Origin of the sequence: Alkalibacterium putridalgicola (genome assembly GCF_040959045.1) — a bacterium.
Taxonomy (GTDB): Bacteria; Bacillota; Bacilli; order Lactobacillales; family Carnobacteriaceae_A; genus Alkalibacterium; species Alkalibacterium putridalgicola.
The window spans coordinates 2421791-2479461 of sequence record NZ_CP162615.1 but is presented as its reverse complement, the minus strand read 5'-3'; the positions used below and the strand labels follow the sequence as shown (position 1 = coordinate 2479461).

45 protein-coding genes, 1 tRNA gene and 1 pseudogene (1 of these 47 cut by a window edge) are annotated in these 57671 nt (G+C 42.4%); 30 read left to right on the top strand and 17 right to left on the bottom strand.

Going from position 1 to position 57671, the window contains the following annotated elements; all coding sequences use genetic code 11:
* From AB4027_RS11715 to AB4027_RS11705, 3 genes are all read left to right on the top strand, one after another.
* Positions 1-72: the 3' portion of a response regulator transcription factor gene (locus AB4027_RS11715; RefSeq protein ID WP_368645480.1), read on the top strand. It extends 636 nt beyond the left edge of the window; only the last 72 of its 708 coding nucleotides appear in the window; its start codon lies beyond the left edge, outside the window; the stop codon is at positions 70-72.
* The gene (gene pnpS / locus AB4027_RS11710; RefSeq protein ID WP_368645479.1) at positions 69-1871 is read left to right on the top strand and encodes a two-component system histidine kinase PnpS; all 1803 of its coding nucleotides are present in this window, start codon (positions 69-71) and stop codon (positions 1869-1871) included. Before AB4027_RS11715 ends, pnpS begins: the two co-directional genes overlap by 4 nt.
* A 203-nt stretch (positions 1872-2074) precedes the next feature.
* On the top strand, positions 2075-2950 hold the full coding sequence (locus AB4027_RS11705) for a helix-turn-helix domain-containing protein (RefSeq protein WP_368645478.1): 876 nt from the start codon (positions 2075-2077) through the stop codon (positions 2948-2950).
* Between the two features lie 495 nt (positions 2951-3445).
* Here AB4027_RS11705 and wrbA read toward each other — a convergent pair whose 3' ends face one another.
* Entirely contained in the window at positions 3446-4057 is a 612-nt protein-coding gene (wrbA, locus tag AB4027_RS11700) for an NAD(P)H:quinone oxidoreductase (protein WP_368645477.1), read from the bottom strand.
* Between the two features lie 240 nt (positions 4058-4297).
* Here wrbA and AB4027_RS11695 point away from each other — a divergent pair, with 240 nt between their 5' ends.
* The gene (locus AB4027_RS11695) at positions 4298-4741 is read left to right on the top strand and encodes an HTH domain-containing protein (RefSeq protein ID WP_368644674.1); all 444 of its coding nucleotides are present in this window, start codon (positions 4298-4300) and stop codon (positions 4739-4741) included.
* A gap of 17 nt (positions 4742-4758) precedes the next feature.
* Positions 4759-5679: an IS3 family transposase gene (locus tag AB4027_RS11690; RefSeq protein WP_091482215.1), complete on the top strand. Its 921-nt coding sequence runs from the start codon at positions 4759-4761 to the stop codon at positions 5677-5679.
* Here AB4027_RS11690 and AB4027_RS11685 read toward each other — a convergent pair.
* Both AB4027_RS11685 and AB4027_RS11680 read right to left on the bottom strand, forming a co-directional pair.
* Positions 5594-6016: a hypothetical protein gene (locus AB4027_RS11685; protein WP_143059437.1), complete on the bottom strand. Its 423-nt coding sequence runs from the start codon at positions 6014-6016 to the stop codon at positions 5594-5596. The genes AB4027_RS11690 and AB4027_RS11685 overlap by 86 nt on opposite strands.
* A gap of 187 nt (positions 6017-6203) precedes the next feature.
* A complete protein-coding gene (locus AB4027_RS11680; RefSeq protein WP_091490312.1) occupies positions 6204-6635 on the bottom strand; it encodes a YtxH domain-containing protein in 432 nt (143 codons plus the stop codon).
* Positions 6636-6929: 294 nt separating this feature from the next.
* On the opposite strand from AB4027_RS11680, the gene AB4027_RS11675 reads away from it, so the two are divergent.
* The 3 genes from AB4027_RS11675 (at position 6930) to AB4027_RS11665 (ending at position 9878) form a co-directional block, all read left to right on the top strand.
* A complete protein-coding gene (locus tag AB4027_RS11675; RefSeq protein WP_368645476.1) occupies positions 6930-7559 on the top strand; it encodes a phosphoribosyltransferase in 630 nt (209 codons plus the stop codon).
* 152 nt (positions 7560-7711) lie between these two features.
* Positions 7712-8623: an NADP-dependent oxidoreductase gene (locus AB4027_RS11670; RefSeq protein WP_091490309.1), complete on the top strand. Its 912-nt coding sequence runs from the start codon at positions 7712-7714 to the stop codon at positions 8621-8623.
* Between the two features lie 85 nt (positions 8624-8708).
* Positions 8709-9878, top strand: coding sequence for a hydroxymethylglutaryl-CoA synthase (locus AB4027_RS11665; RefSeq protein WP_368645475.1), 1170 nt, complete (start codon positions 8709-8711; stop codon positions 9876-9878).
* Positions 9879-10397: 519 nt separating this feature from the next.
* On the opposite strand, the gene AB4027_RS11660 is transcribed toward AB4027_RS11665, so the two are convergent.
* Positions 10398-11081 carry a DUF554 domain-containing protein gene (locus AB4027_RS11660; RefSeq protein ID WP_091490304.1) on the bottom strand — a complete coding sequence of 228 codons (684 nt, stop codon included), beginning with the start codon at positions 11079-11081 and terminating at the stop codon, positions 10398-10400.
* 419 nt (positions 11082-11500) lie between these two features.
* The gene (gene mscL, locus AB4027_RS11655; protein WP_177165539.1) at positions 11501-11914 is read right to left on the bottom strand and encodes a large-conductance mechanosensitive channel protein MscL; all 414 of its coding nucleotides are present in this window, start codon (positions 11912-11914) and stop codon (positions 11501-11503) included.
* Between the two features lie 187 nt (positions 11915-12101).
* On the opposite strand from mscL, the gene AB4027_RS11650 reads away from it, so the two are divergent.
* The 3 genes from AB4027_RS11650 (at position 12102) to AB4027_RS11640 (ending at position 18198) form a co-directional block, all read left to right on the top strand.
* Positions 12102-13424: an MATE family efflux transporter gene (locus tag AB4027_RS11650; RefSeq protein WP_368645474.1), complete on the top strand. Its 1323-nt coding sequence runs from the start codon at positions 12102-12104 to the stop codon at positions 13422-13424.
* A gap of 149 nt (positions 13425-13573) precedes the next feature.
* Positions 13574-15817, top strand: coding sequence for an alpha-galactosidase (locus tag AB4027_RS11645; protein ID WP_368645473.1), 2244 nt, complete (start codon positions 13574-13576; stop codon positions 15815-15817).
* 221 nt (positions 15818-16038) lie between these two features.
* Positions 16039-18198, top strand: a complete 2160-nt coding sequence (locus AB4027_RS11640; RefSeq protein ID WP_368645472.1) for a copper-translocating P-type ATPase — start codon at positions 16039-16041, stop codon at positions 18196-18198.
* A 281-nt stretch (positions 18199-18479) separates the two neighbouring features.
* Here the strand turns inward: AB4027_RS11640 and AB4027_RS11635 are convergent, their stop codons facing one another.
* Positions 18480-19784 carry a hydroxymethylglutaryl-CoA reductase, degradative gene (locus AB4027_RS11635; protein WP_368645471.1) on the bottom strand — a complete coding sequence of 435 codons (1305 nt, stop codon included), beginning with the start codon at positions 19782-19784 and terminating at the stop codon, positions 18480-18482.
* 138 nt (positions 19785-19922) lie between these two features.
* Between AB4027_RS11635 and AB4027_RS11630 the strand changes: the two genes are divergently transcribed.
* Positions 19923-19995, top strand: a tRNA-Val gene (locus AB4027_RS11630).
* A gap of 312 nt (positions 19996-20307) precedes the next feature.
* Positions 20308-21144 (top strand): hypothetical protein, encoded by an 837-nt coding sequence (locus tag AB4027_RS11625; protein WP_368645470.1) that lies wholly within the window; start codon positions 20308-20310, stop codon positions 21142-21144.
* Positions 21145-21451: 307 nt separating this feature from the next.
* Here the strand turns inward: AB4027_RS11625 and AB4027_RS11620 are convergent.
* Positions 21452-21848: pseudogene (locus AB4027_RS11620) on the bottom strand (tyrosine-type recombinase/integrase); the annotation flags it as partial.
* A gap of 1691 nt (positions 21849-23539) precedes the next feature.
* On the opposite strand from AB4027_RS11620, the gene AB4027_RS11615 reads away from it, so the two are divergent.
* The 12 genes from AB4027_RS11615 (at position 23540) to AB4027_RS11560 (ending at position 39127) form a co-directional block, all read left to right on the top strand.
* A complete protein-coding gene (locus tag AB4027_RS11615; protein ID WP_368645469.1) occupies positions 23540-24874 on the top strand; it encodes an FAD-dependent oxidoreductase in 1335 nt (444 codons plus the stop codon).
* The gene (locus AB4027_RS11610; protein ID WP_368645468.1) at positions 24864-26333 is read left to right on the top strand and encodes a helix-turn-helix domain-containing protein; all 1470 of its coding nucleotides are present in this window, start codon (positions 24864-24866) and stop codon (positions 26331-26333) included. Before AB4027_RS11615 ends, AB4027_RS11610 begins: the two co-directional genes overlap by 11 nt.
* A gap of 213 nt (positions 26334-26546) precedes the next feature.
* A complete protein-coding gene (gene glpK, locus AB4027_RS11605; protein WP_368645467.1) occupies positions 26547-28052 on the top strand; it encodes a glycerol kinase GlpK in 1506 nt (501 codons plus the stop codon).
* Between the two features lie 23 nt (positions 28053-28075).
* On the top strand, positions 28076-29911 hold the full coding sequence (glpO, locus tag AB4027_RS11600; protein ID WP_368645466.1) for a type 1 glycerol-3-phosphate oxidase: 1836 nt from the start codon (positions 28076-28078) through the stop codon (positions 29909-29911).
* Complete coding sequence (locus AB4027_RS11595) at positions 29912-30628, top strand: MIP/aquaporin family protein (RefSeq protein WP_091489380.1); 717 nt, start codon at positions 29912-29914, stop codon at positions 30626-30628.
* Between the two features lie 883 nt (positions 30629-31511).
* On the top strand, positions 31512-33176 hold the full coding sequence (locus tag AB4027_RS11590; RefSeq protein WP_368645465.1) for a peptide ABC transporter substrate-binding protein: 1665 nt from the start codon (positions 31512-31514) through the stop codon (positions 33174-33176).
* Between the two features lie 111 nt (positions 33177-33287).
* A complete protein-coding gene (locus AB4027_RS11585; protein WP_368645464.1) occupies positions 33288-34229 on the top strand; it encodes an ABC transporter permease in 942 nt (313 codons plus the stop codon).
* Positions 34222-35271 carry an ABC transporter permease gene (locus AB4027_RS11580; RefSeq protein ID WP_368645463.1) on the top strand — a complete coding sequence of 350 codons (1050 nt, stop codon included), beginning with the start codon at positions 34222-34224 and terminating at the stop codon, positions 35269-35271. Before AB4027_RS11585 ends, AB4027_RS11580 begins: the two co-directional genes overlap by 8 nt.
* 6 nt (positions 35272-35277) lie before the next feature.
* Positions 35278-36357, top strand: a complete 1080-nt coding sequence (locus AB4027_RS11575; protein ID WP_091489387.1) for an ABC transporter ATP-binding protein — start codon at positions 35278-35280, stop codon at positions 36355-36357.
* Positions 36344-37306, top strand: coding sequence for an ABC transporter ATP-binding protein (locus AB4027_RS11570; RefSeq protein ID WP_368645462.1), 963 nt, complete (start codon positions 36344-36346; stop codon positions 37304-37306). The genes AB4027_RS11575 and AB4027_RS11570 overlap by 14 nt, the downstream gene beginning before the upstream one ends.
* Before the next feature lie 703 nt (positions 37307-38009).
* On the top strand, positions 38010-38993 hold the full coding sequence (locus AB4027_RS11565; RefSeq protein WP_368645461.1) for an aldo/keto reductase: 984 nt from the start codon (positions 38010-38012) through the stop codon (positions 38991-38993).
* Positions 38987-39127, top strand: coding sequence for a hypothetical protein (locus AB4027_RS11560; protein WP_177165569.1), 141 nt, complete (start codon positions 38987-38989; stop codon positions 39125-39127). The genes AB4027_RS11565 and AB4027_RS11560 overlap by 7 nt, the downstream gene beginning before the upstream one ends.
* A gap of 127 nt (positions 39128-39254) precedes the next feature.
* Here AB4027_RS11560 and AB4027_RS11555 read toward each other — a convergent pair whose 3' ends face one another.
* The 4 genes from AB4027_RS11555 to AB4027_RS11540 form a co-directional block, all read right to left on the bottom strand.
* Positions 39255-39953, bottom strand: a complete 699-nt coding sequence (locus tag AB4027_RS11555) for a helix-turn-helix transcriptional regulator (protein ID WP_368645460.1) — start codon at positions 39951-39953, stop codon at positions 39255-39257.
* A gap of 818 nt (positions 39954-40771) precedes the next feature.
* A complete protein-coding gene (locus tag AB4027_RS11550) occupies positions 40772-41575 on the bottom strand; it encodes an ABC transporter ATP-binding protein (RefSeq protein ID WP_368645459.1) in 804 nt (267 codons plus the stop codon).
* Positions 41560-42489, bottom strand: coding sequence for an ABC transporter permease (locus AB4027_RS11545; protein ID WP_368645458.1), 930 nt, complete (start codon positions 42487-42489; stop codon positions 41560-41562). Before AB4027_RS11545 ends, AB4027_RS11550 begins: the two co-directional genes overlap by 16 nt.
* Positions 42490-42502: 13 nt before the next feature.
* The gene (locus AB4027_RS11540; protein WP_368645457.1) at positions 42503-43495 is read right to left on the bottom strand and encodes an ABC transporter substrate-binding protein; all 993 of its coding nucleotides are present in this window, start codon (positions 43493-43495) and stop codon (positions 42503-42505) included.
* A 586-nt stretch (positions 43496-44081) separates the two neighbouring features.
* Between AB4027_RS11540 and AB4027_RS11535 the strand changes: the two genes are divergently transcribed.
* Positions 44082-44234 carry a hypothetical protein gene (locus AB4027_RS11535; RefSeq protein ID WP_368645456.1) on the top strand — a complete coding sequence of 51 codons (153 nt, stop codon included), beginning with the start codon at positions 44082-44084 and terminating at the stop codon, positions 44232-44234.
* A gap of 305 nt (positions 44235-44539) precedes the next feature.
* Here AB4027_RS11535 and AB4027_RS11530 read toward each other — a convergent pair whose 3' ends face one another.
* Complete coding sequence (locus AB4027_RS11530) at positions 44540-44998, bottom strand: hypothetical protein (RefSeq protein WP_368645455.1); 459 nt, start codon at positions 44996-44998, stop codon at positions 44540-44542.
* Between the two features lie 99 nt (positions 44999-45097).
* Here AB4027_RS11530 and AB4027_RS11525 point away from each other — a divergent pair, with 99 nt between their 5' ends.
* Complete coding sequence (locus AB4027_RS11525) at positions 45098-46204, top strand: IS4 family transposase (RefSeq protein WP_368645454.1); 1107 nt, start codon at positions 45098-45100, stop codon at positions 46202-46204.
* Positions 46205-46466: 262 nt separating this feature from the next.
* Here AB4027_RS11525 and AB4027_RS11520 read toward each other — a convergent pair whose 3' ends face one another.
* The 3 genes from AB4027_RS11520 to AB4027_RS11510 form a co-directional block, all read right to left on the bottom strand.
* Entirely contained in the window at positions 46467-46787 is a 321-nt protein-coding gene (locus AB4027_RS11520; protein WP_368646432.1) for a hypothetical protein, read from the bottom strand.
* 273 nt (positions 46788-47060) lie between these two features.
* A complete protein-coding gene (locus AB4027_RS11515; RefSeq protein WP_087059323.1) occupies positions 47061-48362 on the bottom strand; it encodes an IS1380 family transposase in 1302 nt (433 codons plus the stop codon).
* A 244-nt stretch (positions 48363-48606) separates the two neighbouring features.
* Positions 48607-49401: a helix-turn-helix domain-containing protein gene (locus AB4027_RS11510; protein WP_368645453.1), complete on the bottom strand. Its 795-nt coding sequence runs from the start codon at positions 49399-49401 to the stop codon at positions 48607-48609.
* 217 nt (positions 49402-49618) lie between these two features.
* Here AB4027_RS11510 and AB4027_RS11505 point away from each other — a divergent pair, with 217 nt between their 5' ends.
* Both AB4027_RS11505 and AB4027_RS11500 read left to right on the top strand, forming a co-directional pair.
* Complete coding sequence (locus AB4027_RS11505; RefSeq protein WP_368645452.1) at positions 49619-51001, top strand: aldehyde dehydrogenase family protein; 1383 nt, start codon at positions 49619-49621, stop codon at positions 50999-51001.
* 1665 nt (positions 51002-52666) lie between these two features.
* A complete protein-coding gene (locus tag AB4027_RS11500) occupies positions 52667-53146 on the top strand; it encodes a DUF5626 family protein (protein WP_230524721.1) in 480 nt (159 codons plus the stop codon).
* A 479-nt stretch (positions 53147-53625) separates the two neighbouring features.
* Here the strand turns inward: AB4027_RS11500 and AB4027_RS11495 are convergent, their stop codons facing one another.
* Both AB4027_RS11495 and AB4027_RS11490 read right to left on the bottom strand, forming a co-directional pair.
* Positions 53626-54927, bottom strand: a complete 1302-nt coding sequence (locus AB4027_RS11495; protein WP_368645451.1) for an IS1380 family transposase — start codon at positions 54925-54927, stop codon at positions 53626-53628.
* A 347-nt stretch (positions 54928-55274) separates the two neighbouring features.
* Positions 55275-56834 carry an FAD-dependent oxidoreductase gene (locus AB4027_RS11490; protein WP_368645450.1) on the bottom strand — a complete coding sequence of 520 codons (1560 nt, stop codon included), beginning with the start codon at positions 56832-56834 and terminating at the stop codon, positions 55275-55277.
* Between the two features lie 161 nt (positions 56835-56995).
* Between AB4027_RS11490 and AB4027_RS11485 the strand changes: the two genes are divergently transcribed.
* The gene (locus AB4027_RS11485) at positions 56996-57577 is read left to right on the top strand and encodes an SOS response-associated peptidase (RefSeq protein ID WP_368645449.1); all 582 of its coding nucleotides are present in this window, start codon (positions 56996-56998) and stop codon (positions 57575-57577) included.
* Positions 57578-57671: the final 94 nt, after the last annotated feature.

The following is a 57671-nucleotide window of genomic DNA, read 5'->3' as shown; positions in this document are numbered from 1 at the left end:
AAAGACCCGAAAAAACCACAGTTTATAAAAACGGCTAGAGGGTTCGGCTACAAACTAGAGGTTCCAAAATGAAAAAAATACAAACGCGTATGATCCTGTTTTTTACACTTATTTTGCTGACGTTTTCTATTATTTTTATTTATATGATCTCTTCCGTCATTGAAGAGCAGTCGATCGAACAGCAGGAAGAGGCTTTGATCACGCAGCTGTTGACACTCGAAAGTCAGCTGGATAATCTGGATCCCTCTATTGAAGAGAGCGATACACTGATCAGTCAGCTGGCGTCGGCGGCTCAAGTCATCGATGAACGGATCACGCTGATCGACTTAACGGGTGAGGTTCTTTATGACTCGCATGCACAGACAGAAAATCTTGAAAACCATCTGGAAAGACCAGAGATCGAACAAATCGTTGGAGGAGCGGAGGTAGGGACCTATCACCGAAGAAGTGTAAGCACCGATGAGACCCTCTACTACAGTGCAGCACCGATAGAAACAGCTGATGAGACTGTGATAGGCTATATCCGCCTCTCCCGGAATGCTGAAGAAATGGTTGGAGTGACAGATGATCTCATGACAGCCTTGATTTTTTTCCTGACATTGTCCATACTTATAGCGGTTTTATTCATCCGGTACTGGGCAAGAAAAATCACTCAACCGATCGAGAACATTAAAAATATAGCTAATATCCTTTCTTTTCAGGATTATTCTGTGAGGTACCATCCGGGTTCTTATAAGGAAATAGATGAGCTGGGGAGTTCCATAAATGATCTGGCGGTGAATCTGAATGGTCAGATGAGCGAAATCCAGGAAAAAGAACATAAACTGATAGAACTGGTCAATCATCTCGTCATCGGCGTGATGCTCGTAGAGAAGGATAAAAGCATCAATATGGTGAACCCTGTCATGAACGAGCTGCTGGGGGAAGATTTGAACAGCAAACGGGGCAAGTCTTTTTATGAGAGTCTGCACAGCTCCGAACTGATCGCTATCATTGAAAAAGCGTATAGCACCCAACGTGTACAGAACAAAGAGATTCAGATCTATTATCCGGAAGAGAAAATCATGGACGTGCATGTGGTCCCGATTTTAAATACATCTTTAGAGACACTGAACTTCATCGTTCTGCTTTATGATATCACTGAGATCAGACGTCTGGAAAAAGTACGCACAGATTTTGTGGCCAATGTCTCGCATGAACTGCGCACGCCTATCACGGCACTCAAAGGGTTCAGTGAAACACTTCTTGACGGGGCCATGCATGATGAAGAGGTTCTTGTTGAGTTCTTGGAAATCATAAATAATGAAGCCGGTCGACTGGATGCAATGGTCAATGACATTCTGCAGCTGTCCAAACTCGAACAGAGACAGGTCAGCGGTGTGAAGGATAAAATCATTGTGAATGATACTGTCCATGATGTACTCCGGATACTCAGTCAGAAAATCAGCTTGAAAGATATTCATGTCACTATCAAGAGTAAAAAAGATGTAGAGATCGAAATTAATCCTGATCATCTGAAGCAGATCATTATCAATCTGGTCAGTAATGCGGTGGCTTATACACCTGAAAAAGGAAAAGTGACCATTGAGGTCGGCACATCGGGAAATGAGCTGAAACTGACCATCAGTGATACAGGGATCGGGATACCTGACGATCAGCTGAACAGAATATTTGAACGCTTCTATAGAGTAGATAAAGGACGGAGCAGGAACGTCGGAGGAACTGGACTGGGTCTGTCCATCGTTAAATGGCTGGTTGAAAATAATGAAGGACGTATCGAAGTGGAGAGTGAAATCGATCAGGGCACGAGTTTCACCGTCTGGCTGCCCCTGTCTGCTCCTGATAAGATCGTAAACGAGAACAACACTTAAACGCTCCAGCATGACCCTATCAGATAGCTTAACGATCAAGGATTCAATAGTGTTAGAAAGCTATGAGAACTTTAATCAAAGACTAAAGATTGATTTCTTTAGTCTTTTTTTGTACGAAAAGTGTAGAAAACAGTTCAGGACTTATGTATAATGATGTAATATAACTAATATTATAATTGTAATATAATGAGAGGGATAAGCGAATGAAAATAGGGGAGAAGATAAAGAAAAGGAGAAAAGAAATAAAGATGACGCAGGCTGACCTTTCCGACGGGATTTGCACACAAGCGATGATCAGTCGAATCGAAAAGAAGAAAGTGAGACCTAGTCGGGAACTGATGGAGAAGCTGGCTGAACGACTGAATGTTTCACTGCATTACTTTTACGGGGAAGATTCGGTGGAAAGCCGCTACAGTAAAACAGCCCAACTTTGTAAACTGATCCGGCAGCATCTGGAACGACGAGAATATGATTCGGTCTCTTATCTGATCAGTACGAATGAAGAGCTGATCGATCAGACGATCGGAGAGGATAAGCTGTTTTTCGAATGGGTCACAGCCTTGCTGTACGATTATCGTGACGGGGATCATGATAAAGCGCTTGATCATCTGATAGCATTGGAAAAAACCACGAAAAATGGTGAGCTTAGAATCGAAATCATTGACAGTATCGGGAATCAGTACTTGAGAAAAGAAGATTATGATACCGCTGAAAAGTATTACCATAGAGGGTTCGACATGTTTTCAGAGTGGATGAGTCATGAAAAGAAAGCGAAACTGCTGCTGAATTATTCTGTTTGCCTTGCGCTGAAGAAAAAATACAGTGACTGCCTGAGTAAAGTTTTCCAGGGACTGGATCTAGTGGTGTCGGAAAACACATTATTTCTATTAGGGGACTTTTTATATTATAAAGGCTACTGTCTGGAAAATCTGGATCAGAAAGAGGATGCGCTTGAAGCGTACAAAAAAGCCTGGATGATATTTGATATCCAGCAGAATGAGAAGTTCTCTGTCTCGATGCAGCTGACGATCGATCGTCTGGAAAAAGAACTTGGAAATGTGACGCAATTAGAGAAATAAGGATAAAAAAATACATTCGCCATCACCGATTCCTTTCGAACCGGATGAGGGGAATGTATTTTTTTTATAGGTGGATCGGAAATGTCGCAGTCAACCAGACTAATTCACTTGAGTGGACATTTTTGTGATCAAAATGTCGCAGTCGCGAGAAAAAATCAGATGAGTGAACACTTTCGCCGGCAGCATGTCGCAGTCAACCAGACTAATTCACTTGAGTGGACATTTTTGTGATCAAAATGTCGCAGTCGCGAGAAAAAATCAGATGAGTGAACACTTTCGCCGGCAGCATGTCCCAGTCAACGAGACTAATTCACTTGAGTGGACATTTTTGTGATCAAAATGTCGCAGTCGCGAGAAAAAATCAGGTGAGTGAACACTTTCGATGGCAAAATGTCGCAGTCAACGAGACTAACTCACTTGAGCGGACATTTTCCCTAAAAAGTAGTCATTCACTTTTATTTCATTAAAGATCCTATTGATACTGCAGCAAAATCTTTATTGCTGACTATTCGCGACACGTTTAGCGACATCTAAGACACGTGTGACCTGATGCTTAACGGCGTCTTCAACGTCTTCCTGCATCTCGCCGTCCTGACTGACAGACACTGATGTCCCGTAAGGATTACCGCCGGCACCGAATAAAACGGGGTCTGTATAGCCGGGTGTGACGATGATCGTTCCCCAGTGCATCATGGACGTATAAAGTGACAAGATCGTTGCTTCCTGTCCGCCATGCGGGTTCTGAGCAGATGTCATGGCGCTGACCACTTTGTTGACAGTCTGGCCATTTGCCCATAACCCACCCTGCATATCTAGGAATTGTTTCAGCTGACTTGGCATCGTACCGAAACGTGAAGGGGCACTGAAAAGCAGTGCATCTGCCCAGGTGATATCGTCGGATGAAGCTTCTTCTACATCTTGGGTCGCATCATAATGTTCTTTCCAGGCCGGATTCTGCTCAATGGCAAAATCGGGAGCCAGTTCTTTTACTTTACGCAGACGGACTTCTGCCCCACTTGTTTCAGCCTGTTGCTTGGCCCAGAGAGCCATCTGGTAGTTTGTGCCTGTTGAACTGTAATAAATGATCGATAATTTGATGTTTTCCATTAATTGATCTCTCCTTTATTTTGTTATATATATCTAATTCGAAATACTTACACTATCACAGTAACGTGAACAGTGGAAATTGTCAAAGAATAAGGATAGCATACAGAAAGACCCTCACGACGATCTAAACTGGACCCTATAGAATAGACACGGATAAAAAACCCTTATTCGTTCTCTATTTTATAGGGTTCTTTATTGTATAATGAACCCAACTATATGAGTTCAAAGGAGAGCGTTGACATGGGAAGAAATTATTTTACAGAGGAAGAGCGAAGAGAACTTGAAGAAAATCCTTTTGTAGAGAAAGCATCAACTAAAGCAGTAACTTACTCAGAGGCATTCAAAGACCATTTCGCTAAAGAAAAAGCTCTCGGAAAAGGACCTACGCAAATTTTTAGAGACGCAGACTTTGATGTGATAGCGTTAAGGAAAGACCGTATAAAGACTTTTTCCAGACGAATTAAAAATATGAGCCATCGCCCAGAAGGATTTATGGATTTACGTAGTGAATCCAGTGGAAGACCCCGTACTAAAGAAAGAACTCAAGAAGAAGAAATCGCACACTTGAAACATAAAGTCGCCCTTCAAAAACAACAGATAGATGCCCTAAAAAAAACAAATTTTATCCATCGGAAGGCCAAGAGGGCTTCACACAAGAAAAATTCCAACTCATTAAAGACCTAACAAAACGAGATCATAATTTGTTAAATATATCATGGCTATGTGAGATTGCTTTAGTTTCACGTTCGGGGTATTACAACTGGTTGAAATCTGAAGAGAGTCGAAAGAAAAAAGAAGAACAAGATCAGCACGATTTTAATTTGATACTTGAAGCCTATACACATCGCGGCTATGATAAAGGATCCAGAGGGATCCATATGCGACTGTTACACATGGAGATACTCATGAACCGGAAGAAAATCCAGCGCTTAATGAGAAAGTTTGGACTGTTCTGCCCTATAAGAAAACCGAATCCGTATAAGCGCATGGCAAAAGTACGCCAGGAACATGCGTTAAAACCTAATCTCGTTAACAGAGAATTTAGAGCCTACGGTCCACGAACGATCCTCTTAACAGATATCACCTATCTCTTTTACGGGCGAGGAAGGAAAGCTTATTTATCTGCCGTGATTGATGCATTCACGAACCAGGTCTTAGCGTATCAATTAAGTGAATCCTTAAGTATTGATTTTGTTTTAGAGATGATTGAAGACCTTTTGATCAACCATGACATTTCAAAACAACAGAAAACCCTGATCCATTCCGACCAGGGCATTCACTATACAAGTATAAAATTTCAAAAATTACTCGCGGATAAAGAACTGCGTCAATCTATGTCACGAAGAGGAAACTGTTGGGATAACGCTCCCCAAGAATCCTTCTTTGGACACATGAAAGACGAAATAGCTTATCTTGGTGATGTTGAGGCGTTCTCAGACCTTCACCCCATTATTGATGACTATATGGATTATCATAATACAGAACGCTATCAGTGGAAACTGGCGAAATTATCTCCTAATCAATATTATGATTATTTTAAAACGGGTGTGTATCCCCTGAGTCATTTGGTGAAAACGCCTGATTTTCCTGAGATTCAAGTACCGATAGAATATCCTCATTAAAGCGATCAAAATATTTTTCCTCTAATTGTGTCCATTTTTCGGGTTTGAAAACAGCAGGATAATAAAAATCTAAATCCAGTTTTGCATGAACATAGAGGTCGTATTCCATTTCGATAGCTGGATATTTTAAAATCCATTTCAACCGATCAATCAAATAATCTTCGGAATACATTTGATCAGTCACCTGGCGAAAGGAGTGGAAGTACACCCTCTGTTCGCTTTCAGTCAATGTTTCAAAATAACGTAACATCCAGTTTGGATAAACGCGTTCTGTATGCATGTCTCTAAAGATTGAGAAACCAAGGGTTTCTAGGCTATTAAAATCCTTCTTATTCATTTTTTTGTTGGATAATCCCCACCCAAAATCTAAGTATTGATCCAGGCTTAAACGTATTATCGCTCCTCCTATGACGTTATCATAGAAGGAGCGATAATAAATTATAAGGGGTTTTTATCAAACTGTCCTTGACATGGGGTCCAGTTTAATCAATGTCAGAGGGCCAGAGTGTTTATTAATGATGTATTTAAATATTTGGTGATGAATTTGTATCGCTGGAACCAGATTCATTTGAGTCTGACTCCTCTTTATTCTTACGGATTTTTTCAGAGGCATCTTCCACTTCGACAGCTACATCGACATAAGCATCCTCAGCCGTTTCTTTCACTTCATCTTTCAGCGTACGTGCTTCGTTTTTGATTTCTTCTGAAGCGTTGTGCAGCTGATCGCGCAATTCCTTAGCTGTTTTAGTCAAGGTCAATTTAATGTTTTCTGTTGCTGTACCGGCTGTCTGAGACATTTCACCTGATTTTACTTTGGCTTTGTCTGCATATTCCCCAGCTGATTTTTTTGAGTCGTCCATTCTTCTGCGTAAGTCTTCGCGTGTTTCTTTACCGCTTTTAGGTGCCAGTAGTAAACCTAAAGCCGCGCCTAATAAAGCTCCTTTAATAAATTTCATACAATTTCCTCCTTGGTTGATAAATGGTTAACCTTCTGTGTTAATTATAGACTAAATAGGATTTTTTTTAAATTAGAACCACTCACAGCTCAAAAGTTGATGCCCCTTTATGGCATCTTTGGATAATAATGGTGTGTTTTAAGTCTATGTCTGAGGATACCGGTGAACTGAAACAGGAAATAACCACTCAATCGTTCCAATATTGAGTGTAATCGTTTCATGTTATACTGAAAATAACTAACCAGAAATAGTGTAGAAGTAACCGTCAAAGAAGATTTCCTGGGAGGAATACCGATGAAATTTAAAAACCGTACAGATGCCGGAAAGCAATTAGCCGAAAGACTTGAAGTGACCGATGCTGATCATACCGCTGTACTGGCGTTGCCGCGGGGTGGAGTCCCTTTGGGTATCGAAATAGCAGAAAAACATCAACTGCCTTTCGATATCATATTATCAAAAAAAATAGGCCATCCGACACATTCCGAATATGCGATCGGAGCATTATCTGAACACGGTGATCCGATACTAGACGAGACTTCAGCTGAATTACTGGACCCGGAATGGCTGACGACAGAGCTTAAACGTATCCGGAATGAAATGGCCCGGCGACAGCGGACCTATTCAAAAGAACTGACAAAACAAACACTAAAAGGAAAAACCGTCATTCTTGTGGATGACGGTATCGCTACTGGCATGACGATGAAAGCGGCCATTAAAGCAGTGGAAGCTCAAGAAGCGGAAACAGTCATCGTTGCAGTGCCGGTCATTCCTAAAGACACATACCAGGAGCTGGAGAGACTGGTGGATGATGTGGTCGTCATTGAGGTGCCGGATATTTTTCAGGGAGCAGTCGGCGCCTACTATATGAGTTTTCCGCAAGTGGATGATGAGGAAGTACTGGATATGCTGCATTCTCTTGATTAAATGAATGAACCCAGACATTGAAATGCTGCTTGAATGAAACTGACAGAATTTCTCAGGCAAGTTTTCCAACGGTCTTTAAAGAGGCAGATCAGCAAACATCTTGATTTATATATGATAAAATCATAGAGACGAAACATGAGGGGGCAGATAAAATGAAAGCAATAGTAATTGAGTCCTTCGGTGGAGTAAACGAATTAAAAATGAAAGAGATCGACAAACCTGAATTAAAACCCGACCGTCTGCTGGTCGAAGTATGCGCGACGAGTGTCAATCCTGTGGATACGAAACGAAGAAGTGGTTCGTTTGGAGGAAGTCTTCCGATGATCGTAGGGAATGATGTGGCGGGTAAAGTCCTGGAAGTCGGGAAAGAGGTCACAGGTTTTGAAGTTGGAGACCGTGTGATGGCCAACGGATCTAGAACGTATGCGGAAATCGTTTCCGTTCGCCCGGACAGAACGGTGAAGCTGGATGCATCTGTTTCTTTTGAAGCAGCGGCAGCTTTGCCATTGACCGGACAAACAGCCTATGAAGCACTCGTTAGACGCGGGAATATAAAAAGTGGCGAAAAAGTGCTGATCCACGCCGGTTCAGGTGGCGTCGGATCTCTGGCTGTGCAGATAGCCAAAATAAAAGGTGCCTGGGTAGCGGCCACTGCAAGCGGAAGTAATCAGGAGCTGCTGAAGTCATTAGGTGCCGATCGTCCTGTCAATTATGAAGAGGAAAACTTTGACGAGGTCTTGGAGGATATCGACTTTGTGCTGGACACCTTAGGCGGCGATGTCCTGGAAAAAAGTCTTCTGCTTATAGAAAATAAGGGAAGACTGCTGTCGATCGCCGGGGATCCCAGCGAATATGTCAATACAGATGACGTTGATGCCGACTTTTTCTCAATGAGCCCCACACAGGAAGCGCTCAGTCAGCTGCATGAGTGGCTGGTCGAAGGCAAGCTGAACCCGGTCGTTTCTGAAGTCTTTCCTTTTACAGAAAAATCTGTCAGAGAGGCCCATAAAAAAAGTGAAACGGGTCATGTCCAAGGTAAACTGATCATTAAATTAAAGGATTAAAGCTTTTCTTAATTCTTTTTTAAAGAAGCTTGGGTATACTTGAAAAGAGTAAATAAACAAAAGCTGCAAATAGGAGGATAAGCGATTGAATATCGGAATAGATAAAATAGGTTTTTATACACCTGATCAATATGTAGATATGGAAAAACTGGCTGAAAAAAGAGGTGTTGAGCCTGCCAAATACACCATAGGGATCGGACAGGAAAGAATGGCCGTCGCTCCTCTTCATGAAGATGCAGTAAGCATGGCCGCAAACGCTGCCCTTTCTATATTAGATGAGGAAGACAGAAAAAAAATCGATCTGGTCCTGTTCGGAACAGAATCTGGTGTCGATCACTCCAAATCAGGAGCCGTCTGGGTCCACCACTTGACCGATATCCAGGAAAATGCCGGTTCATTTGAACTGAAACAAGCCTGTTACGGTGCGACAGCCGGTATAAAAATGGCGATGGGACATATTGCCCTGAACCCTGAGAGCAAGGCACTCATTTTAGGAGCAGATATCGCGAAATACGGTCTGAATACATCTGGCGAACCGACGCAAGGTGCCGGTGCAGTAGCTATGGTCCTTTCAAGTGATCCACGCATCCTGGCCCTGGATAACGATAGTGCCTCGCTGACGAAAGATATTTCGGATTTCTGGCGCCCGCTTTATTCAGATTATGCCTTTGTTGACGGAAAGTATTCTAACGAAGCCTATCTCTCGTTCCTAAAAGATGTATGGGGAAAATATAAAGAAAAAACGGCTAGAGACCTGAAAGATTTTGAAGCGGTCTGTTTCCATCTGCCGTACACGAAAATGGCGAAAAAAGCCCTTCTCAGTCTGACGGAGAATGCGCCGGAAGAAGATGCAGAACGACTGATGGGTCACTATCAGAACAGTATCGCCTACAACAAGCAAGTCGGCAACGTCTATACGGGATCCTTGTACTTGAGCATGCTTTCCCTGCTGGAACAGTCAGAAGAGCTGGCTGAAGGCTCGCGTATTGGTCTGTTCAGCTATGGTTCAGGTGCTGTCGGTGAATTTTTCAGCGGCGTCGTTCAGCCGGGATACAAAAAGTTTCTGAATAAAGAGGCGCATGAGTCTCTGTTAGATTCTCGTCAGGAGTTGTCCATCGACGAATATGAAGAACTGCTGGAAAAATCATTACCTAAAGATGGTTCTGATAGTGAAACAGATACTGATAAAATGAAAAAGGGTAAAGCTTATCTAACTGGTATAAAGGATAACCTCAGAAAATACGAAGTGAAGTAACGATCAGATAAATAAAAAGACTGAGACTGAAGGAGACGTAAGGGCGGATATTTCGATCCGTTTGCTGAACGCCTGCAGAACTCAGTCTTTTTTTGTGCTGCATCACTATTGTCTGTCGAAACAAAGCTAACTATAAATCAAAATAGTACAAGACTCATGAAAAAAGATGAAAAGGGTGCATGAATAGAAATATTCTAAGAAGTGAACATCCTGCAGCCGGCACTGGTTGTCCTTGTGGGTTGCTGGGCTGATAATACTAAAGAAACGCATACGATGTAAATGACAGAACCGGAGATCGGAGAAGCCGTCTGGGTGATCAAAGAAATTGACGAGATGCTTGTAGTCCTTTTAGAGGTCCTATAACGAAGAAGGAATCTCTCAGGCTGAATCAAAGGACTGTGATATCGCGAAAAAAGTTTATGAGAATTTAAGGATTCGATCGAATTAAAAAGAACTGTCAGCCAAGACACACCGACCTAAAGTCATTGGGAAGGCAGTTGTCTATGACTGACAGTTTTTTTAATAGAAAAGAAAGAATAAAATGGGAATGAAGATCGCCGGTACAAAATTCATGACTTTGATCCGGGTAACCTCGAGTATATTAAGTCCGAGAGCCAAAATAATCAGAGAACCGACCGCATTGATGTCATTGATCATAGGATCAGTCAAAATACTGTCGAGCCCGCTGGCGAAGAGAGTGATCACACCTTGATACACAAAAACGATAACTCCGGAAAAGAGCACACCGATGCCCATACTGGAAGCGAGGATGATACTGGTCAAACCGTCCATGACTGATTTTGTCAAGAGGATAGTATGTGTGCCAGTGAGGCCACTCTCCAGCGGTCCAACGATCGACATGGCTCCCACAGCCATAATCAGACTGCTCATCACAAATCCTTTAGATAAAGAGGCAGCGCCGTTTTTTCCAGGAAAGTGACTCTCCAGCCGGTCGCCCATCTGATTGATTTTCTTATCTAAATCAATGAGCTCGCCGATCGTCACACCGATAACCATGGAAAGGATGATATAGATCGTATTCTCTCCAGACGAGAGCCCCGTGATCCCGATATACATTGCAGAAAGAGCCAGCGCTTTCATCAACGCCTTTTCAATGTGCATGGGAATGCCTTTATTAACGAATAAACCGATGATACTTCCTGTAAAAATAGCTAGGGTATTGATGATCACTCCAAAAAACATAACATGTACTCCTTTAACTAAGCCGATAGTCTGTGTCTTTTTATTATAAATGGGATAGCGAGACTATACAAATAAGAATTAAAGGTGAGTCTATGAGAAAAATTCCATTATAATGATAGAAGAAACTGACTGGGGGTCAGTTTCACCACTTCTATACATACTTTATGCATTTTTCGAACGCTATCTGCTGCTTTTGAATAACGGGCATGCCCTTCGTGGAAGTGATAGACAGCCGAAGGGCACGCAATGGTGTCGTGCGTGCCCTTCACGGAAGAAAAAGTCAGCTGAAGGGCACGCAACGATACACTTCTTCTATATAGATTAAGTGAAAAACGATCCTCCCTATCAGAGTAGGAAGGATCGTTTTTTCTCTAGAGTTCGTTACAATAAGAATCATACAAAAGTCACCACTATATGTACTATCTTATATCTGTTTCTGACTCTTTTGTCGAGGCGTCTGACTGCTCTGCAAGCAGGTCGCGTATCTCTGCCAAGTAAGATTCGACAGTCGGGGCTTTGACTTCCGGCTCAGGCTCTGCTTCTTCTTTACGAGCCAGCTGATTGATGACTTTGATCAGTATAAAGAGCACAACAGCAACAATCAGAAAATCGATCACTGCCTGTAAAAATAAACCATATTTTAGCGTTGCCTCACCGATCTTAAAAGTCAGCTGTCCGACATTAGCATTCCCCGAAAGAGCGACGATGATCGGCGTGATGATATTATCGACGAAGGCAGTGACGATGGCCGTGAAGGAAGCACCAATAACGATACCAACGGCTAATTCGACCACATTTCCTCGCATGATAAATGCTTTAAATTCTTTCCACACGTTTTAACCCTCCTATACACTAGACTTAGTTCCAGTATACCTTATTAAGAATGTTTTGTGGGCCGGGAGTTTTAAATGACTGATGAAGTGATCCGGGCAAAGAGCCCTGCCAGATTGACATCGCAGAGAAGTTTGAGTAAGCTAGATTTTAAAGGTAAAATTTTCGATCAGAAGGTAGAGGAACAACATGCAGCGAAGTGTGAAATTATTTATAAAATATGTGAGCTTGAATATGCTGGGGATGCTTGGGATCTCTTTTTATATTCTGGCGGACACCTTTTTCATCGCTCAAGCTTTGGGGCCGAATGGGATCGCCTCATTGAACCTGAGTATTCCGGTCTTCGGGATCATGCATGGTTTTGGGCTGATGCTGGGGCTTGGAGGAGCGACGCGTTATAAGATCCTTTTATCTCAGGACAAGCAGAAGCAGGCGAAGAAAGTATATGCGCAAACACTCGTGTTCGCGCTGGCGCTGGGGCTTGTGTTCTTTCTGGTGGGTCAGTTTGGAGCGGACGGGATCGCTCGCTTCTCGGGAGCTGATTCTGAGACCTTCGATTCTACGCGCATCTATTTAACGACCATTCTGTCTTTTGCCCCTTTCTTCATTTTAAATAACAGTCTGCTTTCTTTTATCAGGAACGACGGCGATCCGACACTGGCGATGTTCGGGATGGTGATAGGCAGTGTGCTGAACGTGGTGCTGGATTATATTTTTATCTTCCCGCTTCAAATGGGGATGTTCGGCGCAGCCTTGGCGACGAGTCTGTCACCCATCATCAGTTTGAGCGTGCTGAGCATACACTTTTTCAAGCCAGTGAACAATCTTTCCTTTGCTTTTCAGAAAGTCGAGAAACGTCTGATCCATGATGTCATGTACCTGGGTTCTTCTGCCTTTGTCAATGAAATATCCGGGTCCGTCGTCATGTTTACGTTCAATACGATCATATTCTCGCTGCAAGGAAACGAAGGTCTGGCGGCTTACGGCATCATCGCGAACATCTCTTTTGTCGTCCTGTCCTTGTTTGCAGGGGTGGCTCAAGGGACCCAGCCGTTATTGAGTGAAAGCTACGGTCTGAAGGATCTCAAGCAGATCAAACAGGTCCTTGCCTTGTCTTTGGGGACGGCCTTTATCTTAAGCGGCGTAATCTATGCCGGGACCTATCTCTTCAGCGACCATCTGATTTTAGCCTTCAACAGTGAACAGAATGCCCATATAGCGGATATGGCCACCACAGGGCTGTTGATCTATTTTGCCGGCTTCTTTTTCGCTGGTCTCAATATCGTTTCGACCAGCTACTTTGGGGCGACCGATCAGCCGAAACGCTCGCTGTTCTTTTCGATGCTTAGAGGCGGGATCATCATCGTGCCTTTGGTGTTAGTGCTGAGTCAGCTTTACGGTATGGTTGGTGTGTGGCTGTCTTTTGTCCTGGCAGAAATGCTGGTTCTGGGACTGATTGCCTGGAAGATGAATCCTAATAAACGGGTGAAAAGGAAGAAGAGGATCGGGTAAAGAACCCGGTCCTTTTTTAATTCTCTCTAAAATAGAAGCAGGAGATATGATATACTACGATTAAAGTTAAGCGATTACATTGACTGATTTGTAATAGGAAACTAAACGCTAAAACCATATGTCAACTTACTTACAGGAGGACTTGAAGCATGCCCGAGACTAAAAAGCTTATTCACGTCAACGATGAAAAACTGGAGTTCCACTTGACCAATCAGCACGTCAGTTATATTTTCAGAGTGTTTGAAAAAAGCAGACAGCTGGAACATCTGTATTTTGGGAAGCATATCCATCACCGGGGCTCCTTTGATTTTCTTATTGAAAGAGAACCCCGTTCGTCTATCAACCTGAATGAGAGAGATTATACATCGTCTCTGGAACACATCAAACAGGAATATCCGGGATTCGGGACCACAGATTTCCGTTATCCGGCCTACGAACTAGAGTATCCGGAAGGCGATCATATTTCTCATCTTGTTTATGATTCCTATAAGATCCATGAAGGAAAGCCGAAACTGGACGGGATGCCGGCCACTTATACAGAATCAGCTGATGAAGCCCAGACGCTGGAAGTGGTGTTGAAAGATACGCACTCCAGTTTAGCGATTAGTCTGTTTTATACGGTGTTTCAGGACCGGGCTGTGATCACCCGCAGTGCCAGGTTCCATAATTCAGGCGACAAAACGATGAAACTGAACCATGCGATGTCGTTGAGCATCGATTTTCCTGACAAAGATTTCGAGATGATCCACTTGAACGGGGCCTGGGCGAGAGAGAACCATATCGAAAGGCAGCCCTTGTTCAAAGGGGTGCAGTCCATATCAAGCGCGCGCGGCGCAAGCAGTCACATGCATAATCCATTCTTTGCGCTGGCCCGGCCGGAAACGACTGAACGACAGGGTGAAGTCTACGGCTTCAGTCTGGTCTACAGCGGCAATCACTTGGGACAGGTGGAAGTGGACACCTACAATGTGACGCGGGCAACGATGGGGATCAACCCGTATCAGTTTCAGTGGAAGTTGAGACCGGATGAGACCTTTCAGACGCCTGAAGTGGTCCTGGTCTATTCAGATAAAGGCATTAATGGCATGAGTCAGACGTATCATGACTTGTACCGCAATCGCCTTGCCCGAGAACCCTGGAAGAATCAGACCCGCCCGATCCTGATCAACAACTGGGAAGCCACATATTTCGATTTCAATGAAGAAAAGATTATAGAACTGGCGGAAAAAGCTAAAGATGCCGGGGTGGAACTCTTTGTCCTGGATGACGGCTGGTTCGGTGAACGGAACGATGATACGAGTTCTTTAGGTAACTGGACGGAAAACAGATCCAAACTGCCGCATGGTATCGAAGGTCTATCTGAGAAGATCCATGCGCTGGGACTGAAGTTCGGGTTATGGTTCGAACCGGAAATGATAAACAAAGACACGCCGCTTTATCAGGAACATCCGGAGTGGGTGATCCATATGCCGGCCAAACCGATGTCGCATGGCCGAAACCAGTTTGTCCTCGATTTTTCCAATCCCGATGTGGTGGATGCCTTGTTCAGTCAAATGGACACGATCCTGGCCAAAGGGAATATCGACTACATCAAATGGGACATGAATCGCTATATCACGGAACCCTTCTCGACCATCCTCCCGCATGACCAGCAGGGGGAGCTCTATCACCGCTATATTTTAGGAGTGTATGCCTTATATGAGAAACTATTGGACAAGTACCCTGACTTATTGATCGAATCCTGTGCCGGCGGGGGCGGACGTTTCGACCCGGGCTTACTGTATTATGCACCGCAGGCCTGGACGAGTGATGACACCGATGCAGTCGAAAGGCTGAAGATCCAGTACGGGACCTCTCTGGTCTATCCGCTGTCGAGTATCGGTAGCCATGTGTCAGCCATTCCGAACCATCAGGTGGGGCGCACGACGTCTCTGGATATGCGGAGTGCAGTGGCTTATTTTGGGACATTTGGTTATGAACTGGATGTGACGCAGCTGACTGAGCGGGAAATGGATCAGATGAAAGCCCAGATCGCTTTCTTCAAAGAAAACCGCCAGCTTGTTCACGAAGGGACCTTTTATCGTCTTTCGAGTCCGTTTGACGGCAATGACACAGCCTGGATGGTCGTTTCAGATGATAAGAAAGAAGCACTGGTGGGATTCTATCAGGTCCTCGCCCAGCCGAATCCGACCTACAGCCGCCTGAAACTGGCTGGATTGGATGAAGAGACTGTCTATTCGATCGATCCGGACGGCGAAGAACGTTACGGGTCTGACTTGAATACGATCGGTCTGCTTTTCAGTGAAAACGAAAGACAGCGCGGCCATTTCTGGTCGAAAAATGGAAAGACCGACTTCCACAGCTGGATCGTGAAATTGTCGGCAAAAGACTAGCAGTTTTTAAACTATTAACAGAGTACCTGAATGCCGGATAAATTCTGGCGTTCAGGTGCTTTTTTCTGTGAGTCAGTTCAAATGGTTTGTTTCCTGCTGATCATGAGCCGTATAATAACAGTAAGAAGGGAATCAATTGACAAGACTTTAAAGGCGTGTTAGGTTATATATAACGATTACAAACGTAAACGATAGTTAAACAAACTAAGGGGATGAGTGAAATGTCAGAGAAACATCATGCTGATCATAATGAAGAGCAAGAGATGAACAATCACGACCAGTCGAATCGCTCTGATCACGAGGATATGAATCATGAACATCACGACAGCGAGGGTGAAGGCCATCACGGTCACGCTGCACACGGCGGCCATGAAGGCCACCATGATCATCACGCCCATATGGTTGAGGATTTCAAGAAACGGTTCTGGATATCTCTTGTGATATCCGTTCCGATCGCCATCCTGGCGCCGATGCTGCAGCATTTATTCGGGTTTGAAGTGTCTTTCCCTGGGTCGGATCTGGTCCTGTTTGCACTCGCCACCTTTGTGTTCTTTTACGGCGGAAAACCGTTTCTCACCGGGCTGAAATCAGAAGTCATCGACGATCATACGCCCGGGATGATGACGCTGATCTCTTTAGCCATCACGACGTCCTACGTCTACAGTACGCTGACCACCTTTTTCATTGAAGGCAGTGACTTTTACTTCGAACTGGCCACTTTGATCGTTGTGATGCTCTTAGGGCACTGGATCGAGATGCGTTCGCAGATGGGTGCTTCCAAAGCACTGGAAGAACTGATCAACCTGATGCCGAACGATGCACATAAACTGGATGAGGACGGCAATACCGCGGATGTATCTGTGGAAGAGCTGCATCCGGGAGATAAGATTCTAGTCAAGTCCGGGGAAAAAGTCCCTTTGGATGGTAAGATCCTGGAAGGAAGCTCATCGATCGACGAATCGATGCTGACCGGGGAATCTGTTCCGGTCGAGAAGAAAGAAGGACAGGAGGTCATCGGCGGATCCATCAACGGTCAAGGGGTGCTGACTGTCGAGGTCAGTAAAGTCGGAGAAGAAACGTATCTCTCACAAGTGGTCGACATGGTCAGAAATGCCCAGGCCACGAAATCGAAAGCCCAAGGATTTGCGGACAAAGCAGCGAAATGGCTCTTTTATGTGGCGCTTGGCGCGGGTCTTTTAACGATGCTTTACTGGGTGAACGTTTCCGATTTCGAATTTGCCCTGGAGAGGACCGTTACCGTTCTGATTATCGCCTGTCCGCATGCCTTGGGTCTGGCGATGCCTCTGGTGAGTTCCGTCTCTACCTCCATTGCGGCTCAAAAAGGACTGCTGATCAGAAACCGGACGCAGTTCGAATCCGCACGCACCATCGACAAGATCGTCTTTGATAAAACAGGGACCTTGACCGAAGGGACCTTTGGCGTCGATGCTGTGATCCCGGAAGACGGCATATCGGAAGAAGATCTGCTTCAACTGGCCTATTCTGTGGAAAGTCAATCCGATCACCCCATCGCCAAAGGAATCGTGCGCGAAGGTGAAGAGAAAAACGTTCAGCGTCTGGGTGTGACAGATTACAACAATCTGACTGGAAAAGGGCTGGAAGCGAAAATCGCTGAAGACACGGTATCAGTTTTAAGTCCGGGAGCCATGAAAGAAGAAGGGATAACCTTTGATGAAGACCGCTATAACGATCTGTCCCAGCAGGGGAAAACCGTCGTCTTTGTGCTGAAAAACAAGAAACTGCAGGGCATGATCGCGCTCAGTGACATCATCCGCGAATCCTCTTATAAAGTGATCCGTGAACTGACAGAGATGGGCATCGACACGGTCATGATCACCGGGGATAACCAGCGTGTGGCAGATGGTGTGGGTAAAGAACTCGGGCTGACTGAAGTGATCGCCGAAGTGCTGCCGGATCAGAAGTCAGAACATATCAAACGCCTGCAGGAAGACGGATCACAACAAGTTGCCATGGTTGGTGACGGCATCAATGATGCGCCGGCTCTCGCTGCCGCAGACATCGGAATCGCCATCGGAGCCGGAACGGACGTCGCGATCGAAACGGCGGATGTCATTCTGGTCAACAGTGATCCGAGAGATGTCCTGAATGCCTTGAATCTCTCGAAAGCCACCCATCGCAAAAACATCCAGAATCTATGGTGGGCCGCAGGATACAACATTATTGCGATTCCGCTGGCAGCCGGTATCCTGTACTATCAGGGCATCATCATCACGCCGGCGATCGGAGCCGCCGTGATGTCCTTGAGTACGGTCATCGTTGCCGTCAATGCACGCCTGCTCAGTATGGACGACGAGTCAGAAGATGAAAAAGAAATGAAACCAGCAGCCGAAAGCAAGTAACCTGGATAAAGTAAAAAAGCACGAAGGATAGGAGAAGTCACTCGTAGTGATCTCTCATAACCTTCGTGCTTTTTTGTGCCGATAGAGAAGTTCGGATAGCTTATCGGGATTTTTCCTGACCTATAAAAAGTCCTAATTAGACCCTACTCACTTTTAGGCGAGCAGGACCCTCTGTTCATACCTACTCATCAGAGGAAGTATCTTAGGCAGGCGGTAGGAAAAGAATGCAGTCAGAGAAAGAAGAGAACCTTCATGTCGAAGGTTCTCCTAAATGTATGATTTTATTTTTCGAATTCTTCCAGTATGTTCAGCAGGATATTTTTGGCGCGCTGAAGATTTTTGTGCTTGGAATGTTTGAGGATGTCAGCGACTTGCTGGACATGATCCCCTTTGGCTCCGGCACTGATAGCCAGGGAACGGGCATGGAGCCCCATGTGACCTTTCTGGATACCTTCAGTGACAAGCGCGCGGACAGCCGCAAAATTTTGTGCGAGACCGACTGAAACGATCACCCGCTCGAGCTTGTGTGCTTTGGGATGACCCATGATCGAATGGGCCAGTTTAGCAGCAGGATGAAAGGAAATCGAACCGCCCACTGTTCCGACTGGCAAAGGCAGAGTCAATTCGCCGACCAAGTCGCCCGCTTCGTTTTTTGACCAGGACGTTAAGGAGCGGTATTGTCCTGAACGGCTGGCGTAAGCATGTACACCGGCTTCGATCGCCCGCCAGTCATTGCCGGATGCCAGAACGACAGCATCGACCCCGTTCATGATCCCTTTATTATGCGTCACGGCACGGTAGGGATCGATCGTTGCGACCTGAGTAGCCTCGATGATGCGGTCTCTGACTTCTTCGCCTGAAAAGTCTTGGGTTTTCAGCTTATGTGCCGGGATGACACACTTGGATGTGGCCAGACATTCCGTTGCATAATTCGTCAGGATGCGGAGCAGGGCTGTGCCGCCGGTCAGTTCTTCGATGTAAGGGGCAATGCCTTCCATCATCGTGTTGACGATGTTCGCGCCCATGGCCTCCTGTGTGTCTACATGGATATGGACGGATAAATAGGAAGGGATACCGCTGTCTGTATCATCTTCCAGGAGACGAACGTCCAGATTCTTCGCTCCGCCCCCGCGTTTTACTATAGAAGGATAGGCTTCATTAGCCCGGCTGAGGATCTTCTGCTTCGCTTCCGCAACGTTGTTTGTCGCTTCTTCTATATCCGGAACGTTTTTTAATGTCACCTGGCCGATCATCATTCTATGAATGACTGTTGTCTTGAATCCACCGGCCGAACCGATGATCTTTGCGGCAAAACTGGATGCGGCAATGACGGACGGTTCTTCTATAGCCATAGGAACGACCAGTTCTTCCTTGTCGATCATATAATTCATGGCAACGCCCAGGGGCATGGAATAATTGCCGATATAGTTTTCGATCATATGACTGCCCGTCTCAGGGTCGAGTTCCAGTGTCCGGTCCAGGAGCCTGTCTTTTTCTTTCTTAGAAATCACACCGGCTAAAAATAAGGAATCAATTTTATCGTCATGATTTTTTTTGTAAAATTTAGTTAAATGTGTCGTATCCATCGTATCGGTCCTTCCTTATTCTGTCCCTTTCATTATGAACGATTTCACGAAAAAAGAAAAGTAGGAGTCCGTAAACTTTAAAAAAGGTTTACATTTGATTCATCATCTTGTATAATCAAATAGGTAATGACCCATTACGGTTCCTTAGCTCAGTTGGGAGAGCACTACCTCGACAAGGTAGGGGTCGCTGGTTCGAGCCCAGTAGGGACCATTGATAGTATTAGTTTTATTGAGATTAAAACTAAAATTAAAAAGAGACGGTAACGACTTACTGATTTAAATAATCAGAAAAAGTTATACCGTCTCTTTTTGTATACCAGTATTTACATGAGTATACCTAACTGTAAAAAGCTACAACCCCCATTAAGTCTTTATTTAGAGTTATGCATTCATTCTATATAAATAAAACATTATAAGTATTGACATTAATTTATTAATGATTATACTAGGATTATCATAAGATAAATACAAAAATGTAAACGTTATAAATAGTACAACATTTGAGAAGAAGCGGTGAATTTTAATGTTTAAATTTACAAAGAAGTCTATTATTATGTTAGCTAGCTTGTCACTAATTGCTACCCATACTCCACTAAAAGTAGCTGCTCAGTCCGCTACAATACCAGAAAAATCAGCAACTGTTAACTTACAAAGTAGTGAAATTCTAAGACCGTATGATTTTGATGATTTTGACTATCAGTCTTTTCTAGATGAAATGGTACGTGAAATAAAGGAAGAAACAGGAGAAGAGATATCTGCTGTTTTAGATCAGAATTCAAACGTCGTAATATCATACTACAATGAAGATAATGAGAAGTCTGAAATAGTAGTCGATCCTGTTACAAGTGAAGCAATTATTGATGGTATTGATTACGGTGAAATAATAGAGACAGAAACTTTTGTCGATTATAGTAAAGTAGAAAATTTTTCTATAATGTCCACTTCTGATTGGAGTCCAGTTTATTACCATACTACTAGAAATACTATTAAGAAATTAACTGGAGATTTGTCTCGAGGAGCGATATACACCGCTTTGATAATCACGGCAGTCGTGTCAGTTGCGAGTGGAATTGGTTTAACCGCTCCAGTTTTATTAAGTAGAGCAAAAACTGCATTAACTTCTTTTGGATTTTCCGTGGCTTCAACTCTAACAGGAGACTTACTTAATGGGAGCTGGTCTTACGACACCTACAGAACTAAGGGTTTAGTCTCTACTGGTGGAAGTTCTTATAAGCAGCGTGCCTATAGATACCAAAACGGTTCTTTCAGAGCGAATTTCAAGATTGGTAATTACACTAGTCCTACATGGATTACTCGAGGTAAAACTGGAGCTTGGTGGTTTGCCACCAGACCGTATTAACGATGAATATGTCAGTATATTTTTGGGGAGCAGCCATCTTTTTTCTATGCTATGGTATTAAATATAGAAAAAAGAATGAAAGAGATATAAGATTTCCATTTACCTACAGTATTCTTTTTTCTGCTTTTTCTGCATTTGAAGCTTATGATTATATTATTGGAAAATTGCTGGTTGGTTTGATTATAATAGTTCTCATTGTAATTGACTTCTTTTTTACAAAAAGGTGATAAATTTTATACGACGCATAAAATGTGGGTACGTAAGTATTTGCTAAGCTCTCTGGATTACCCCAGAGAGCTTTTTTTACTTAAAAACCTAATCTAAAGTTTAACAATGTTTCACTGATTTCGTCTTCATTTATTCGGATATAGCGTTTTGTGATTTTTTCACTGCTATGACCAAATATCTCCATGAGGGTCGCCAAATCTTTCGTTTTCTTATAATAATGATACCCAAACGTCTTGCGTAGCGTGTGCGTGCCGATATCGTCTCTTCCTAAGAGCTTGGCGACCTTCTGAAACATTTGATAGACCGTATTCACTTCTAAACGGCCCCCCTTTACTGCTGGGGAAGAGATAATCGTCCGGGTCCAGGGCTTTAGTGTACTCCTGGATTAAATCCTGAAGGCTCCCTAAATAGAGTATGCGAATTTTCCCCGTCTTTTGTTCCACGATACGGGGATTTTTTGACGTTAAAATGTCCTTACTAATGGGACTAGTTTTTCTGGTCTTACTGGGCATGCAGGTATTGCTATTTCTGATACTCAAATTCTATCTATAGCTGGATATGGTTCAAAACCCGCTACTTGGTCTATAGCAAACAGGGGAAAAAATACCACAAGGAATCTAATAGTTGGTCTAAGGTTTACAGAGTTAACAACCCTATAGACGCAGTAACAACGTATCTTGGGCAAAGAAAACATATCAAAACTCTAATGCTATTTATGATCTTTCTCTGAATTATGCCGGTACTAAATATACTTACTGTTCGAAGATCGTTTGGCAGGCCTATCGCTATGGTGCTGGTATACATACAGTAACTGTACCTAACGGGTTAATTGTATTACCTTATAGTTTACCTAACTACTTCAATAGTGGTATGGGTTTAAAACAAGTTTCTAATTTATAAACTAATCTAATCTATCGTTTATATTTTTTAGTAACTATAATAACAATGCTAAGAAAAAGAATTAGAAACCAACTATCCCCCACTAAAAATCCTCCTAATTTTTATTAAATGTAAAAAAAACTACATCACTCCTTACGGTACAATGCTTCTAAACACTGGAAACATGTGCAGGAGGAACTCATATGAGACAAGTATATTTTGGCATTACATAGACTTTGTGAAAATTTCAGGGCTGGTATTTTCTTAAAATAAAAAATATTATCATACCAATAGTTAAACCAACTAAACCGGATATAATAAATCTCGGAAAAGTATCTAAATGGTTGATTGGCAACAATTCTAATATAACGGCAATGGCAATTGGCATTACGGCATGTGCCACTTTATTTTTTTCATTTTATTGTAGATACACTACCGCAACTCTCACTCCTATTTGAGGTCCTAAGGCAGTATAACTGGTATATGTTCTACCAGTTATACTTATACCATTAGAAGCTACCCCGATTATCAAACCTGAAGCCGTTGAAAGAAATCCAACTAATGCACTCGACTTAACACCAATGCCACTAAGAGCAGCAGCAGCAACAGTAGGAATATTTAAAAGAGCTCCTGATACTGCTCCAACTCCAGTGCCTAACAAAAGGGTTGTAAGAGTGGAGTTTAGGTGTAAACTAAATGTATTGTTATTAACTCTAGTAAAAATTGTGTGCCCGGCTAGAATAGACACCATATCACTATTGTTTCCGGTACTCAGTTCTTCGATATCTGGTTGAACGACTTCGACAGTTAGTTGATCACTTTCTTCATTTTCTTGGTTAATTTCTTCTTCAGTAAGATAATCTTCTATATTATAACCATCAGCTTCTAAAGCGTCGAATATTTCTTGGTTTGAAACTTTGACTATTTCAGTATGAGAGTTCTCAGTATCTTCAGTTGAAACTGATACAGATGGTTGTTCTTGGGCACTAACATAAAGAAAAACTCGTTTATAACTTTTCTATTTTAAAAATTATTTTCTGATTTTTATATTACCTATCAAGTGAGGTGCATGTGTCAGTAGGGATTTCTTTTTGAAAAAGTTTATACAGACGCTCTCAACGAAAACGATAACCAGTTGAATATGGGGCTTTTCTGCATTCCCCGCAACTGCATACGTTTAATTGGTTTTCTGGATTCTGATGAGGGGATATAGTCATGCTAAAGAAGCAATTCTAAAACCACTTTCCGCTATGTTATACTAATATAAAATAAATAAAGGAGCATCAGAATGAAAGTAGTCATTATAGGCGCGTCTTTTGCTGGAATAGCTGCGGCTTTAGAAGTGCGGAAACACCATACCGACGCAAATATTGTTTTGTTGGAAAAGCAAGCCACATTAGCCTATATTCCAAACGGGCTGCATTTATATTGGGGAAACCAAATTGATGATTTGAATGCTGCTCGCTTTATTACAGAAGAGCAACTGCGACAACACACCATTGAGTACTATTTAGGCGCCACCGTTCAAAACATTAATACTGATCAAAAGATCATCGCGTATGATTACCTGGAGCAGGAGGAACTGGTAGCTTATGACAAATTGATCATTGCCGCTGGATCAAGACAACTTTCTGAAAAAATCGATGGCAGTGCTCAGGATAGCGTACTAAAGTATAAGCGTTACGGAGAAGCTCAAGCAGCTTTATCTAAAGTGAAAGAGAGCCAGCATGTTACAATTATTGGCGGAGGCCAAGTTGGAGTAGAAGCAGCCGATCTGTTGACTAAACAACAGAAAAAGATAACGTTGATCGAAAGTATGGACTATGTTTTGTTTAAGTATCTGGACGAAGATATGATTCAGCCACTTGAACAGAAAATGATAGAAAATGGCATTGATTTAAGGTTGGGGCAAACAGTCTCTTCTATAGACATGGAATCTAATCATAATTTGACGGTCCGACTTGGTGATGATTCCGTAATAAGTGACGCTGTTATCATGAGTGTAAATGTCAGGCCTAATTTACCTTTTTTAGATACGCGCATTAAAAGACATACAGATCAGACGATAGCGGTTGACCGTTATTTAAGAACATCAGTCGAGGATGTCTTTGCGGTCGGTGACTGTATCCAGTTATCAGGACCTGATGAAGACATGGTCTATATCCCGCTGATCAATAATGCTGTAAGAACAGGGATCGTTGCAGCCGCAAATTTGATTGAACCTGTACTTGAATTCAAAGGGTCTTTACGTACAATCGGAACGTCTATTTTCGGCTATTATATTGCCAGTACCGGGATGACCGAGGCTGAAAGCTTATTTACTAACCATACGATCGAAACTTACCGTCAGGAAGTGCCACTGACCAGTCTTCCTCATTCAGATACAGTGATACTGAAGTGGGTCTACGATGCCACTACCCATGTCTTGCTCGGGGCACAGATGATCTCAAAAGCCAATATGTTAGAGAAAATCAATACGCTGGCTTTGGCTATTCAAACCAAACAAACCTTGGAAGACCTGCAGCAGACAGACTATTTTTTCCATCCTTCATACTCCCAGATGATGACAACGACAAATCTTGTGTCCTGGATGGGCGAGAGGGTTGATAAAGATGAAAGTTGAACACTTCCTTGAGAAAAATGAAGTGAGAGAAATTACAATCTTCAATCAGCTCGTTTTGAATCACGGCGTCCTATCCTACAAAGATATGCTGGATCATCTCGCGGTCTCAAAAGCTTCCCTTGATAATGATCTGGAATCTATTGCCGCTCGGATGAGTGATTTTGATAAACAGGTTTATATTCAGTATGACGGCCAAAATATCGAGCTGATAATGGGTGATCATATCTCATTGCAGCATATATACCGACTCTATTTAGACCAGTCCATTAAAATCAAAATCATTAATTACTTATTCAAGCATCAGAAATTCTCGATCACTCAGTTAACACTAAAACTGGCGATAAGTGAATCGTCTTTGTTTCGTAAAATCAGAGATCTAAACAGTCATCTTAAAGAATTTGGCATCAAGATTCGTAATGGGCAGCTGCATGGAGAAGAATTGCAGATCCGATACTTTTATTTTCATTTCTATTCTTATATAGAAGATAAAACAACATTATTCACTGTACATGCTGACAGTCAGATGATTCAAACGATGCAATCTCTTGAAAATTTTTTGAAAGTCACGATTCTCCCCGAGAACAGAGAGCGACTGAGTACCTGGCTGTTCATCAGCAAGTCACGTATCACAATTAAAAATCAGAAACACAAATATTTGCGTGAGAAGATGAAGCCTTATGTGAAAGACCCTTTGTATCATAAAATACAAGTCATGATCCTCCGTTACTTTAGCCGGTATTCGATTGAAGTGGACGAAGGAGAGGCTATGCTTCATTTTGTTTTTTTACTCGCGTTTCCCATACTGACTGAAGATGACTTTCATGAATATACCCTGATTCGGGATCGGCATGCACCGGTCGCTGCATTAGATATGTATATAGCTGAGACCATTATCAATCACTTTAAGTTTCGCAAGTTGCCTTATATGCTGGAGAGAGAAATCTATTACCATTTAACACATATACACACCCAGTTGTACTTTTTCCAGGGCGATATCGAGCGCTTCGAATACAGATATATTTCAGCTAAGGAGAAACAAATCTTCGGAGATAATTTGGTCACTTTTTCCAGAGAAATAATAGGAACGAGTATAAAGAGGTTTAGGGTCGAAGCGGGAGACGACAATAGCTTGATTAAAATGGGAGTGTTTAAGTACATTAATTTACTGCTCCTTCTTTCCTTTAAGATGGCTAAAGTCTTACAGATCGGAATTGATTTGAAGATGGACGAGTTATACAAAGAAACGCTCAGCGAATTGCTGATACTTAAGATGAGTCCTATCCAAGGGATTCATATTGAACGCTATGAGCCGAACAAAGAGTACGACCTTATCCTGACGAATGATAAAACCTCAGACCTAAGTGGTTACGAAGGTGCGCGAGTATACGTCCTTTCTGAAGTTTTGTCATCTTTTGATCTGGCGAATATCCAACGCATTATTCAAGAGCTGAATACTTAAAACAAGTGCAGTGTATTCTGTCGCTTGTTTTTTTTCGCTTAAATACGCTATATGACAACAGAATTTTAGTCAAAAATCAGGAATAACTAAAAAACTCCCAAAAATTTTCGCTAAAGAAAAAAAGCTGACATTTTTAGTTAAAGAAAAACGGTTACAATAAAAGAGTAAAGAAACCGATTTCAAAAACTACTCATTATACAGGAGGAACTTATTATGAAAGATACTAAGTACATTATGTCCATTGATCAAGGAACAACGAGCTCACGAGCAATTATTTATGACAAACAATTAAACACGATTGGAAGCTCGCAAAAAGAGTTTACGCAAATTTTCCCTCAGAATGGTTGGGTAGAACATAACCCTAATGAAATCTGGAATTCGGTTCAGTCCGTTATTGCTGGAGCATTTATCGAATCTGGTGTCAAACCAGATGAAATCGCAGGAATCGGGATCACTAATCAACGAGAAACTACAATTATCTGGGATAAGGAAACAGGCTTGCCTATTTATAACGCAGTTGTATGGCAATCTCGTCAATCAGCACCGATTGCATCTAAACTGTACGAAGCTGGATATTCAGAAATGATTCATGAAAAGACTGGGTTAATTATCGATTCTTATTTCTCAGCTACGAAGATCCGCTGGATTCTTGATAATGTAGAAGGGGCACAAGAACGCGCTGAAAATGGTGAATTAATGTTTGGTACAGTCGATACTTGGCTTGTATGGAAATTAACGGGTGGTGAATCATTTGTCACAGACTACTCAAATGCAAGTCGTACAATGCTCTATAATATTCATAAATTAGAATGGGATCAGGAAATTTTAGATTTATTAAATATCCCACTTGCTATGATGCCGGAAGTTAGATCCAACTCAGAAGTGTATGGTAACACTGCAAATTACCATTTCTACGGAGCCAATACCCCTATATCGGGAATGGCAGGAGACCAGCAGGCAGCATTATTCGGACAAATGGCTTTTGAGCCTGGAATGGTTAAAAACACGTACGGAACAGGATCGTTTATCGTCATGAACACGGGTGAAAAACCACAGTTATCAGAAAACAATCTACTAACTACAATTGGTTACGGTATCAATGGGAAAATATACTACGCATTAGAGGGGAGTATTTTTGTTGCCGGGTCTTCCGTTCAATGGTTACGTGATGGACTGAAAATGATTGAAAACTCTTCGGATTCAGAAGCTTTGGCTAAGAAATCTAAAAATGACAACGAAGTCTTTGTTGTTCCGGCCTTCACTGGATTAGGTGCACCTTACTGGGATTCTGATGCACGCGGATCTGTCTTTGGCTTAACTCGTGGCACAACAAAAGAAGACTTCGTCAAGGCAACATTACAGTCTATTGCCTATCAGGCACGTGATGTTATCGATACGATGAATAAAGACGCTGGCATTGATATTCCTTTACTGAAAGTAGATGGTGGTGCAGCAAATAACGACTGGTTACTGCAATTCCAGGCAGATATCCTCGGAACAAAAGTCCAGCGTGCCCATAACCTGGAAACAACGGCACTAGGTGCAGCGTACTTAGCTGGATTAGCTGTCGGATTCTGGGAAAGTATGGATGAAATCAAGGATATGTACGAAGAAGGCGGAACATTTGAACCGAAAATGTCAGAAGAAGAACGTCAAAAACTATATAAAAACTGGAAATTAGCTGTGAAAGCAACGCAAGTGTTTAAGCCGGAAGCTTAGGAAATGAACAAGGAGGAAAAACGATGGTTTTCTCAATAGAGAGTAGAAAACAAGATATAGAAGTTCTGAAAAATGAAACATTAGATGTATTGATCATTGGGGGTGGGATCACAGGTGCTGGTGCTGCATTGCAGGCCAGTGCTTCTGGTCTGAAAACAGGACTTGTCGAAATGCAGGATTTTTCAGAAGGAACGTCTTCTCGCTCGACTAAACTTGTGCATGGTGGCTTGCGTTACTTAAAGAACTTTGATGTGGAAGTTGTAGCAGATACTGTACAGGAAAGAGCAGTTGTTCAAGGTATTGCACCGCATATCCCTAAAGCAGATCCGATGATTTTACCGATCTATGATGAATCGAATGCAACTTTTTCGATGTTTTCTCTTAAAATAGCAATGGATTTATACGATCAGTTAGCAAATGTCACTGGGACAAAATATGCAAACTATACGTTAACAAAAGAAGAAGTGCTGGGACGCGAACCACAACTTAACAGCGAAGGCTTACTAGGTGCTGGCGTTTACTTGGACTATCGAAACAACGATGCCCGTCTAGTGATTGAAAATATCAAACGTGCAGCGGAAGACGGCGGACATATGGTCAGTCGTATGAAAGTGGTTAAAATTATGCATGACGAAGACGGGAAAGCATCTGGAGCGGAAGTGGAAGACTTGCTGACTGGCGAGATCTTTTCTATTAAAGCAAGAACCGTTATGAATACAACTGGACCATGGTCAGATACGATTCGTCAAATGGATGATAAAATTGATGTCACACCACAAATGCGTCCGACAAAAGGTGTCCATCTGGTTGTAGATAACAAAACATTGTTTGTTCCACAGCCTACTTATTTTGATACGGGTAAAGAGGATGGCAGAATGGTCTTTGTCATTCCACGTGAAGATAAGACCTATTTCGGAACGACAGATACAGATTATAATGGTGACTTATCAAATCCAACTGTAGAACAAGAAGATGTAGATTACTTATTGGAAATCGTTAATAGTCGTTACCCATCTGCTAATATAACGATCAATGATATTGAATCAAGTTGGGCAGGGTTACGTCCGCTGATTGCAACGAACAGTGGATCTGATTATAACGGTTTGAGTAATCAGACGATCACAGATGAGAGTATTGATGCCGTGCTCTCTACCGTTGAACAATACCAGCAAGGAGACGTTGAACGTTATGAAGTAGCCGATGTATTGAAAAATATCAAAAAAACAAATTCAGAAACAGAGACGAATCCTTCAACCCTTTCTCGAGGAAGTTCCCTTGAAATCGATGAGGATGGCATGATAACAGTAGCGGGTGGCAAAATCACTGACTACCGTAAAATGGCGCTGGGAGCGGTCAAAAAAGTAATTGAAATATTAGACAGAGACTACAATAAATCTTATAAACTGATTGATTCAGCAACGTATTCTGTTTCTGGTGGGAAAATCGATCCGAAAAAAGTAGATGAAGAAACTGAGGCATTAGCCCAATCGGGTGTGGAAAAAGGGCTGAGTGAGTTTGAGGCTGGCTATTTGGCTAATTTATACGGATCAAACACACCTAAAGTCTACGCATTACTAGACGAAGTCGATCAGATAGACGGATTGACTTTAGCAGATACGCTCAGTCTTCACTACGCGATGCGTGAAGAAATGGCGTTGAGACCAAGTGATTTCCTGATTCGTCGTACAAATCATATGCTGTTTATGCGTGACACTTTGGACAGCATCATCGAACCAGTCATCTCAGAAATGGCTCGATATCATGATTGGTCAGACCAAAATAGAATTAACTATACAAATGAATTAGAAAAAGCAATTGCCGAATCTGATTTAAAAAGATTAAAGGGAGCCGTGAATTAAATGACAGGAAATACGTTGACACTTTTTAGTGAATTTTTAGGTACCATGTTTCTGATTTTACTGGGTAATGGTGTAGTAGCTGCAGTCAGCTTGAAAAAAAGTAAAGCTGAAGGAGCAGGATGGGTCGCTATAACAATGGGATGGGGTGCAGCTGTAACACTAGCTGTTTACGTCTCAGGATTTATGGGACCTGCTCATTTAAACCCTGCTGTAACACTTGGATTTGCTATCATTGGGGATTTAGAATGGGCAATGGTTGTTCCATTCATCTTGGCTCAGACTGCTGGAGGAATTGCAGGTGCGGTATTGGTTTGGTTGACCTATTTAGTTCATTATAAAGAAACGACCGATCAAGCAGCGATTCTCGGAACCTTTGCCACTGGGACAGAAATTCGAGATAATACAGCTAACATCTTATCTGAAACAATCGGTACATTCGTATTGGTATTCGTTCTGATGATATTTGGTGAAAATACGTTTTCTGAAGGGTTGAATCCGCTAGTTGTAGGGATACTGATTCTTTCGATCGGTCTTTCATTAGGTGGATCCACAGGGTATGCAATCAACCCTGCTCGTGATTTGGGGCCACGAATTGCCCACCAATTACTCCCGATAAAACACAAAGGTGATTCTAAATGGGAATACTCTTGGATTCCCATAGTTGGCCCAATGCTCGGTGCAGTTGCAGCAGCAGCACTGTATATGGTCATTCTATAAGCAGAATATATAATAGAAAGTAGAGTACCTGCTATCAAAGTCTTTCTGATTTTGATGGCAGGCATTTTACATTACATTAGAAAATAAGTATCAGCTATAAATGGGTTTTAACAGAATCTTTTGATGAGTAAAATCGAGTCTAATTATCGGGAAAGTAGAATATCTAATGAATAGTTGCGTAGCTCTGTAGAAGAAAAGGCCCCCCTAAACTCAGAGATGTTGGAAGTATAGTGGGACTATACCAGCGGCATTCAATTTACACCTTTAAAGTCCAAAGCATATAAGTTCTTGAAAATGTTTTTTTGGGGAGTCAGAAATGGTTCGATAAATGTTTGATCGTCATGTAACTTCATCGCTATCCAGCTGTTCGTAGATTAATGGTATACGAGCTTTGTATTGATTGACTAGAACTTGTTACATTAAATCAGGAGTGCATTAGCTGAGGTATGTGTGAATCTAGATGTTACCCAATGGGAAATTAAATTCTTGATAAGCTAATCACTGTTGGCCAACCCCTGCAGTGGTAAGCTTATTTTTTTGTCCACTTTTTTATCAGTTTACATGCATCTCAAAAAACACACACCGTTTGTCTGATCTATTCAACCTAGACATCAGTAAATCCAGAATTTTTCGACTAAAATTAAAAATAGATGAGTGAAAATTTCTGTTTTAAGATGAGTGGAACACGAACATCTCGATTGAAGATAAAAATGATAACAGCTTATGTAAGCGGTTATAAAGATGTAAAAGCGAACTAAAAACGCTTACAATTAAAAAATGTTAAAAAAACACTTGCTATATTAGAGTATTCTAATTATAATTCGATTATATTAAATTAAAAAACTCTAATTATTTACACATAATTAGGTTCGGGGGAGAAACTATGAAAAACTTAAGCAAAAAAAGTCTCTGGCTTAGCGGAGCAGCATCATTATTACTTTTAAGTGCATGTGATACCGAGGCAACAGACGAAGTGGATGAATCTGTAGAAGCTGAAGCGCCAGCAGAGACAGATGAACAGGTACTGAATGTCCAGCTGAATGTTGAAGTGGCTTCCATGGATCCTCAGATCGCAACAGACGGCACCTCGTTTGAAGTCATCGCTAATACGATCGAAGGCTTGTACCAAACAGATTCAGATGGACAAGCGGTTCCTGCACTGGTTGAGTCGGCTGAAAAAGGGGAAGACGGCTTAAGCTATACATTCAAATTGAGAGAAGATGCAACATGGTCAAATGGGGAACCTGTTACAGCTCACGATTTTGTTTATGCCTGGCGTCGACTGGCTGATCCGGATACCGGCAGTGAGTACAGCTACATTATGGGGATAGCTGGACTTGTCAATGCCAACGAAGTGCTTGCTGGGGAGAAAGCACCGGAAGAATTGGGAGTACAAGCTTCTGATGATTATACACTAGATGTGCAATTAGCTAATCCGGTCCCTTATTTTGAAAGTCTGATGTCATTCATTCCATTCTTTCCACTTAATGAAGACTTCATGACTGAAGTGGGCGATTCATACGGCACATCACCAGAAACGCTGCTGGCAAACGGTGCGTATGAGGTGTCAAGTTATGAACCAGCCGCAACGACCATTGAACTGGATAAAAATGAAGAGTATTACGATGCAGATAATGTCGTCCTGGATGGTGTGGACTATCAGGTCATCAAGGATTCACAGCAGGCGATGCTTTCTTACCAGAACGGGGATCTGGATCTGGTGACACTGGCCGGCGAACAAGTGGATCTGTTTAAAGATGATCCTGAATTTGTCAATGTTCAGGCAGGATACCTTTGGTACATCTCGCCTAACACTTTAGTGGAAGGCCTGGAAAATGCCAACTTGAGAAAAGCTTTAGCGACGTCCTTTGATAAACAGCAGATCACAGATACGATTTTAAAAGATGGGTCTGTACCGGCTGACTATATCATTCCTGACGGCCTGGCTGTAGGCCCTGACGGCAAAGACTTCCGCGAAACCTCAGACACTTATCTGGAATACGATCCAGAAGGAGCAAAGGAATCTTTAGAAGCAGCTAAATCTGAATTAGGACAAGATTCATTCACTTTCGGCCTGCTTGTTGAAGATACAGAAAGTGCAATAAACGTGGCACAAGTACTGAAATCACAGATCGAAAGCAACTTGGATGGCGTCACGATCGAAATCGAACAAATGCCTAAGAAAACACGTCTGGAACGTATGAAACAGGCAGATTACGATCTAGGTCTGACACGATGGGGTCCTGACTACGCTGATCCGATGACGTATGCGGATCTTTGGGTGACGGACGGAAACAACAATGACGGCTCATGGTCGAATGCAGACTATGATGAACTCGTCTACTCTTCTATCGATGGCGAATTGTCATTAGATGATGAAGCACGATGGGAAGCTTTGAAAGAAGCGGAATCCATATTGTTGAATGATGCTGGTGTCCTTCCTGTTTACCAGAAAGGGAATGCTGTCATGGTTCAGGACAATGTTTCAGGTATCGATTTCCATGCAGTGGGACTGCCGCGCGTGTATAAATTTGCTGTAAAAGAATAATCGCAGTTAAGGAGAAGGCGTATATGGAAAAGTAAAGCTATCAAGTTTTTCTAGCTTTTACTTCTTCTCAGATACGCCTTTTTACTTTTATAAAGTGAAAGGAACGTCAACATGAAGAAATATATTTTAAAGCGTGTAGGGATGTCGGTGGTCACGTTACTGGTCATCGTCCTGGTCCTGTTCGTCCTGATGCAGCTGCTTCCGGGTTCGCCCTTTAACGATGAGAGACTGAGCATAGAACAGCAGCAAGTCCTGATGAGTAAGTATGGGCTGAATGATTCCGCACCTGTTCAGTTTTTCCGCTACGTCAGAAATATGCTGACAGGGGATTTCGGCAAGTCTTATACCATTTCCAAAGATACAGATGTTTCCCTGCTACTACAGAACCGTCTGCCTACTTCCTTGCTTTTAGGTGGACTCTCTATCCTGCTGGGATCTGTAGCGGGTCTCTTTTTAGGGGTAGCCGCTGCTCTGAAACACAATAGTCTGCTCGATTCCGCCGCGACCTTTTTCTCAGTTATCGGGGTATCGATTCCTTCTTACGTGTTCGCGCTGGGCTTATCTTACTTTTTTGGTTTCCAGTTAAGCTGGCTGCCGATGCTCTATAACGCTGACGACGGCTTACGAGCGTTCGCCTTACCGGCCGTTGCGTTAAGTATGACCGTTATGGCTACAGTGGCAAGGTTTACCCGTACCGAGATGATCGAGGTGCTGAATTCCGATTACATGCAGCTGGTCGAGAGTAAAGGCGTCTCAGGTGTGCATCTGATCTTCAAGCATGCCCTGCGCAATGCCTCGATATCGATCATCACGATCCTGGGCCCACTGGTTGTGAGTCTGATGACCGGCAGTCTGGTCGTTGAAAAAATCTTTTCGATTCCGGGTATCGGACAACTCATGGTCCAGGCTATTCAGTCCAATGACTATAATGTCATTCTGGCCTTGGCTTTTGTCTACAGTGCCTTGTACATTTTTGTTATGCTGGCCGTGGATATATTATACGGGGTCCTGGATCCGCGTATTCGTTTAGCGAAGGAGGATGCACATGGATAAACCACTCAACCGCCCAATACAACAGACATTGAATGACTTTTCCTTCATAGGTCAGGATAATGTCCGTGTCATGGATGAAGTCTATGAAGAGGATTCGTTCTGGAAACAGCTAGTCAAGCGCATAGCCAAGAATAAAGGATCTGTGTTCGGATTTGTGACGATCACACTGATTATTTTCATGGCGCTTGTAGGACCGATGATCTCAGGGTATGAGTTCGATGAACAGATAGCGGGTCATGAAAGCATGGCTCCCCGCATCCCCGTACTGGAAAATTTCGGGATATTTGACGGGTCTGAAACACTGAAAACGTCGACAGGCGAACTGGTCGTCAATAAATATGAAACCATTGAAGGTGGAGAAGATGCCTATCACTGGTTTGGTACAGATGTTTTAGGGAGAGACCTTTTCACACGAACATGGGTCGGGACTCGTATCTCACTCTACATCGCCTTAGTGGCGGTCATCGTTGATGTCTTTATCGGGATGTCGTACGGCATGATCTCGGGCTATTACGGCGGGAAGGTCGATAACGCCATGCAGCGAAGTGTCGAAGTCTTGAACGGCATACCGAATCTAGTTGTAGTTACCTTGCTGATCATCGTGCTGAAGCCGGGACTGATGAGTATCACACTGGCGATCGCGATCACAGGCTGGATCGGTATGAGCCGGGTCTCGCGGGCGTCCATGCTGAAGCTGAAGGAAAGCGAGTATGTGCTCGCCGCCAGGACGATGGGAGCCAAAGACATGACCATCATGTATAAAGAGATCTTACCGAATATCTTTTCTCAATTACTGATCATGTCGATGTTCTCCATTCCGAATGCTATTTTTACAGAGGCGTTTCTGGCCTTTGTCGGTATCGGCATCCCGGTCCCGATGGCTTCATTAGGCTCTCTGATCTCTGAGAATTTCAAATCCCTGACGACGCACTTTTATATGATCGTGCCGCCGGTCCTGGTGTTAGCTCTATTGATGCTGAGCTTCAACCTGCTGGCAGATGGGCTGAGAGATGCCTTGGATCCAACCATGAAAGAGGTGTAATGAAAGATGAGAGAAAAAATATTGGAAGTACGTGATCTGGCTATTACATTCAATACGTCAGCCGGAAAAGTGAGAGCCGTTCGTGGGGTCGATCTTGATCTGCACAAAGGCGAAACCGTTGCTATCGTTGGTGAATCGGGAAGCGGTAAATCGGTGACGACGAAAGCCATCATGGGTATTTTAAGCAATAATGGAGCGATCGATAGTGGAGAAATCCATTATACGTTCGAACACGAAGGCGAAACCGTCACTGAGAACCTGCTTGACTTTTCAAAGAAACAGATGCGAAAAACGATCAACGGCAAGCATATCGCCATGATTTTTCAGGATCCCATGACCTCTCTGGATCCCACGATGAGTATTGGGAACCAGATCATCGAAGGCATGCGGACCCATTATAAAACAAAGAAAAATGAAGCACAGAAAAAAGCAGTGGAGTTATTGGAGCTCGTAGGAATCACTGATCCTGAAAGTCGGATGAAAAACTATCCGCATCAGTTGTCAGGCGGTATGCGCCAACGGATCGTTATCGCGATCGCTCTGGCCTGCGATCCTGATGTCCTGATCTGTGATGAACCGACGACGGCTTTAGATGTAACGATCCAGGCGAAAATCCTGGAACTGATCCAGGATATCCAGAAGAAAACGGGTATATCCGTTATTTACATCACGCATGACTTGGGCGTTGTGGCCAAAGTGGCGGAGTACGTCAACGTCATGTACGCAGGCAAGATAGTGGAAAAAGGGACGGTGGAAGATATTTTCTATGATCCTAAACACCCCTATACCTGGGGACTGTTGCTGGCGATGCCTGACCTGGAAACGAACACGGATAAACTGGTTTCCATTCCCGGCAACCCGCCGAACATGGCGCATGACATTGTCGGGGACCCTTTTTATCCGAGAAACACGTATGCTTTGCATATCGATAAAAAGGTAGAACCGCCGCTTATAGAAGTGTCAGAAACCCACTCCGCCGCAACATGGCTTTTGAGTGAACAGGGACCAGAATACTCTTTGCCCGTTGAACTGGAAGACCGTATAACACGCATGAAAGAGGAGGCTAAACTTTATGCTGCAGGCTAACCAACCCCTTTTAGAAGTAAAGGATTTAAAACAGCATTTCAAGATCAGTCGCAAGTTTACGGTGAAAGCCGTGGACGGAGTCTCGTTCAAGATCTATCCCGGAGAAACTTACGGTTTAGTGGGCGAATCAGGAAGCGGCAAATCAACGATCGGACGTTCAGTCATCCGCCTGCACGACATTACGGATGGACAGATCACGTTTAAAGATAAAAATATATCCGGAAAGATGGATAAGGATACACAGAAAGTCCTGCGAACGAATATGCAGATGATTTTTCAGGATCCGATGGCCAGCCTGAACCCGCGCAAAAATGTCTTGGACAGTGTGGCGCAGGGACTGGATATCCATGGTCTTTATGACAGTCAGGCCGAGAGGAACGAGCGGGTCCTTGAGATATTAGAACGCGTCGGTTTGTCCAAAGAATTTGCCGGCCGCTTTCCGAGTCAGTTTTCCGGCGGTCAGCGTCAGCGTATCGGTATCGCCCGCGCGCTGATCATGAATCCCGACCTGATCATTGCGGACGAAGCCATCAGTGCACTGGATGTATCGATACAGGCGCAGATCGTCAATTTGATGAAAGAGATCCAGGAAGAAACGAATGTTGCGTATCTCTTCATCGCGCATGACCTGTCGATGGTACGCTATATTTCAGACCGGATCGGCGTCTTGCATCTGGGGCATATGATCGAAACAGGAACGACAGAAGAGATTTTCTCGAACCCGCTTCATCCCTATACCCAGTCGCTGCTTTCAGCTATCCCGCATCCAAATCCGATCATCGAACAGAAGCGTACGGCTTTGAGCTACGATTATGCGACCAGCGGCCTGGATTATTCTGAAGGGACTCTGCATAATGTTGGAGGCACGCATGAAGTTTTAGGTACGGACGAAGAAGTGAACGACTGGTTAAGCAAAAATACGATGAAAGAAGTCGTAGGTATCAGTTAATAGTATTTTAATAAGGAGACAGTAGAATCGGGACGATTCTGCTGTCTTTTTCCAATTGAAAGGATCTTTAGAGTGGTTGAAAGGCTGCTTGCGTGCCCTTCGCGAGAGAGGCAGAGTAGCGAAGGTAACGGAAAGTCAGATTGTGTGCCCTTCGCGAAGCATCACGAGTGACGAAGGTCACAAAAGTACGGTATATGTGCCCTTCGCGAAGCGACACGAGCTGTGAAGGTCACAAAAGTACGGTATATGTACCTTTCGCGAAGCGACACGAGCTGTGAAGGTCACAAAAGTACGGTATATGTGCCCTTCGCGAAGCATCACGAGTGGCGAAGGTCACAAAAGTACGGTATATGTACCTTTCGCGAAGCATCAGGAACAACGAAGGTCACAAAAGAGCGGTATATGTGCCCTTCGCGAAGCAGCAGGAACAACGAAGGTCACAAAAGAGCGGTATATGTGCCCTTCATGAACCATCAGGAACAGCGAAGATCACGAAAAGGACGATTGTATTATATGGAAGAATACGAAGAGGGTCCTCAATATTCTTGAAATTCAAAGCATCTGTTAATACATTAATGATAACGGATACATCATTATTGAGTTAATAATGACAGAGTGATACGATTAAATAGTTGACAGACTTAACCAGAAGGTGATGAAGAGGGTTTTACAGCAGAAAAATATTCTAAGGAGGAAAGATCAAATGCAATATACTTATTTAGGACGAACAGGACTTAAAGTCAGCAGACTGTGTTTAGGAACGATGAACTTTGGATCTTACACCAGTGAAGAAGATGCTTTTGCCATAATGGACAGAGCGTTGGAAGCAGGAATCAACTTCTTCGATACAGCAAATGTTTACGGCGGCAGCGGTCAAAGAGGACGTACTGAAGAAATTATCGGTCGCTGGTTTGCACAAGGCGGAGGGCGCCGGGAAAAAGTCGTTCTGGCAACTAAAGTGTACGGCGGTATGGAAGATGAAACAGATGGACCGAATAAAGAAAGCGGACTGTCTGCTTACAAGATCCGCCGACATTTGGAAGCGTCCTTAAAACGTCTGCAGACGGATCATGTCGAGCTGTATCAGATGCATCATATCGAACGTCATGCACCGTGGGAAGAAATCTACGGGGTATTTGAAACATTAGTGAATAAAGGGAAAACGCATTATATTGGATCAAGCAACTTTGCAGGCTTCCACCTTGCCATGGCTCAGGCCGCGGCTGAGAAACGAAACTTTCTCGGTTTAGTATCTGAGCAGCACAAATATAATTTACTGTGCAGACTTCCGGAATTAGAAGTCCTGCCAGCAGCCAAAGAGCTGGGTATCGGTGTCATTCCATGGAGCCCATTAGGCGGCGGACTGCTTAGCGAAAAAATCCTGGATCCGGAACCTGGTTCACGAAGTGAAAAGAGGGCCGCAGAACTCTCAGGCAAGGAGCGCAGTCAGCTGGAAGATTATTCCAAGCTATGTAAAGAATTGGGTGAGTCGGAACCAAATGTTGCTTTGGCCTGGCTGTTAGCTAACCCGGCTGTGACAGCGCCTATCATAGGTCCAAGAACGATGGACCAGCTGGAGCAGGCACTCAAGGCTCTTGAAATAAATCTAACAGAAGATGTTATGGAGGAACTCGACCGAATCTTCCCAGGTCCGGGCGGGCGTGCTCCGGAAGCCTATGCGTGGTAAAGAGTGTCATCTCAACAACTATCAATATAAGAAGTGAAACCGGCGGTCGCATCTCATCTAATGAAGGGGAAGAGATCTCTATCGAAGGACAGAAACTCACAGAAATCAGACCGAATCACTGGGTCCTTCAATAAACAGAAGATTATAGTGTTCACACGCGCCCGCAGCGCGTATGTTCCACTTGAGAGTTTTATAATAGTTAAGAGCACCAGCTTCTGCGTCGTAAAGACCGGAAGCTGGTGCTCTTTTTCTTTTGGGATATCATTCATTTTCAAATTGATCTGCTATCCAGAACAAACTATCATTAGACGCTTCAGACAAAATCTGATGGTACTCGGTACCGTTAGAATCTCTGATAATCGTATCACTTAACTTTTCGTACTCTTGACTGAAACCGTGAGCGGTCACAATATATTTATCTTTATCTACTTCTATGCGAAGATCTTCATATTCATTGACTTCGTGGCCATCAGTGGCTGTCTCTCGGGGTCCGTAGTGATAGTAAACAGCTACACTGTTTCTGTCGAACGAAACCAAAGATTGTCGTATGTTTTGTGAAGAATCATAAGTCATCTCCCAAGTAGAGTAATGTAAGTCACTGGGACTCAGACCGAGTTCATTCATTTGTGTTGTCTGGCGTTCTCTCAGGATGAAAAACAAGCTAAAGCTACTTACAAGGGTCAAAACAATAATCAATGCGATGTTTAATATTTTTCTCCGCTCGCTTTTCTTGACCTTCTTAGTGATATCTTCCACCATAGTCGAATCGTTTTTTAATAAATCATCCAAAGGAATCGCGTAGAGTTCACTTACTGCAACGAGTACATCCAGGTCGGGATATGTACGTCCAACTTCCCAACTGGAAATCGTTTGTCTTGAAACATGCAAGATCTCAGCCAGTTCTTTTTGGGTGAGATTTGCTTCTTGTCTTTTCTCTTTCAGTTTCTGTCCAATTTTCATCTTCTCGCCTCCATAAATCAATCTTACCAGAATCCCTATCCATTAACCTAGCTACATTTTGTATATTAACGAAAAAGGCTGATATAATGGGCTGCTACAAAGCGTTGCCTGCGTTTTATGAGCTGGAAGGAGCTACGAAGGGCACGGAAAATCGGATTGTGTAACCTTCGTGAGTTGGGATGAGCTGTGAAGGTAACGGAAAAGTGGATTGAGTGCCCTTCACGAGATTGGAAGAGCTGTGAAGGTAACGGGAAGATGAATTGAGTGCCCTTCACGAGATTGGAAGAGCTGTGAAGGTAACGGGAAGATGAATTGTGTGCCCTTCGTAAGTTTGGAAGAGGTATGAAGGTAAAGGGAAGTTGGATTGCGTGCCTTTCACGAGGGGGAAAGGTGTCCGGAGGTAACGGAAAGTCAGTTTGTGTGCCCTTCATGAATCGGCAAGAGCTGCGAAGGTCACAAAAAGGATGTATATGTGCCCTTCGAGAATCAACCGGAGCTACGAAGGTCACAAAAGAGCAGTATATGAGCCCTTCACGAGCTAGAAGGAGATGTGAAGGTCACAAAAAGAGAGTATATGTGCCCTTCATGAACCAGCAGGAGTTTCGAAGGTCACAAAAGAGCAGTATATGTGCCCTTCGTGGGTCAACAGGAGTTATGAAGGTCACAAAAAGATAGTATATGTGCCCTTCATGAACTAGCAAGAGCTGCGAAGGTCACAAAAAAGATGTATATGTGCCCTTCGCAGATCGCAGAACATACTGAGGGTCACAAAAGGTCCTTTAATATGAAAAAACCAAGTCCGAGGACTTGGTTTTCCTTTACGCAAGCAGGAGAGCATCTTCTGATACATCACTGCCGCTGTTCTTCTTGAATAGGTTGAGTAAATCAGGAACGGTCAGGTTTTTCTTTTCTTCGCCGGAGACGTCCACGACGATGCGACCGTTGTTCATCATGATCAGACGGTTGCCGTAGTGGATCGCTTGTTCCATGTTATGCGTGATCATCAAGGTTGTCAGGTTCTTTTCCTTGATGATTTGGTCCGTCAAGTCTAAAACCATCTGACTGGTTTTCGGATCCAGTGCTGCCGTATGCTCGTCTAAAAGTAACAGTTTAGGAGTAACGAGTGAGGCCATAAGCAGTGTCAAAGCTTGACGCTGACCACCGGAAAGGAGACCCACGTCCATTTTTAGACGGTCCTCTAAACCAAGCCCGAGCTTTTTCAGCTCATTTCGGTAAACTTCGCGTTCTTTTTTTCGAATGCCTCGACCGAGCCCGCGCTTTTTCCCGCGCTTCCAGGCGATGGCCAGGTTCTCTTCGATACTCAAGCGGGAAGCCGTCCCCATCTTGGAATCTTGGAACACACGGCTGATGTGAGAAGCCCGTTTATAGGCAGAGTCTTTCGTGATATCTGATCCACCCAACAGGATTTCTCCTTCATCGACAGGGAAACTGCCGGCGATACTGTTCAGGAAAGTGGATTTACCAGCGCCGTTACCCCCGATGACTGTAATAAAGTCACCTTTGTTTACAGTGAAATCGATACCTTTCAGGACATGGTTCTCATTGACCGATCCTGCTTCAAACGTCTTATGGATATTCTTCAGTTCTAACGCTGTAGCCATGATAGAGCGCCGCCTTTCTTAGTCGTTTTTGTCGATTTAACTTTTTTTTTCGGTTTAGACAGTTTATCTTGAACGGCTGGCAGGCGTAAAGCTAGTGCCAGTAAAATCGCAGAAAATACTTTCAAGTCCTGAGGGTTCACGTTCATTTCTAAAACGATCAGGATGAGCAGACGGTAAATGACGGAACCTAAAACGACCGTCAGTAAGCGTTTTGCGATCGACAAGTTACGGAAGAACACTTCACCGATAATGATGGAAGCCAGACCGATAACGATGGTCCCGATCCCCATGCTGATGTCCGCGTAGCCGTTGTTCTGGGCTAAAAGGGCACCGGATGTCGCGATCAGGCCGTTGCTCAGCATATAGCCGATCACTTTCATCACGTTGGTCCGGATACCGTTCGCTTCACTCATTTCATTATTGTCACCGGTTGAACGAATAGCCAGGCCCACTTCAGTGTGAAAGAACATATGAAGGGCAAGGATAACGAGTCCAACAGCGATTGATCCAACAAGCAGGACAGCATTCGTTTTGTTCAAGCCGAAACTTTCGACTGTTCGAATCAGCGTTCCTTCACCAAGCAGTGAAATATTGGCTTGTCCCATCACACGTAAGTTAATCGTGTAGAGACCAGTCATCGTAATGATACCGGATAAGAGTGCTGGAATCTTCCACTTCGTGTAAAGGAATCCTGAGACCAGACCGGCTGCCATGCCACCCAGAAGTGCGATCAGGACGGACAGCCATGGAGCCACACCGTTCACAATCAGACTGGTGCTGACGGCAGCCCCTAAAGGAAAACTGCCTTCAGCCGTTAAGTCGGCAACGTTCAATATTCTAAATGTGAGGTAGACACCGATCGCCATAATGGCCCAGAGCAGGCCTTGCGAGATGCTGGATAATAGTAAAGCCATGAACAGTTCCTCCTTATTCTTCTGAGATTGAAATGCTGTCAGGATCGATGCCTAACGCTTCAGCCATATCTTCATTGACAACAAGGTCAAATTCGTCAGACGTTTCGACAGCTAAGCTTTCAGGTGACGCATCATTTTCGATGATTTCTAAAGCCATTTGTGCTGTTTGACGTCCAAGTGCTTCGTAATCGATACCGTAAGTGGCTAAGCCGCCCGCTTCAACTTGATCAGTTGAACCCGCAACGACTGGCAGCTGGTATTCCATCGCGATTTCACCAACGGTATCCGCTGTACTTGCCAAGGTGTTGTCTGTAGGAATGTATAGCCCGTCGACGTCTGATGCCAGACTGGTCAGGACTTGTTGGACATCATTGGTAGTTGTGACTGTTGAAACCTGAACCGTTACACCGGCTGCTTCCAGTTCTTCAATGGCCATATTAGCCTGGATCTCCGAGTTCGGTTCACTGGAATTATAAATGATACCGATAGTTTCGGCGTCTGGAACAATGGATAAAAGCAGTTTGATCTGTTCTTCGATAGGCACCATATCGCTTGTGCCAGTTGAATTAGCTCCGGGTGCATCATTACTTTCGACTAAGCCTGCGTCGACTGGATCTGTGACGGCGGTAAAGAGGAGAGGCTTCTCCTGTTCGGCGGTAGCCAAGGCCTGAGCCGCCGGTGTCGCGATAGATAGCATCAAGTCATTGTTTCCGGATAATTGTTCACTCATGCTCTGAAGATTGGACTGGTCGCCTTGTGCGTTCATCACGTCGAAGTTGATCGATTCACCGTCAACGTAGCCGGCATCTTCAAGTTCAGCGATGAAGCCGTCTTTTGCGGCGGTCAGGGAATTGTGTTCCATGAACTGCAGGATACCTACGTTTACCGTTTCCTGCTCCCCATCTGCACTTTCTCCCGTATCCTCTGACCCGCAGGCTGCTAAAGTCAAGCCCACTAGTCCCGTCACTGCCATACCCATTGCTTTCTTTGTCATTAATTTTCTCATCTTTTTCTCCCCCTATGATTTTCTTCTTTTTTTTGAGTTAACGATAGGTCAACTCGCTCTTTCTAAAAATAAAAACACCCATCTAGATATAAATAATCTAAATGGGTGCCCCAAAAGTTCACGCGTATGTTAGCCATTTAGATTATTTCATCTATGTGGCTAAATTTGATCAACTCAAATTTCTTTAGCCATCACAGATACAAAGTCAGTTTTTATGCTGATGTTTGCATCCACGATGTCAGTCATGTCTACAAACAGTATCTAAAATAGCTAAAGTAGAAGTGATTCAATTGTTTAGTATGAAGCTGTGTCATTAACATGGTCGTCACTCCTGTAAAAGTTGATGTTCCTAGAATACGAGATAAATGAGAGTAAGTCAAGAGAAGTATTAAATTATTTTAATATTGTTATTCGTATTGTTATTCGTTTTTACAGAGAAAATTCGGGATTTGCTTTTAAATAAAAAGAGCTTTATATTATAAAAGAGAATATATGTTCGCTTTTTTTGAAAAGAGGTTGTTTTTTTGCCTCTTTTTTTCCTTTTATTAAGTGTATAAACAAATAATTGAGTAAATGAGGGAGTGGAATGAGTACCGATGAAAAAAGAACGGAAATGAAGCAGCAACTACGGGAACAATTTTTAAAAAAACCAACATATCGTCACTTAGGCAATCGTTATATAGAGACTAGGGATCCACATTTATTAAAAAAAATAAACCAAGATTATTCTAATTTGTAAATTTTTATCTTGCCATAAACAACACTTCAATAAATGGCAATAAAAGAAATAACAAACTGAGAAAAGGGAAGACTAGAGAGAACCACAGTCTTCTTTTTTTAAAATGAGGAAGGACTTTAGTTGCTTCAAAACACGCTTCTTTTAAATCTTTTGCTCTACTGTATATTTTACTTCCACAAATATTCTCCTTTCCTAATTTCCTAGATAATGGATAATAAAAACATAATATCTTTTATGATAGAGATAGTACCCCATAAAGCAAAGAGTTCCCGAGTTTTAATTAAAAGAATAATACCATGATTAGTTTAAAAAATATTATCTAGTGAACATATTATAGCTACCAAAAAATCCGTGTCGGTATTATCATAATTTGTTATTTCATATTGATCACTTAAAGAACTCTGTCCTCTTTTCACAGAAGCTACAGTTGTTCTCCCTTTTAATATATCAAAGTAATCAGCTTTTGCATTCGTTTCTACTACGAAATCTCCATATATAGAGTTGACGGTTACTTTCGGAATAGTCATGGCTCTCTGAGTATTGATTGAAGCTATATATTCACCATTATTAGATACTTCATATTTTGGGAATGCAAAACTAAATTTCCTCTTCAGCATGAGTTCGTCGTCTGAGGTACAATTGGATATTCTAATAGAAAAAGGTATACCAATGATACGACCAATAAATTTATCTAGTTCAGCAAGAAGTGATGTGCTTTTAAGTTCATATTGAGTTGCTGCTTCTTTTTTAATAATATATTTCACTAGTGTTGCATTAAATAATTTAACTGTTTCAACACATAAAAAAGTCCTTTATAATGGGGTTGGATGACTTATCCAAGACCAAAACAAAGGACTTATAGCATGGATAAGTATAAAACAAAAATGACCATAAATAAATGGCTTTCGTATATTTCTTTAGAAAAATTAAGCGAAACATCTCGAAAGGTTATCAGTCAGTTTGATCGCTATTCAAAAAAATTAACGTTTAAGAAAGTGCTGAAACTCTTTCTTTATGCAATTAATGATGAAACCGATAGCCTACGGCATTTGGATCAACAGTTGGTCAACCCAAAATTAAAAAAAGTGATGGGTATTGAGTCTATTAGCTATTCTCAATTGTCACGTGCCCTGCGAAAGATTGAACCCTCTGTATTGATGGATATTTTCACGCAATTACTTACACTGCTTCATGAAAAAACAGCGGTGCAATCAAAAGAAAGAGTGTTTCTAATTGATTCGTCCACTTTTTCACTGAATAAAACGCGGTATCCCTGGGGCACGTTTCGCCCGACTAAGTCGGGAATCAAACTGCACTTAAAGGTCTGTCATATGAAAGAAGGATGGGTGCACCCTGAACAATTCGAACTGTCCAATGCATCTGAACACGACCATGATCACTTGAACGTCTTTATTAATGAGAAACGGGCGACCTATATTTTTGACCGCGGGTATCTGGATTTCACTCAGTTTGATCAAATGAACTGGGAGGGCTACTTTTTCGTCTCCCGCATTAAAAAGAATACAGCCGTTCATGTTCAAGCGCACTTGGAAGTGTCTCATGAATCAGGGATTATCAGTGACCAATTGGTTCAGCTGGGCAAATCGACCTACCTGACGGGGTTGTTTCGTTTAATAACGATTGAACGTAAGCATCGATCGAATCTGCGTATCCTGACGAACCGAATGGATCTTTCAGCAGAGGACATCGGAAAAATGTATCAATCAAGATGGCAGATCGAGTTGTTTTTCAAGCACATCAAACAACATCTGACCATTAAAACGTACTATTCACAGACTGAACAAGGTGTAGAGAATCAGGTGATTCTTGCGATGATAGTCTACTTATTGACGTTACTGATGAAACTTGAATTAAGGTTGAAATCAAGCCTCTTCACAATTTTGAGACAAATCAGAGCGTTACAGTATGAACCGTTTGAATGTTTCACAGCATCGTTCGCACCTGGTTAAGTGAAAGAAAGTGCAAATAGACTAAGCGACAACTGAATAACCCTAAAAATTTCTGGAAAAAGTCATCCCTTGCGCCAGCAATTGACTTTTTTGGAAATTTTAATGAAAACCACTTGTGATTTATTTAACAATGGTGCAATTCGTTAAGAACATAGTTTTATGCAACACTAGTGAATATATTTATAGCCTACAGTAGGGATGACTTTTTTAAGTACTAGTATATTCATGTATAATCCTTTCTTTTTAAATCAGAAGTTATGTATCAGTTAACAAAATGTGTGTGCTTTGCCTTCCAGTCTTCCAGCTTGATATTGACCCAGAAGCCGTATATGCCTAGAGTAATCACGGTCAGTGCCCACCATTTGATCCAGTTGCCGAACAGTCCGACAGCGGAGCCGGAAAAAGCCATGCGTCTACCATCGATAACTGTGTGATTGATTTTCCAGGCAAAAAGCCGGCACAATACCCATGGATATAACAAACCTAACGAGAATAAAGTGAGAATCGCTCCTAGTACCGACCAGGCAATCAGTTCAAATAATCCTCCGTCAAAAAATGACGTCCTTCCATTTCTTTGTTCGATACTTGCTTGTGAAACTGTGGCCATACATATCTCTCCTCATCCTGTTTAGTTTCTGCATATCCCTATATAAGTTATCCTGAATCATTCATAGATTTTTATACAGGGACATTTTTATCAAAAAATTAGGCGAAACTGAAATGTTTCTTTCTTTTTTACAAATCGATTAGATTCCTTCCTAACGGAAGAAAAGAAAAGTTCATTTCTACTAAAAAAGAGCGCACTTTCCCCTTGTTTTTTTGAATAATTTTTAAAATTATCGATTTAACACTCGAATCATAGGTAAGTTAAATTCTGAAGAATCGTTTCAAACTCTTTGTCATACACATTTGCACAACTGAATTGGATTTGAACTCGACGAGCATGATGTGTCAGTCGAGAAGCAACCTTAATGAACCGAAAACGAATGGTATCGATAAGAGATTTTATTTCTGTTTTTGGAAATACTAAGTATTTCATTAACTGAATAAGATCATAAGCAATTCCGCTAATAGTCATCCGGATGGCATTCGTCAAAAACGCAGAGCTATCTGTTTTATCAAAATAGAAGCCTGACTTGATTTCTTTAATAAAGTTTTCCATAGTCCCACGGTTTTGGTACATCTTAAACACTTGGTCATTGCGAATAACAGTAGAAAGATTAGTTGTCACAAATTCATGGCGAAAAAGCAATCCATCGCGTGTCGATTTTATCACTACTCTTTGAGGTTTCTTCCATGATTTTGCTTGATAATCGATGTTAAAGTACTGAACTTCTGTTTCTTCCCAATTCGTATCATCACCATAGGTGATCAGATGTTCTGCAATCGTTTGAAGTTTCGTATTAGCTTTTAGACGGATCACAAATTGAACGGAGTAATCGTCTGCTAGTTCATAAACTTCAGGTGTGGCAAATCCGCTGTCTCCACGTACCAGAATATTTAACTCAGTTGTACGGTCTTTATAGGAATCTAGTAAATCACGGACAAAAGAACCGACACCTTTTGAGGTATATTGGTTTCCAGAACGCAGCTTAGCTCCAAGAAAAAGACCTGTAAGTCCATCAAAAGCAAGCAATGGATGGTAGCCAGTTGTCCCATAATGAGCATTATAATCAGTAGACTCTTGGTTACCAAATGTATCAGAATGAGTAGAATCTAAATCTAAAACCATTTCTTGTGTAGCTTGAGATTCATGAAACAGCTTGATTAAGGCTTGTGTCAAGTCATTCAATTCATCTAAATTTTTTTCTGTCGATTCTGAAAAGAACCGAGAGATAGTTGGCTGTGAACTGCCTTCTTGTTCATCTAAGATGAGCTTAAAAACGGGATCATGCCGCAAGGCATTGGCTGCGCTATCCGACTTATAACCTGAAATGAGTTGATACAGTACCTGAAGAAACGTTGTGTTCTTTGAATGGGTAAAGAATTTCCGCTTGTCTTCAAAATGCACATTTTTCTTCACTAATTTATTAAACTGAATTTTTTCGAGGAACTCACGAACCAAAATCAATCCGCCATGGGAAGATAGCTTTTCACTTTTTGAGGAAATTTGAACATTTTTATTGAAACTTAGTCGATTATCGCGTAAATTTGACATATAGAACACCTCTGTTTTGTATTTTCGTCAAATCTACATTAACAGAAAGGTGTTCTTTTTTCACGCACCAAATGGGTGAAAAATGGAAGCCAATTTGGATGCATTGAAAAAAACAATCCAGTAAACAGCAAAAGAGGTTTAGGCTTTTGAGTCTACCGGATAGTGGTTTCTATTTAGAGCGAAGATATTCGCTCTTTTTTTTATGTCCAAGGCTATCAAGAGGTTAGCAAAAAATGTGACAAGATTAGTGTTGGGAGGCGTTTTTCGGTAATGAGCTGATTGCTGCAGGGGGGATTGCGCCAGCAGCTTTTTGTTTGAACACATTAGGTGCCATACCGGTTTCTTTTCGGAATAAGCGACTAAAGTAGGCAATATCAGGATAACCAACGGCTTGGGCCACGTCAGTAATCGTGTGATTCGGATTTTTGAGCCATTCTTTTGCACGGTCTATTCGATACCGCCTGAGATAGTGACTGTAAGTTGTGCCGACCACTTCTTTGAATGTGCGGCTAACGTAACTTTTATTGAGGTGCATGAAGGTAGCTAATGTCCCCAATGTGATCTCTTTATCATAATTTTGATGGATGTATTGCATCATTTGGTGTGCACTTTCCTTAGACGTATCTGTCACAGACTCGCGATGATAATCTAAAAGCGAAACCTGATTCAAAGCCAAAATAGCGCGATGAATAGCTGTTTTACAAAGCTTCAAATCTAATGGTTTAACCAGATAATCGATTGCACCACAACGCAGTGCAGTGAGGAGACGATCATAGTTTGGTTGATCATCGAACAAAATCACTTTAACATTTGGTTGAATGCCTAGGATATTCATTTTGTAGTCAAAGATGGTATCTGTTGGGTCACTGCCAAGATTCAGTAAGAGCAAGTCGATGGCGTGATGTTGAGCCAATCTGTAGGCCGTCTTAGCAGTCGCCTGATCGGGCAAAAGGGTGACATTAAAAAAGACATCACTAAAAAGCTGTTTAAGTGTCGCCTCATCTTCAGGCTCAAAGCCAACGAGAAGAGCATCGCACATGTCAATCAATCCTTTCCAAACGGACTGTTTTGCCGCTGTGATTATCTTGATTGTACCCTTAAATGGCTGTTAATGCACATAAAAGAGAGAAAAAGTGTCGGCATCCCATTTAGTGAAAGGAAATAAAAATTGTCCAAAAAGAGGTCAAATAATTCCTAACAGTTATAATGTAAACGCTTTAAAATAAGGTTATACCAATCAGAAAGAGGGAATACGCATGATGAACCAGCAAAGCAAAACGACAGAAAAAGCCGTCACAACGGCTGAAAAGGCGACGACGGTAGAAGCTTTAATTGAAATGGCTAAAAAAGCACAAGAGCAATATGCTGACTTTTCCCAAAATCAAGTTGATGCTATTGTTAAAAATGTATCAGAAAAGTTAACGATAGCAGCTGAGTCCTTAGCAGAACTGGCGCATACTGAAACAGGATTTGGTAATGTTGCAGATAAAACCACTAAAAATTTGTTTGCCAGCGAGGGCGTTTATCATCAGCTAAAAGATGAAAAAACGGTGGGCATCATCCACAAAGATGATGTCAATCAAGTCGTTGAATACGCGATTCCAATGGGAGTTGTTGCCGCACTTGTACCGATGACAAACCCAACTTCAACTGTTATATTCAAATCGCTTATTGCCCTAAAGACGCGTAATGCAATCGTCTTTTCACCTCACCCACACGCCGTTAAGGCCATCAGTGAAACGGCACGTTTAGTCAATGAAGCAGCTGTTCAGGCAGGGGCGCCAGATGGGTTGATTCAAGTGATTGAGAAACCGTCACTAGAAGGCACGCAAACTTTAATGAAGCACATTGATACAGCCTTAATTTTAGCAACTGGTGGCGGACAAATGGTTAAAGCAGCTTATTCATCTGGTAATCCAGCAATTGGGGTTGGACCTGGTAATGGTCCAGCTTTGATTGATGACTCAGCTGATGTTGACGCGGCTATTCAAAAAATCATTAAAAGTAAGACCTTTGATTATGGGACCATTTGTTCATCAGAACAATCGATCATTACGCTTGCAACGGTTAAGGCAGCGGTTAAAGAGGCTTTGATTGAAAATAACGCCTACTTGTTGAGCAAAGCTGAAAGTGACCAATTAGCCACCATTCTCCTTCGTGAAAACGGCATGATGAATCCACAAATTGTGGGGCAGTCAGCCTATCATGTGGCCCAACTAGCAGGGATAACCGTCCCACAAGAAACCTCAGTTTTGGTTGCAGAATCAGATGAGGTGAGCCAAACAAATCCTTATTCTCGTGAAAAATTGACACCTGTCTTGGGATTGTTTACCGTCTCGGATTGGTCACAAGGCATCGCCAAGTGCAATGCTATCTTAAGAAATGAAGGTGCTGGACATACCGCGGCATTGCATACGAAGCGTTTAGATCATGCTGAAGAATTTGGTGAAAAAATCGTTGCTTCTCGGTTACTGGTTAATACGCCATCGACTTTCGGCGGTATCGGTGCTTCAACAGGATTGGCACCGTCACTAACATTAGGTTGTGGCGCAATTGGTGGCAGCAGTATTTCAGATAACGTTGAAGTAAAGCATTTGTTAAATATCAAACGTTTGGCCTATCATGTGACTGACATTTAAAAAGAGTCTAGAACTGTCAAAACTAAAAACGCCTACACAAAAGCGCGACACATAAAAAAGAAATACAAGACGGATGAGTGCGAGAGCCACTGCCGTCCTGTGTTTCTTTTTTAGCACATATCACTTTTTTATTACAGATCAAGTTGTGCACGTGAAAATGATGGTATCTAAGGGTGCTGAGTGGCATCTTCGTTGCAATTTTGTTGTGGTTAACGGATAAAAGAATGAAGAACGACGTGTTTGACAGACTCATTGTTGGCGACTCGCCAAAGGGGGACATGGTCAAGCGACAGTAAGAAAAAGGTGTGGGAATGATAACGCGATTTAGCCAAACGAAGGGAAACGTGGTTTGATGAATGGCGGTTTTTGATGAGGGATAAGATGCCGACCGTCTTACACTATATGAAACGGTCACTTTCTGAAGAACCGGCAATAGAAAAAGTGACACACCATTTTGGTTACAGTAAGTTTCACTTCAGCTGAGAATTTAAACGACACACTGGATTTTCTGCTGCCAATTGTCGCAACGACACTAACCAAAGCCTCCCGCTACCACTTCAGAAATATACCAGATGGGACTTATTATCTGTTAGTTTGTTCGATTGAAAGCACAATGAACCCGTTGTGTTACTTCGTTCTTGATGATTGTTTGCAAGGGCGAAAAGAAGACAGCCATCACTTCCCTGCAGATTCGAATAAACAATTTGTTGTTGTATTGTGTGAACCTTTGCCGGAAGATCCTCCTATTCTAGTCAACTTACCTCAGTTGTTAACGGATTCATTGAAATTGCGCAATAAATGAGAAGTGTTTCTTTCCTGCCTATGAGAAGATGGGTATAACCTAACCTCAGTGAAATTTAGAAAGGAAGATTCATTATGGCGATGACGCTAACACCCTATTTGTTACTCGATGGACAGTCAAAAGAGCCGTAGATTTTTATACGAATGTATTTGACGCAGAAGTGTATGGTATAGAGTATTTAAATGACTGGTCAGATGAGTTTGAAGGTCCTATTCCTGATAGTTTTGAATGTCATGTGATACATGCGCACTTGATTATCGGTGGCTCAGCACTTATATTAGCGGACACCTTACCCGGACAGCCGTTTCAATCGGGGTCTTCTATTTACCCCCCATGATTTCAGTCAACAACAAGGCGTTTAAAGAAGTTTTTGAAACTGTCATCAATTATGGTGGCTTATCCGTTTTATTAAAAACAAATTTTTTTTGTAGGGCTTATCTTGTTCTCATTATGTATGATAAGACACACCAACGATGAAGTGTGTTATAGTTAGAAGGTATATAATGGGTTAAATTTAATTTTAGAAAGAGATGATTATGGGATTTTGATATCTATTAATAGCTGTTATTAGTATCGGTTTTATTGTATTTAACGTGAGGGATGATGTAATGAATAAAACAACGGGTCTATTGTCTATTCCATCATCAGCTTATGCGTACTTTTCCCGTGGTTTACACCCTTTTTAATGGGTTCCGTTTCTTGAGTGAAAGCAGTTATTCGGATGGAAAAGGTGTGTTGGGTAAACTAAACGGACAGCATGCTGCTGAAAAAAGGCAACTTAATATATAGAATCCAGAAAAATGAGTTGTGATGAAGACTGTTAGACAGAATGATCGGACACTATAGAGAATGGAGGCACTATTTTGAAAAAAACTGTGTTTATATTGGGATGTATCATGCTTGTTTTTGTAAGTTTGCCAACCGCGAAAGTGCACGCTGAAGAAAGCCACTTTTCAACAGAGGCACCGGAGCTAATTTACGACTTGGCACAGGGTGGAACACAAACATTCGAACGTGTCAGCCCTGAAGGAGAGCCATTAGTCATAGAAGTTGAAGAAATGCCCAATAGTTTACGAAGTGTTAAAAATGACACGTATAAAATATCAGCATCTACAGCTGGTCAATGGCAGGCGAGTTATCAAATTGACGTCAGTCAGAACAAGATTATAAAAGCGTACGCACCTGCTATTGTGGCCTACATAGGCAGTTTTACAAGTGCAATATTAAAAGTAGATCATGCGACACAAGCTACCTATTACTTGAAAAGAAAAGTATTTTTGTTCACGACGACAATCAATCTAAGAGCAAAAGTACAGTCTAATAAAATTGCAATTACGTACTAGTTGCTAAATCAAGTAATTAACAGTCGTCGTTCCCCAGCCAAGAATATCGCTTAAAATACCATAACCTATAAATAGATTGAAGACGATGCAACAAACACAGGCTACGGACACAAACGTGTAGAGTGTGTTTGTTTTTTTATTTCTAGCCATTACGATGGGCGAACTAATGAGGCCCAATGGTGCAATCAGAAATCCTAGGAAAGAAAGAACCAATAATAATAACCCTTCATCTTTCTCACTTGTACCAAGAATAAAATCTAACTTTTTATAATTTTCTTCAACCTGAATCATTCATAGATTTTTATACAGGGACATTTTTATCAAAAAATTAGGCGAAACTGAAATGTTTCTTTCTTTTTTACAAATCGATTAGATTCCTTCCTAACGGAAGAAAAGAAAAGTTCATTTCTACTAAAAAAGAGCGCACTTTCCCCTTGTTTTTTTGAATAATTTTTAAAATTATCGATTTAACACTCGAATCATAGGTAAGTTAAATTCTGAAGAATCGTTTCAAACTCTTTGTCATACACATTTGCACAACTGAATTGGATTTGAACTCGACGAGCATGATGTGTCAGTCGAGAAGCAACCTTAATGAACCGAAAACGAATGGTATCGATAAGAGATTTTATTTCTGTTTTTGGAAATACTAAGTATTTCATTAACTGAATAAGATCATAAGCAATTCCGCTAATAGTCATCCGGATGGCATTCGTCAAAAACGCAGAGCTATCTGTTTTATCAAAATAGAAGCCTGACTTGATTTCTTTAATAAAGTTTTCCATAGTCCCACGGTTTTGGTACATCTTAAACACTTGGTCATTGCGAATAACAGTAGAAAGATTAGTTGTCACAAATTCATGGCGAAAAAGCAATCCATCGCGTGTCGATTTTATCACTACTCTTTGAGGTTTCTTCCATGATTTTGCTTGATAATCGATGTTAAAGTACTGAACTTCTGTTTCTTCCCAATTCGTATCATCACCATAGGTGATCAGATGTTCTGCAATCGTTTGAAGTTTCGTATTAGCTTTTAGACGGATCACAAATTGAACGGAGTAATCGTCTGCTAGTTCATAAACTTCAGGTGTGGCAAATCCGCTGTCTCCACGTACCAGAATATTTAACTCAGTTGTACGGTCTTTATAGGAATCTAGTAAATCACGGACAAAAGAACCGACACCTTTTGAGGTATATTGGTTTCCAGAACGCAGCTTAGCTCCAAGAAAAAGACCTGTAAGTCCATCAAAAGCAAGCAATGGATGGTAGCCAGTTGTCCCATAATGAGCATTATAATCAGTAGACTCTTGGTTACCAAATGTATCAGAATGAGTAGAATCTAAATCTAAAACCATTTCTTGTGTAGCTTGAGATTCATGAAACAGCTTGATTAAGGCTTGTGTCAAGTCATTCAATTCATCTAAATTTTTTTCTGTCGATTCTGAAAAGAACCGAGAGATAGTTGGCTGTGAACTGCCTTCTTGTTCATCTAAGATGAGCTTAAAAACGGGATCATGCCGCGAGGCATTGGCTGCGCTATCCGACTTATAACCTGAAATGAGTTGATACAGTACCTGAAGAAACGTTGTGTTCTTTGAATGGGTAAAGAATTTCCGCTTGTCTTCAAAATGCACATTTTTCTTCACTAATTTATTAAACTGAATTTTTTCGAGGAACTCACGAACCAAAATCAATCCGCCATGGGAAGATAGCTTTTCACTTTTTGAGGAAATTTGAACATTTTTATTGAAACTTAGTCGATTATCGCGTAAATTTGACATATAGAACACCTCTGTTTTGTATTTTCGTCAAATCTACATTAACAGAAAGGTGTTCTTTTTTCACGCACCAAATGGGTGAAAAAAGAAACTCTTTACAAATGTTGAAGAAATACGGTTTTAGAGCGCAAACTCATAAAACTATGAATTATCTAGGGTTATGTATATTTATAATGATAAAGTAATAAATTTATATTACAATAGATGTTAAGAATATCATAGTAAGTTTATTGCTTGTGTTTGGATCTGATATTTACCAAGACAGATAAAAAAGCCTATAAGTTTAAAACATGCTAGAAGTCCGTCAGATGATCCATCACCTGGCGGACTTCTGAATAGCATTTCTAACTTTACTCCACAGATTTTTTCTCATCCACTTTCTTCAGCGGTTTCACTGCCGGTCCGTTCAGTACATCGCCCGAGTAGGAGAAGCGGGAACCGTGGCACGGGCAATCCCAAGATCGTTCACTGTTGTTCCAGTTCAAACCGCACCCCATATGCGAGCAGGTCGTCTTGACCAGGTGCAGCTCGCCGTTTTCGTCGCGGTAGCCGCCCAATTTTTTTCCGCCAATGGATACCAGTCCGCCTTCGTCCAAGTCTAAATCTTCCGGCGACTTGTCAGGGCGCTGCAGTTTCGTTTCCAGCAGATCCTTACCTACCGATGTATTCTTCTTGGAGAAGCGCTGGATGTCTTTTCCTTTCAGCTTATTCCGTGTCGGATCAAATAATTCCACGTAGTCATTTTCTTCTCCGTTTATGATATCAGTCAATATCTTAGCGGCAGAAACGCCCATCGCCATGCCCCATTTATTGAAGCCGGTCGCGACCAAGACATTTTCTGATGTGCGGGTCATTTGTCCGATATACGGCACTTTATCCAGTGTGGTCATATCCTGTGCGGACCAGTGATACTCCACTTCTTCAAGCTCAAACCATTCTTTGCCAAAGGCCAAAAGATTCTCAAAGTGGACCTGGTTGGGCGGATTGCTTTTACCGGTCTGGTGACTGTCTCCACCGATCAGGAACAAGTCCTCGCCGTTATCGTCAGGAATAGACCGCAGTGAACGGATAGGGGACTCGGCGCTGATATACATACCATCGGGGATCGGTTTTTTGATTCTTCCGGCGATGGCATAAGACCGGTTGATGGACAGTTTTGAAAAGTAAAGGCCGTCAAAATCATTGAAGGGGTAGTGTGAAGCCACAACGATCTCGTCATAGGATAAAACAGCCCCGTTTTCCATCGTTACTGTGTTGTCACTTTTGGAAAGTTTAACGGCACGCGTACGGTCATAGATTTGGCCGCCTAAACGCGACACTTCATCCAGCAGTCCTTTCAAGTATTTAACAGGATGAAAATGGGCCTGGTAGGGCATAGTCAAGGCAGCTAACGTCTCAAAAGGTAAGTCCCTCAGCTGACCATGTGTCAGCGTCCCGTTGATATCCAAAGTTTCGTAGGCGCGGGCTTCTTTTTCGATCTGCTTAAGCCCTTTGGCACTGGATGCAAAGACGACCGCATCTTTTTCTTCGAAGTCACAGGCGATGTTTAAATTTTTTGAGGTTTCGCGGATGAAGTCGAGCCCGTCCCGGTTGGCTTCATAATAGAGTCGGGCTTTTTCTTTGCCGAAGGTCTGGATCAGTTCATAATAAATCAGGGCATGCTGGGCCGTGATCTTTGCGGTCGTGTGGCCCGTCACGCCATGGAAAAACGCTCTTGCTTCGACTAGCGTTACTTTTTTCCCGGCTTTAGCGAGTAAGTAAGCTGTGACGATCCCGACGATCCCGCCGCCGATAACGGCGACCTCTGTCGATTCATCTTGAATTAAAGGAGAGAAGTGGGGTGTCTGATGTGAGTGCCAGTAGGAATTAGGAAACTGCGAGAGTTGCGAATCGGTTTGATTATTATTCATGAAAATCCTCCCTATTCTAAAAATATAAACGTTTTCTTGAGTATAGCACGCTCCTTTTCAGAATGAAAAAGATACCCTTTTTCCTGGGCTGAAGGGGATGGTATGAGTCGCTCTTTTCTGCGGTTTTTGATACGATAAAGGGGAGAAAAGGAGTGAGCGAGATGTGTGGAAGATACGGATTGACGGCTTCTTATAAAGAACTGAAAGAACGCTATGACCTTGAAGATGACAGCTATTCATTTGAAGAAAGCGAAGAGATTTTTCCGACGACTGAAAATATTGTCCTGCTGCCCAATCAGCGTCTGTATCCTGTGAAGTGGGGATTCGAACCGAGCTTTGCCAAGCGCCCGCTGATCAATGCACGCTCAGAAAGTGTTTTGGAGAAAAAGACTTTTAAAGAACCTTTTGCCAAAAAACGCTGCATCGTTCCGGCGACGTACTTTTTCGAGTGGCAGCCGATCGAAGGTCAGAAGAAAAAGGACAAGAAAAAGATCGCGGTCAAAGACGTCCCGATTTTTTCCATGGCCGGTATCTGCGAACGCTACACGGACGAAAACGGTGACAGTTACCTGACTTACGCGATCCTTACTACAGATGCCAACGACCAGATGCGCCCCATCCACGACCGCATGCCTGTGATACTGAATCCTGAAGACGAGAAACGGTATCTCGACTTGGATGCTGATCCAACAGACGTTCAGACACTGTTGAGACCAACAGCGAAGGAATTGATTATAGGATAAAGAGAATCTGCAATAGAAAATAGAGAAGTACAGAAAATTGTCTGTGCTTCTCTATTTTTATATATTAATAATTACATCAAATGCATGACTATGT

What these genes read in the sequence shown, in the direction of transcription:
- pnpS (WP_368645479.1), top strand. Translation starts at nt 69, where the DNA reads ATGAAAAAAATACAAACGCGTATGATCCTGTTTTTTACACTTATTTTG.
- AB4027_RS11705 (WP_368645478.1), top strand. Translation starts at nt 2,075, where the DNA reads ATGAAAATAGGGGAGAAGATAAAGAAAAGGAGAAAAGAAATAAAGATG.
- wrbA (WP_368645477.1), bottom strand. Translation starts at nt 4,057, where the DNA reads ATGGAAAACATCAAATTATCGATCATTTATTACAGTTCAACAGGCACA.
- AB4027_RS11695 (WP_368644674.1), top strand. Translation starts at nt 4,298, where the DNA reads ATGGGAAGAAATTATTTTACAGAGGAAGAGCGAAGAGAACTTGAAGAA.
- AB4027_RS11685 (WP_143059437.1), bottom strand. Translation starts at nt 6,016, where the DNA reads ATGAATAAGAAGGATTTTAATAGCCTAGAAACCCTTGGTTTCTCAATC.
- AB4027_RS11680 (WP_091490312.1), bottom strand. Translation starts at nt 6,635, where the DNA reads ATGAAATTTATTAAAGGAGCTTTATTAGGCGCGGCTTTAGGTTTACTA.
- AB4027_RS11675 (WP_368645476.1), top strand. Translation starts at nt 6,930, where the DNA reads ATGAAATTTAAAAACCGTACAGATGCCGGAAAGCAATTAGCCGAAAGA.
- AB4027_RS11670 (WP_091490309.1), top strand. Translation starts at nt 7,712, where the DNA reads ATGAAAGCAATAGTAATTGAGTCCTTCGGTGGAGTAAACGAATTAAAA.
- AB4027_RS11660 (WP_091490304.1), bottom strand. Translation starts at nt 11,081, where the DNA reads ATGTTTTTTGGAGTGATCATCAATACCCTAGCTATTTTTACAGGAAGT.
- AB4027_RS11650 (WP_368645474.1), top strand. Translation starts at nt 12,102, where the DNA reads ATGCAGCGAAGTGTGAAATTATTTATAAAATATGTGAGCTTGAATATG.
- AB4027_RS11645 (WP_368645473.1), top strand. Translation starts at nt 13,574, where the DNA reads ATGCCCGAGACTAAAAAGCTTATTCACGTCAACGATGAAAAACTGGAG.
- AB4027_RS11640 (WP_368645472.1), top strand. Translation starts at nt 16,039, where the DNA reads ATGTCAGAGAAACATCATGCTGATCATAATGAAGAGCAAGAGATGAAC.
- AB4027_RS11635 (WP_368645471.1), bottom strand. Translation starts at nt 19,784, where the DNA reads ATGGATACGACACATTTAACTAAATTTTACAAAAAAAATCATGACGAT.
- AB4027_RS11625 (WP_368645470.1), top strand. Translation starts at nt 20,308, where the DNA reads ATGTTTAAATTTACAAAGAAGTCTATTATTATGTTAGCTAGCTTGTCA.
- AB4027_RS11615 (WP_368645469.1), top strand. Translation starts at nt 23,540, where the DNA reads ATGAAAGTAGTCATTATAGGCGCGTCTTTTGCTGGAATAGCTGCGGCT.
- AB4027_RS11610 (WP_368645468.1), top strand. Translation starts at nt 24,864, where the DNA reads ATGAAAGTTGAACACTTCCTTGAGAAAAATGAAGTGAGAGAAATTACA.
- glpK (WP_368645467.1), top strand. Translation starts at nt 26,547, where the DNA reads ATGAAAGATACTAAGTACATTATGTCCATTGATCAAGGAACAACGAGC.
- glpO (WP_368645466.1), top strand. Translation starts at nt 28,076, where the DNA reads ATGGTTTTCTCAATAGAGAGTAGAAAACAAGATATAGAAGTTCTGAAA.
- AB4027_RS11595 (WP_091489380.1), top strand. Translation starts at nt 29,912, where the DNA reads ATGACAGGAAATACGTTGACACTTTTTAGTGAATTTTTAGGTACCATG.
- AB4027_RS11590 (WP_368645465.1), top strand. Translation starts at nt 31,512, where the DNA reads ATGAAAAACTTAAGCAAAAAAAGTCTCTGGCTTAGCGGAGCAGCATCA.
- AB4027_RS11585 (WP_368645464.1), top strand. Translation starts at nt 33,288, where the DNA reads ATGAAGAAATATATTTTAAAGCGTGTAGGGATGTCGGTGGTCACGTTA.
- AB4027_RS11580 (WP_368645463.1), top strand. Translation starts at nt 34,222, where the DNA reads ATGGATAAACCACTCAACCGCCCAATACAACAGACATTGAATGACTTT.
- AB4027_RS11575 (WP_091489387.1), top strand. Translation starts at nt 35,278, where the DNA reads ATGAGAGAAAAAATATTGGAAGTACGTGATCTGGCTATTACATTCAAT.
- AB4027_RS11570 (WP_368645462.1), top strand. Translation starts at nt 36,344, where the DNA reads ATGCTGCAGGCTAACCAACCCCTTTTAGAAGTAAAGGATTTAAAACAG.
- AB4027_RS11565 (WP_368645461.1), top strand. Translation starts at nt 38,010, where the DNA reads ATGCAATATACTTATTTAGGACGAACAGGACTTAAAGTCAGCAGACTG.
- AB4027_RS11555 (WP_368645460.1), bottom strand. Translation starts at nt 39,953, where the DNA reads ATGAAAATTGGACAGAAACTGAAAGAGAAAAGACAAGAAGCAAATCTC.
- AB4027_RS11550 (WP_368645459.1), bottom strand. Translation starts at nt 41,575, where the DNA reads ATGGCTACAGCGTTAGAACTGAAGAATATCCATAAGACGTTTGAAGCA.
- AB4027_RS11545 (WP_368645458.1), bottom strand. Translation starts at nt 42,489, where the DNA reads ATGGCTTTACTATTATCCAGCATCTCGCAAGGCCTGCTCTGGGCCATT.
- AB4027_RS11540 (WP_368645457.1), bottom strand. Translation starts at nt 43,495, where the DNA reads ATGAGAAAATTAATGACAAAGAAAGCAATGGGTATGGCAGTGACGGGA.
- AB4027_RS11535 (WP_368645456.1), top strand. Translation starts at nt 44,082, where the DNA reads ATGAGTACCGATGAAAAAAGAACGGAAATGAAGCAGCAACTACGGGAA.
- AB4027_RS11525 (WP_368645454.1), top strand. Translation starts at nt 45,098, where the DNA reads ATGGATAAGTATAAAACAAAAATGACCATAAATAAATGGCTTTCGTAT.
- AB4027_RS11515 (WP_087059323.1), bottom strand. Translation starts at nt 48,362, where the DNA reads ATGTCAAATTTACGCGATAATCGACTAAGTTTCAATAAAAATGTTCAA.
- AB4027_RS11510 (WP_368645453.1), bottom strand. Translation starts at nt 49,401, where the DNA reads ATGTGCGATGCTCTTCTCGTTGGCTTTGAGCCTGAAGATGAGGCGACA.
- AB4027_RS11505 (WP_368645452.1), top strand. Translation starts at nt 49,619, where the DNA reads ATGATGAACCAGCAAAGCAAAACGACAGAAAAAGCCGTCACAACGGCT.
- AB4027_RS11495 (WP_368645451.1), bottom strand. Translation starts at nt 54,927, where the DNA reads ATGTCAAATTTACGCGATAATCGACTAAGTTTCAATAAAAATGTTCAA.
- AB4027_RS11490 (WP_368645450.1), bottom strand. Translation starts at nt 56,834, where the DNA reads ATGAATAATAATCAAACCGATTCGCAACTCTCGCAGTTTCCTAATTCC.
- AB4027_RS11485 (WP_368645449.1), top strand. Translation starts at nt 56,996, where the DNA reads ATGTGTGGAAGATACGGATTGACGGCTTCTTATAAAGAACTGAAAGAA.